The sequence below is a fragment of the Cohnella sp. genome (assembly GCF_041640265.1).
Classification (GTDB): domain Bacteria; phylum Bacillota; class Bacilli; order Paenibacillales; family Paenibacillaceae; genus Cohnella.
In genome coordinates this window covers 57,077-100,127 of record NZ_JBEQAP010000018.1, presented here as the reverse complement: position 1 = coordinate 100,127, position 43,051 = coordinate 57,077, and the positions used below count along the sequence as shown (strand labels likewise).

Here is a 43,051-nt window from a genome sequence, read left to right as displayed (position 1 = left end):
ATTTGAACGTAGCATGGAAACACCATCCGTTCGGTATAAGTTTAGTTATATTATACCATATTAACGCGGTGTCGCATTAAATTAATTGGACATAATAAAAGCTGTCGAGACTTTCTCGACAGCCTGGCTGCCTTAGGCAGTCTTTTTTCTTAATCGGTCTTATGGAGTAATGCCTATTCCTTTTGTTCCATACTGGCATATCATGATTCCATTCCTTGTTAAATGGAGTTGAGTAGATGTCAGTCCTCATCAAAGGTCAATCAAGCAGCACCAAAATAGATATCCTGATTCCTGCAATAGAGAAAGATCTAGTGACGCTTCCCTATGTCATTGATGCTGTCAAAAAACAGGTAAAGCATCCCATCGGCCAAATTCTGATCGTTGCTCCAAAACGGAGAAGAATAATGGAGCTATGCAGGCGAAAAGGGTGCAAGTTCGTCGATGAGAATAAGGTTCTCCCCATCTCGAAAAAAAACATTCACTATCGTTCTAAGAAATGGGAAAGATCCGGGTGGTTGTTCCAGCAATTATTGAAAATGAGCGGGGACACCCTTTGTAGCTCAGAATACTTCCTGGCCATTGACGCCGACACTTTATTAATTCGTCCGCATCTATTCAGAACGGGTAAGAAGACGGTGTTTTATTGCCGGAAATGGAGCCAGCCCGAATACTTCAAAACTTACAGAAGACTTCTGGGTAAAAAACCCTCCTCAACCTCCTCTTTTGTCACCCACTATATGTTATTTAATAAGTCGAAGCTGGCGCAGTTAAAAAGAACCCTCAAATCGAAACATCAAACAAGCTGGTATAAGGCGATCTTAAGCAAGATGGACAAATCTAAGCAGTTCGCTTTTTCCGAATTCGAAACCTATGGAAATTTCCTTTATTCCATCAATCCGGGAGGGGTTATTCTCAAGAGAGCATTAAATAAGAGCCTAAATATGAACATTGGGGAGATAACACGAAAAAGGGTTAATGCGCTTTCGAAAAGGTACAGGTCGATCTCGTTCCATAAGCGTAAAGGTTATGTAAGAAAAACAAGAGTGGAAAGCAAATGACCCCCTATCAAGTCGTATGGAAAGGGCCTGTCAACAAAGCCTCTGGTCTTGGTATCGCCAGCAGAGAGTACGTTCGGGCGTTGAGAAGGCAAGGGGTGAGTACCGCGGTCGGAGCTGCGAGGAGCAGGTCAATTCAACTATCAAAGAAGCGTAAGGTCTTAATTTATCATTACTCCCCCCATACTCTGAACATAAGGAAGGAAAGAAAGCATTTCAATACGATCATTATCAACACCGTCTGGGAGACGACCCGAATCCCCAAGCGGTGGCGAAGGACAATCAATCAAGCCGATGCTGTGTGCGTTCCTTCACTTCAGAACAAGCAGGCCATGCGAAACAGCGGAGTGAGGGTTCCCGTATTCATCGTTCCCCATGGCGTACATGCTCGGAGGTTTACTCCTAAGAGTAAGAAGCTGCCTGCTAAGAAAACGAATCGGAAATTCACTTTTATTTCCATATTCGGCTTTCAGCACCGTAAAAATCCCGAAGCCTTGCTAAAGGCCTATTGGCAAGAGTTTTCCTCCGCCGATCATGTGCATCTAATCATCAAAACAAGAGGATACGCACCCTATGAGAATGAAAAGTGGATCCGCGCCCGAATACAAGCCTACAAAGCTAATCTTGGCATTCGCAAGAAAACGGCCCCGATTCAGATTGTTACCCGACATTTAAATTCCAAGGCGCTTAGAAGCATTTATGCGCAGGGGCATGCCTTTGTTCTGCCTACCCGGGGCGAAGGAGTCGGCTTGCCGTTTCTAGAATCGCTCTCCAGCGGCGTTCCCGTGATAACAACCGGTTGGGGCGGACATATGGACTTCTTAACAAATAAAAATTCTTTCCTAGTTCACTATAAATTAAGACCACCTGTCATTGGCATGAACCGTAAATCCTCGATCTCACGCCAATTTCGCCATTTGTTCTCGGAAAGAGATCAACTATGGGCGGAACCGGATATCGGCAGTTTAAGAAGACAAATGAGAAATGCCTATGAAAATCCACTTTTATGTAAGAAGAAAGGGCATCGAGCCAGGCGAGACGCGCTTAATTTGACTTGGAATCGTGCGGGTATTTCATTCAAGAAAGCCATAGAAAAGGTGATCCGGACTAAGAAATAGGACGGGTCTTTTTTTTGTAATTAAGGTTCGTATATGTTCGAAAAAGTATGTTATAATAGAAAAAAACAAATTCGCACGAGGAGGAATATTAATTATGGAAATCCGGCACTCAACAAATCCGGCCGATGCCAAGCACTACGACACAGCGAGGTTGCGCCAGCAATATTTAATCGAAAGCTTATTTCAAGCAGATAAAGTCAAAATGGTGTACGCCCACGATGATCGTATGATTATAGGTGGAGCATCGCCGATTAAAGAAACATTAACGCTGGAAGCTGCGGATATCTTGAAAACGGAATATTTTCTGGAGCGTCGTGAAATCGCATTTATTAATATTGGCGGAGAAGCGGTTATTGAGGCAGACGGTGAACGTTACACTCTTAGCAAGCTGGATACTCTGTATGTAGGAAAAGGGACGAAGGAAGTTAAGCTATCCAGCGGGAATGCTGCTGAGCCTGCCAAAATTTACTTCTGCTCCGCACTCGCACATGCGACCTTCCCAACTCGTAAAGTGTCCGTTAAAGAAGCAAACACACTTAACCTTGGATCGCTTGAGAGCTCTAATGAACGTACGATCCATCAGATTGTTCATGAAGGCGGCATTCAGACCTGTCAACTGATGCTCGGTGTAACCCTATTCAAACCAGGAAGTGTATGGAACACAATGCCGGCTCATCTTCACGATCGCCGGATGGAAGCCTATCTCTACTTCGATATGAACGCCGATGCTCGCGTATTCCACTTCATGGGTGAAGCGGACGAAACGCGTCACCTCGTTGTGGCGAACGAGCAAGCGATCATTTCCCCAAGCTGGTCTATCCATTCCGGAGCAGGTACAAGCAGCTATGCGTTTATTTGGTCGATGGCCGGGGAGAACTACACCTTCAAGGACATGGATGTTGTAGCCATGGATACATTGAAGTAAGTTCAACTGAAAGCGGGAGGAACGCCTAATCATGCTTGCTATAACGCGTCATCAATTCATCCTGGATTTGCTCCAGACGCAAGGATCCGTGCAGGTTTCCGAACTGAGCGAGCGGTTTGAAGTTACTTCTAAGACGATACGCGAGGACTTGGAGAAGCTGGAGGAGAAGGGTCTTCTGAGAAGAATTCATGGGGGCGCGGTTAGCCAGAATGATCAAGCGGATGCCATGCTGCCTTTGCAGTTTCCGAATACAAAGTACTTGAAGGAAAAAGAAGCCATCGCGATCCACGCTCTGCGGTATATTCAGCAGCATGATGTCATTGCGCTTGATGCGGGCAGCACGACCTTGGAGATTGCCAAGAGGCTTCCTAATATGCCGCTCACCGTGCTAACCAACGATCTTCTTATTATTCGGGAATTGTTGGTGAAGGATCAGATTCGGCTAGTTGTGCCTGGTGGTTACCGACATCATAACGTGCTTGTAGGCAATGATGCTTTAGAATGGCTGACACGCTTAAATGTTCAGAAGCTGTTTCTGTCAGCAACAGGAGTCCATGATAAATTCGGGCTTTCTGTTTTTACCAGCGAATTAATGGATTTAAAGAAAGCCTATATCTCTGAAGCTAAAGAAATTTATGGCGTAGCCGATCATAGCAAGTTCGATCGCGCTGCGCTGCTAACCTTCGCGGCTTTACAGGACTTACATGTTCTGATTACAGACGATGGGCTTGAGGATGAGCTATTGCAACGTTATGAAGGAGGTTCGGTGAAAATTGAAAGAGCATCCACAAAATCGATTTGATTTATCCGGAAAAACCGCGGTCGTTACCGGAGCGGGACGCGGTTTAGGACAAGCGATCGCCACGGGTCTAGCTGAGGCTGGTGCCAATATCGTACTCGTGACGAACCGTACCTCTGCCGAGGAGACGAAGTCAAGAGTTGAAGCCTTGGGTAGAAAAGCGAGGATCGTTCAAGTCGATATCGCTGATCGCAGTAAGCTTCCTTCTATAATCGATGCAGCAGTCGAAGCGTTTGGAGGACTTGATATCCTGGTAAACAATGCAGGTATTATACGTCGCACACCAGCTGCAGAACATGCCTATTCCGACTGGCAGGAAGTACTGGACGTGAATTTGAATTCCGTCTTTGTTCTATGCCAAATGGCAGGAGAGCTTATGATTGAGCAGGGTTATGGCAAAATTATTAATATCGCCTCCATGCTTTCGTTCCAAGGCGGAATTAATGTTCCGGGTTATACGGCAAGTAAGCATGCGGTAGCCGGATTGACTAAAGCGCTGGCCAACGAATGGGCTTCCAAAGGTATACAGGTGAATGCGATTGCCCCTGGCTACATGACAACAGACAATACGGAAGCCTTGCGTAATGATCCCGCAAGAAGCCGCCAAATTCTTGAACGGATTCCTGCGGCACGCTGGGGAACAGACGAAGATCTGATTGGTCCTGCTATTTTCTTGGCATCAAATGCTTCCAATTATATGAACGGACATGTTCTATGCGTGGATGGCGGCTGGATGAACCGCTAGACGATTAACGATGAACGCGAAGGGCCTTCCGTTCTTCGCGTTCCCAATGGCGAAGCATCGGATAGGGGTCGAATGCCCATTCAACTAGACCTCTGTCCCGGTAAATACCATAATGAAGATGCGGGGGAAATTTCCCCTGCGTTCCGGGACGGCCATAACCTGAGCTGCCTACCCATCCGATAATTTGACCAGGCCGGACTACATCTCCGGTCTTTATTTTTTTCTCGTATCCCGACATATGAGCGTAGTAGTGATACAAGTTATTTAAATCCCGTATGCCGATACGCCAACCGCCGAAAGGGTTCCAGCCCTTTACCTCAATGACACCATAACAGGTGCTTCTAACAGGAACCCCGTAACCCGCGAAAATATCCGTACCTTCATGAATTCGGTAGCCACCCCAGCTGCGGCTGTTGCCCCAAGTGCTTCGGAAGGAATATACACTTCCAAGCGGCAGTGGAAAGGCGTGAGCGTCCAAATCCAATCGATCAAAAAACTTATATAACTGAGCAAATTGCCGGATGCGCTGAACGGCGCGAGTATTGTGGTAATACTCCCAAAGACCGATGCTGAAATCCTCTTCGGCACTCCCTTGTTTTAAAGCTTCTGCGGCTATTGAGTAAAGCAGATCCTCATCCGTATTGCGATTGGCGATTCCATCTCCAGAGCCGTCTTTACCGATTCCATGGAAAAAACGAATGGAAGCGGGGGAGGAATCGTTCCGATCGGGGTTCAAGACTCCGATCCAATCCTGTTCGGAGATGAAGATTCCCGTTAACGCATCCTTATTAATGGGTCTTGTTCGGGGATGGGCGGCCGATAACGTACGTTCATACTGATCGATGGCGGCTAAGTACTGCCATTCTATCCCGGTTTTGATGCTTAAGCCTTCATAGAGCTGACGGCGCTGCTTAGTTAGCTCCTCCTGTTGGGTAGCGGCTCTCTCACTATATACTATAGAGCTATTCCCGCTCACAATCAGCAGGAGTAAGACAATTACGATTGACCGCCATAGGAGGTCAATCGGTTTCCTGCAACAACTCCAGCCTTTTTGCAGCAACTTTGCTCCTCCCTTACTCAATAACATGTAGGAGTAGGGTTTACAGATCATTGGTTTTTATTCTAATCATGCTATAATAAGGGGACAGAAAGAGGGGAATTCCAATGACGACTAGCGCCAAACCGCGCAAACCCGACTGGCTGAAGATTAAACTAACAACAGGCGAACCTTATCAGGAGCTTAAGAAAGTGATGAGGAGTAAGACGCTTCATACTGTATGCGAAGAAGCTCGCTGTCCGAACATATATGAATGCTGGGCGAATCGTACGGCAACGTTTATGATCTTGGGTGATATCTGTACCCGAGCTTGCCGTTTCTGCGCTGTAAAGACAGGTCTTCCTACTGAGCTCGACTTGCAAGAGCCGGAGCGTGTAGCTGAAGCCGCGGAGCAAATGGGGCTGAAGCATTGTGTTGTAACCTCTGTTGCAAGGGACGATCTGAAGGATGGAGGTTCTACGATCTTCGCTGAGACAGTGAAGGCCATCCGTAAGAAGCTTCCTTTCTGCAGCGTTGAAGTGCTTATTCCGGATTTCCTTGGTAATAGGGATTCCCTGCAAATCGTAATGGATGTTAAACCGGACATTCTTAACCACAATATCGAAACGGTAGAACGTCTATCGGACAGAGTTCGTGCGAAGGCGAAATACAATCGTTCTCTTGAGCTGCTTAGACAAGCTAAGGAAATGAATCCTGATATCCCTACGAAATCAAGCATTATGCTTGGTTTAGGCGAATCCTGGGAAGAAATTCTTCAAACCATGGACGATCTTCGAGCCGTAGATTGTAACATACTAACGTTGGGACAATATTTGCAGCCGACTTCCTCTCATCTTAACGTAGAGCGTTACGTTCATCCTGACGAATTCGCAGCATTGAAGATTGAAGGATTGAACCGTGGATTCTCTCATGTGGAATCCGCACCATTCGTACGAAGTTCTTATCATGCGCATGAGCAAGTAAAATCAGCAGAAGCGCATGCGACTAGCATTCGGGAGGAGAGCCTATCATGATTTTCATGGCAGGAGGCAACGCATACTCGCTTTTTCATGAACATAAGAGCGGATGGAACCCTGAAGCTTTCCGTGAAAGATTCAGCGAAGTTTTGGAGCGTTTCGACTATATCGTCGGGGACTGGGGATATAACCAGCTTCGCCTTCGGGGCTTCTATAAAGATGGACATCCAAGGGCTACCAAGGAAAGCGCAATTTCAAGCTTTGTCGATTATATAAACGAGTATTGTAATTTTGGATGCGCGTATTTCGTGCTTAACAAATTAGATAGCAGCACGCTGCCTCCAGAAGCGCTAATCATGAAAGAAGAAACACCTGAGGCGATCGTTGCAATGAATGAAACAGGGGAGCAGGTGGCAGAGACAGCTGCGACAGCAGCGCCGCCGATTACTCCCGTTATCATTAATGGTCAAATCATGCGTTGGCCTATCAAGGAGCGTGCAGGTGGTCCTGTCAGAGCACCAAATGTGACTGTATCAGCGGTTGCCAGGGCTGCTGCGGACGCGGAACGCCGCAATGCAAGCGCTAATGTGAATCAGAATTTTCCATCCGGTTCTTCTAGCCAAGCTAGGGGAAGTCAATCAAGACAGGGACAGGACAGCGGGAATGCGAATCGCCAAGGACGATCCTACAGCGGACCATCTGGCGGCGGGGATCGCCGTCAGCAGTCACAAGGGCAGGGCGGACCTTCTGCTAAACCGTATCCACCACGCAGCCCTCGCCCACAAGGTAATGAACAGGCAATCAGATCGATTGAAGAAACGCAAACCTCGGAGCATGGAAGCTTGCACACCGACCATTCGCATAATGATGCTGCGCGGAACGATAACCGTTGGTCAAGTAAAAATCGCCGTCGCAAAAGCTTTGGAGGCAAGCCAAACTACCGTCCGGACGGAGCGCCTCGCTCGGATATCGGTAACCCCCGTTCTGGTGAATAATCTCAAAAAAGTCTGTTATCCCGCTTGCGGATAACAGACTTTTTTTGGGGGTTTATTGCATAGCAGATCCAACTTCAATGATTACCAGATCCAATGAAAGCTTCTCTAACGCGGTTCCAGAACGGAAAAGGGCGATACCTTGCGAAAGTCACTTTTTTCTCTGATACCCTGCAAGTAATGGATTGAACATCGGACATCTGCATAACGAGATGGTCAATGCCGATGAACAGCTCCTCCTCAGGGTCGGGGATAATATCACAATGATGATGCTTCGGAAGAATCACAGAAGAGCCTAGCGTCCGATAAACGCGATTGTTTATCGAAGCAATCTCCGCGATCTGCAAGGCTTCGAGAAAAGGATGGATAACAGCTCCGCCAAGACTCTTGTTGTATCCCGTACTGCCCGAAGGTGTAGAGATGACGATACCGTCCCCGCGAAACATCTCGAACGGCTCGTCATTAATATGAAGCGCAGCAACCAGCGTACCATCAACGCTCTTCAACGTAAATTCGTTAAGTGCCAGATATTCGGAGGTGCCTGTCCGGGTCGTAATATCAATATGCAGTAAAGGATATTGAACTCTACCGGGCTGCGAGGTTACCATTAAGTCTAATAATTCGGACAGCTCGTCCTTCTTCCAATCCGCGTAGAATCCGAGATGTCCTGTGTGAATTCCGATAAAAGCAACTTCCTCAATCTGCTCCTTAAATCGATGAAAGGCCTGAAGGAGTGTGCCGTCTCCGCCGATTGATAAGACAATATCCGGTGATTTCTCATTGACCGTGAATCCTCTGGCACTTGCTAATGTTTGAAATTTCTTCGATAGTTCCCGGGATAATCGGTCTCCCCGGTCAAGCAGTGCATAATTCAACTCTAGCCGCTCCTTCCAAAAAAACCTTATCTAATCATTCATTTTGGACGGCATTGTCCGTTTGATCACTGATTCGATAATAAACAATAACGGTAGGGAATACAATGCTCCACTCGACTTAATGTCATCTGAACCATTTACCAATACCTATGACCACAGTTCCCGCTGCGACGATAAGTGCAAGAATAGTTAGCGACAGAAGAGGAAGCCATGCAGTTAATGGGATTGAGGCATGATTGCAAACGGGAATATAGGATGTAAATACAGGTAAACTCATCATGCTTGCTTGATTAAATAGAGGCCATAATAAATAAATGAGCAGCATTGCGATAAGCCCATGCATCAGCCGGGCTCTTGCAAAGGATAGGTACCGCCAGTCGGTACGGCTCATGAGTCCAGCAACCTGTGCGTGAACGGACAGTCCTGCCCAAGAGAGGACGAAACCAGCTGCCGCGACCCGATGTACCAGAGGAATGGCTGTATCCGCTGCTGCGGCTTTGGCGCCAAGGGTCACCTCGAATATGCCTTTAACAAAGGACGGGGATAGATTCGGAGATAATCCGAATATATGTAATCCTCTCGATGTCATATCACGCAACATGGCTAAAAGTCCGCTTTGCACCAACAGCTCTAACGTTGCTGAGAAGAAAACAACTAAACCGCCTACAATCATCATTAAAGTTAGTGAGGATTGCAGGGATTGCTGCAGCAGCAGTCCGAATGGACGCCCATCCGCGATGCGTGCTTGATGCATGGCGGATAATGCCGCCCGCAATCTGCTGTAGTTAACAGGCTTTTCATCTCCGGTATGGGACTGAATCGGACTCCAAAAGCGGGAAACAATACCGATCAGTAACGCTCCGCCATAGTGACCGACAGCCAGAATAGGAGCGGGCTGCAAGCTTCCGAAAAAACCGATGCATACGGCGCCGATAAGGAAAATAGGATCGCTGGTCGTTGTCATCGCAACGAGACGTTCACCTTCATTTCTAGTGACTAGCTTCTGCTCCATCAAGCGGGAGGTTAAGCGAGCGCCCACGGGATAACCCGATGCAAATCCCAATGCGACAATGAAGCCTCCAACGCCGGGGAGACGGAATAAGGGGCGCATGAAGGGATCGAGTAAAGTGCCTGCTAGATGAACGATACCAAATCCGAGCAGCAGCTCAGACAATACAAAAAAAGGAAACAATGCCGGAAAGAGAACCTCCCACCATACGGAAACGCCGCGGAGAGAAGCCTGGAGAGCGACTTGCGGATCTGCTATTGCCAAAAAACCTATAAATAATGAAGCTCCACCGATCCCAACTACACTAGATAACGTGTACCAGCGGGTCGAGAAAGCTGGTTTGTTGTATAAATCACTCAATTTAGTTCCTCCAATCCAGAAGCCCTCTTGTCCCAATATATGTGAGACAAAGAACAAACTTTCCGATGACAAAAAAAGGTACACATTTTTAATGAAACCGTTTACAAAAATAGCGTGAAATTTGTCCGGTTATATGCTACAATAGGACTAAGAAATAACGAAGGAAGTTGTTAGTCAAAATCATCTGAGCTGGAGTGATGAGAATGGCGGGAATCGTTGCAGGACTGCTTGTATGCGCTTTCGTATATGTCATTCGTGAGTCATTAGTTAGAACTGAAGAAGAAATGTAGTATCCATATTTTCCGGTGTCGGCTTTTGTCGATTTTGATCGCCCCTTTTTGGGGCGATTTTTGCTTTTATATAACTGTTAATCTCTTCCTGTGTGGTATAATAGGCATGCAAAAGCATGTCCCTTATAGGACCTGCTACCCAAATCAAAGGATGATTCATGGAGGAGGAACAATCACTCCAGATTCTCATAATAGGAGGTACAATTTGTCCAGCTACGCCGATCTTTACGAGGACATCGGAGGAGCGGATGCAATCCGCGATATCGTAACTAAATTTTATCCGAAGGTCCAAGCGCATCCTTTACTTTCGCCTCTTTTTCCTAAGGACATCGATCCTGTGATGGAGAAACAATATTTGTTCCTGACTCAGTTTCTAGGAGGACCTTCACTCTATTCTGATCAATACGGCCATCCCATGATGAGAGCAAGGCACTTGCCATTCCCTATAACTCCAGAGAGAGCAGAAGCCTGGTTAGCATGTATGTCAGCCGCACTTGCGGAAACAACAATTCCAAAGCCGCTGCAGGAACTGTTGCTCGTACGTCTATCAGGACCTGCTCATCATTTTGTTAATACAGACCCATCCTAGAAGGAGAATAATATCATGGAGCCTCTTTATCAAATTAAAGTCCAATGTCTTTGCTGTGAATCGAACTATCAGACATCACGTGTGAGACCCAGCTTAAAGAAAGCATACAAAACGGATACCGACTTTTGCTCCTATTACAAAACAATCAATCCTGATTATTATGTTGTAAGGATATGTCCCTTCTGCGGCTTCGCGGCAACGGAGAACTTCAAGGAGAGTCTGAGCGAGAAGCAAAAAGCCGCCTATTACGAGAAATTGGGAAATCAGTGGAAACACCGAGATTATGGAATGGAGCGAGGAGAAACCGAGGCAATGGAATGCTATAAGCTTTCTCTCCTAACCGCTCAAGCTATCGGAGAGAAGGATCGTGTAATTGCCGCTTTATTGCATCATATCGCATGGTTGTACCGTTACGATGGAAAGCAAGAGCAAGAGAACCGCTTCCTGAAATTCGCTTTAGATGCCTATGTGCGAGTATATGAGACGGAGACAGATTCCCTTAGCAACGCTCGTTTAATGTTCTTGATCGGAGATTTGAACCGCCGGCTGGGTGAATTTAATCAAGCGGTGAGATGGTTCGGAAGAGTTATCCAAGATAAGAAAATTGTGGATGCAGCTATGATACGTGCCTCTCGAGAGCAATGGCAGAATATACGTGCAGAAATGACAGGACAAGGCTTGGAGCTGCCTGAGGAAATGCAGCAGAGCGGATCCTAGGACAGCCCTGTGTCCTTATGCTTTACGACGAACGGGACGGTTAGAAAGCAAATAATCTTGGTCAGCATCGATAAGTCGCAAAGTACTATGGCAGCATGGGAATACCAGTGTAATTTTTCGGGCGCCTCCGTACATACTCTTAATATCGGCTGGCTTCAGTGGAACAAGCACTTGGCTTTGCTCGCAAAACGGACATTCTTGTACATAAACTTCATTCATGATGATATCGTAAGGTAAGCTGTTACGAAACGGAATCACAACCAGGCACCCCTTTCACGTATATAAACATACAACAGGGTACCGGACAAGTGCAATGGAAATGGAGAGAAGCAATGATAAAACAACAATATTCCTTGATCTGGAACCTGGAGTCGCTATTTAATGGCGGATCTTCTTCACCTGTATTTAACGTTTTTGTTGAGGAATCCGACAAGCTCGTTATGGGATTGCTGAAGGAGCTTCAGGAAGCGGGAGAGACCGCTTCGGGGAATGAACAGTTGACGATATGGACAGATAAGATTCAGGATGTTTTAGCCAGATTGAGGGAAGCAGATTCCTTCGTATCCTGCTTAACCTCTCAACAAGTGAGCGACAAGCGCGCGGTTGCCTGGACGGAGAGAATTCAGATCTTGTCCGCTCGTTATCGGCAAGCATTGGACTTGTATGATGCTAAGTTATCTTCTATGCCGGAGGAACTCTTCAATGATTGGAGCAAACAGCCTAAGCTGGCACCCGTCTTGTTCTCTCTTAATGAACGCCGTGAAGCTGCAAGGGATAAGCTGCCGCCCGTATTAGAGGGTGTTGCTAGTGAACTTGCGGTTGACGGTTATCATGGCTGGGGAGAGCACTATAACACGATAGTCGGGCGTATTTCTATACCCTGGGAGGAAGATGGCGCAACAATTGCTCTATCTGTCGGTCAAGCAGACAATAAGCTGGATCATCCAGATCCGGCAGTCCGGGAACGGATGTCTTCACTATGGGAAGACGCATGGGCCGGCCAGGCTGATTTGTGCTCGGATGCCTTGAATCGATTGGCTGGCTTCCGTCTTAAGCTTTACGGGATGAGAGGCTGGAGCGATCCTTTGAGTGAACCGCTCCGAATCAATCGAATGAGCCGCAACACCTTGGACGCGATGTGGAATGCGGTAGAAGAAGGAATGGAGCCGCTCAAGAGATATTTGAAGCTTAAGGCGAATCGCTTCGGCAAAGAAAAGCTGTCATGGCATGATGTCAATGCTCCGATCGCGACGAGTCAGGCTACGATTCCCTATCATGAAGCGGCTGAGTTAATAACGGATGCCTTCGCGCAATTTTCGCCGAGCATGGCGAAGCTTGCGCAGAAGGCTTTCAATGATCGATGGATAGAAGCAGAGGACCGCAAGGGGAAACGGCCAGGAGGTTTCTGCACCAGTTTTCCTCTAAGTCGTCAGAGTCGGATATTTATGACTTACTCAGGAACAGCTAGTAATGTCTCTACTTTGGCACATGAGCTTGGTCATGCCTATCATGGAGCATTAGTCAAAGAATTGCCGCCTCTTGCTCAAGAGTATGCCATGAATGTCGCTGAGACTGCATCTACATTCGCTGAGGCACTTGTTAGTGATGCGCTGCTGCGCAGAGCGGATAGCGACGAGGAGAAGTTAGCTATATTGGATGATCGTCTGCAGCGTGCAGTAGCATTCTGTATGAACATTCGCGCCAGATTTCTGTTCGAAACCCGATTCTATAATCGCAGATCCTCAGGAATGTTGGAGACAGCTGAATTAAATGAATGGATGCTGCAAGCGCAGAAGGAAGCTTTCGGAGATGCTCTGGGAACCTGGCATCCTCATTTCTGGGCTGCAAAGCTGCATTTTTACTTAACGGATGTTCCGTTCTACAATTTCCCTTATACATTCGGCTACTTATTCAGCACTGGATTGGTTGCGGTTGCAGAGAGGGAAGGAGCTTCCTTCAGTGAAAAATATGACCAGTTGCTGCGGGACACAGGGGTTATGACAGTTGAGCAATTGGCCTCGCACCATCTTGGAGTCGCGCTTGACGAGCCTCAATTCTGGAAAGATGCCGTTACTCGTGTCGTTGCGGATGTTGAGCTGTTTTCTGCATTATGCATGGAATGAATCAACCGTTCCTGCCCAATCAAGGAGGGAATTACATTTTTCTCCATAGATAGACAAAATCATTGAAATAATCAGAAAATTCCATTATAATGAGCCTGAAGTCGTAAGTGATAATACCTAGATATTAGGATACGAAAGTACAAAGGAGGAAAATAATGACCTTAGAGCAGATTCCATTAGCTCGGCAAGTGGATGTGGTATTGGAGCAATTGAGTGGAGAATTGAGAGGGCTTACCGCAGGTACGATCGTAATTCAAATCCGTAATGATGCGGTTGGCAGATTTGGCATTCGTCACTTGCCAGTTGACTGCGGTAATTCTGACAGAGGTACTCATGGAATGACCGCTGCACAGGTTCAGAATCTGCGACGATTAGCCGTAGAAGCCCTTCGCCACAAGAATGGGTGGACACATGGGGAAATTTCATACGACTTTGTATTGAAACAAGACCAGGTTTACGTGAGCGTGCAATTTGAGTCCAATTACAACATGGCCAACCTGATGTTCCGGTTCTCACCTAAGAGCAGAAATCGCAGAGAAGCTTCTAACTAAAAGAGGTTTTACATAATGAAGAGCCAGCAAGCTCGGGTCGAGCTTGCTGGCTCTTCAACGTTAAAGTTCTTGTTATTCCAATCCAAAGTCTAAATCCGGAGACACATAAGGCTCATCCGGCGGCGTAATCTTCACAACCTTATTGACGTTGATTTGGATAATCTCAATGTCATTGTACATCGTTGTTTCCAGTTTCCCGGTTACGGTAACCCATTCATCGGTTTCTAAAGTGTTTGCCCTGCCGAATTTCACCATAACACCGTATGGGGAAGCATCCGCAGAGCAACAGTTAATGGCGAATCGACTTACTCCGAATTGCTGTGCTCCCATGGTATTCTCACGGTATACGAAGCCGCTGATTTGAATTGTCTTACCTATAAAAGCTGTTCGAAACAAGTCAATGGTCGTTAGGGTTTCAATAAATTGCTTTTCTTCAACTTTCACGAGTTCCTGTTTAACCAGCGTCCTGCCGAATTTGGCATAGCTTTCTGTGAATGAATCCGCAGGGAACAAAAGGTCAAGGGCATCCTCTTCATAGTCCCTGGTTTCCGAAGTCGGTGTTGAGGCTTCAGCCGTGGACTCAGAGCTATCGTTGTCCAGTTGGCCCCGATTGCTGTCGAGCGCTGCTTCGGTTTCCTCCGGCTCCGACACTAAAGTATCGGCAGGAGGCGCCGCGAACGGCTTAACGATTTGTTGGGGCGCGAACTGAACGCCTTTGGCTGAAGCCATGCTGCTGCCTAACAGTCCATCAGGCAACGTAAATCCAAGTACGAGCGGGAGGGCAAACCATCCGTACAAGAGTAAGCTTCTCGCCCAAGTTGACGGCATCTCATGATTACAGTCGCAGGAAGCTGCATTGGTGCTGCGATTGAACCAGGATCGAATCGCCAAGTAGAATTGTTGAGCGGCAACAACATATAACCCAAGGGCCGACAGTTTCACGATGAGCTGCATTCGCTCTGCAATATACAGATTTAGACTCCCTGTTCGAACAAGATAGACGATATAGAATGCGAAACCTGCTAATAGAACAGCTCTAACTAAATAATGGATTGCCGCAGCGGCAGAGTTTCTTTCCAAGTGGATTTCTCCCCTTTCTTATACGAGTCCGAGCCGATCGAATAGGATAGAGCCGACCAGCACGAGAATGGCGATCAACAGACTGAATTTAAGGACGAACCTTTTGCGGAACACAGCAAGCATCATGAATGTGTTTTTCAAATCAATCATTGGACCAAACACTAAGAAGGACAGCAGCGCAGCAGGTGGGAACATGCTGGTAAATGAGGCTGCGACAAAGGCGTCCGAGGTGGAGCAAAGCGATAGTACGTAGGCAAATCCCATCATGAAAAAGTGAGAAACAAGCTCATGGTCAGCAACCGCCGCAAAGGACTCCCGAGAGATAAAGGTTTGTAACAAAGCGGTAATAAAGGAACCCAGAATCAGGAATTTACCCATATCGAAAAATTCTTCGGCGGCATGTCCAGGTGTATCGGCCATCTTCTTAACCCAGTTGCCTTCGTGATTGTGCTCATGCATGTGTACATGAGGATGCTTGTGGCCATGAGAATGATCGTGATGATGGTTATGTACTTGTTCATTCACGCTATTTTCAGGCTTTAGAGGACTTTTTTTCATGAAATAATACAAGATAAGACCCAAGGCGATGGACACTAGGAAAGCGAGATAGAAGCGGGAATAAGCCAGCTCCTTGTTAGTCCGAAATGCGGCAAAGGTTGCACCGAAAACAATGGGGTTGATAATCGGCCCGGCAACAATATAGACAATACCGATGTAAGCGGGTAAGCCTTTGCGGATTAATCTGCGTACAATAGGAATCATACCGCATTCACATAATGGTAACACAATTCCCAATAAGCTGCCGAAAAGAGTACCGGCAATAGGATTGCGGGGAGTGAGCTTCTGGATAAGATTGTCCGATACGAACGCCTGCAATAGCGCGGAGATGAATACTCCGATGAGTAGGAAGGGTAATGCCTCTAGGATAATGCTTAGAAAAATAATTTTGAAATTCTGCAGCCGTGCGGAATCGAAGCTCCACTCTGAGACGTCTCTGCCAAAAAAGATTAGGACTAGCAGCGCTGCGCAAACAAGCGTAGCCGCACCTGTCACTAAGCGGAATAGTATACTCAGCACCGGTTCACTCCTTGCATCCATATAGTAATTATTACGATTAAAAGACAATACAATTATTATAGCCTATGCTTGACCGATTGCATATAAGAACATCGATATTATACAGGTGAAATCCGTAATCCTCAAGCGGTTGACAAAGAGCTTGCGAGGGGTATAATGAATTACAATCAAGTCATATTCGGCGATGAAGAGAACAAGTACGTGAGAACGATGCGCTCCCAGAGAGCCGGTGATTGCTGGAAGCCGGTACGCATCCCTTGCGGAATGGATCCTGGAGCTGAGAGCGAAACGTCATGCGAGTGTGCTTTAGTCTCATTCGTAATTGTCCTATACTCTCCGACTGTTCCCCGATAACGGAACTGAAGGTATTGCAAGAAGCTGTTGCGATACGAATAAGGGTGGTACCACGGCTTTCTCGTCCCTTGCGGAGGAAGTCTTTTTTTATGTTTAAAAAAAAGGAGTGTATTCTAATGACCAAGCAACGCGTACTGTCCGGTATTCAACCAAGCGGCAAGCTGACTCTCGGTAATTACATTGGCGCAATGAAAAATTTCGTTGCACTGCAGCATGAGCATGATTGTTTCTATATGGTAGTTGATCTTCATGCGGTAACCGTTCCTCAGGAACCAGCTGCACTTCGAGAGCAAAGTGAATCCGTCGCAGCCTTGTTCGTCGCAGCGGGTCTGGATCCGACGCAAGCCTCGATCTTCATGCAGTCACATGTCCGAGCACATGCAGAGCTAGGCTGGTTAATGACAACGATGGCCTACATGGGTGAGCTAGAGCGAATGACCCAATTCAAAGACAAATCAGAGGGCAAAGACGCGGTAGGTGCCGGACTATTCGTCTATCCGGCGCTTATGGCGGCAGATATTCTCTTGTACAAATCGAATTTGGTTCCGGTCGGTGACGATCAGAAGCAGCATTTGGAGCTTACTCGTGACCTGGCTGGACGTTTTAACTATCGTTTCGGTGAGACGCTCGTTATTCCCGAGCCTTTTATCCCGAAGGTAGGAGCAAGAATCATGTCACTAGATGATGGCACGAAAAAGATGAGTAAGAGCAACCCTAACATTGGAAGTTTCATAGCTCTTCTGGACACACCCGATGAAATTCGCAAAAAAATATCCCGAGCCAAAACGGATCTGGGACGGGAAGTTATTTTCGACGTACAGAATAAACCGGAAATCAGTAACCTAATGACCATCTTCGCACAATGCTCCGGCCAAACGCTGGAACAGGTTCAAGCTGCTTACGATGGGCAAGGCTACGGTGCTTTCAAGAAGGATTTGGCAGAAGTCGTCGTACAATCCTTGGAGCCGTTGCAGAGCAAATATTCGGACATTCGAGCTTCCGGCGAGATTCATAAGATCTTACGAGACGGTGCAGAGCATGCTTCTGCGGTTGCAGAAGAAACCTTGCGCAGCGTTAAGGATGCGATGGGGTTCCTGCCGACAGCTCGTTAAGAATTCGGAAGTTTCTTAATCTGCTTGGCTTTGATGACGAAACCGGCAACGATGACCATGCACGTCAGAATGCCGAACGATAAAGCCAGCCAACCATTCGTATTAATGGAGAAAGCGGTAGCGACCATTAAAGCCACTGCCACGACGGCAAACAAAAGCGAAAGAGATTTGCTCATAATATCACCTCCTATAGTGTTCTGCTCAAGCCATACATGTTGTATAACCAGTGTTAAGATTTATCGTAAACCCTAAGCATAATTTTCTTTGCAACTAGCATACTAACTAGGCAAGCTTGCAAACCAATCATCTAGGCGAAGGGAGACTTTACTCATGGCACAGAATCAAGGCGGTGGCGGTCGTAACCAAATTCTTGTTCCGCAAGCGAAAAACGCATTGCAGAACATGAAGGTGGAAGCCGCTCAATCTCTGGGTGTTCAGATTCCGTCAGACGGATATTACGGCAATGTAACTTCCCGTGAAACAGGTTCGCTGGGGGGATATATTACCAAGAATTTGGTTAGAATCGCTGAGCAACAAATGTCTGGTCAATCTGGTCAAGCCGGTCGCTAAGGACAACCTTGTCCAGCACCGAAAGCCCGAGGATAGCCCTCGGGCTTTTAATATTGTGCGCTTAGACAAGGCAAACGTCAAGCGGGCAGCATTGAAATCCGGACTGCACCGCTTTTTTTGGTCAATACGTATTCATTCGTAGTCTTTTTTCCAACCGTTCATCGCTTAGCCATCCAACATATGATTGTATAGGGACAAACGACAGATCCATCAGAACAACGGCGACGAATGGATATTGTCTCCGATAACGATATCGAATATCGACCCAGCGCACCTCGTAGCCCCACGTTTGCAGCTTCACGGAGCCGCATGGAAACGGGGTTACGCTGAGGAAGGCTTGTACATCCTTTTGTTGCTTGGAAGCGTCAATAGCGGGATGCACATCGCATTTCAATACGTCGATCCATTTAAGCTTACCATGATCCCATTCGCCGACACTGAAAGTACAATCCTTCGATAAACGGACGACGTTCCACCGGTTGAGGGATATGGTAGGAAGTAAAGTATAGCGATCTCCGCTTTGACCATCGGGGTCTAGCTGTGGTAATTTCCTTGATAATTGTCGATATACAAGTGTACGCCAGCAGTAGTATAGGATAAGCAGAATGTAAAGAACCGGAAACACGATTTGTGGTGCCGCAATGCCGGTGACCCATATAACAATAGCAAGTAAATGGGAGGAAAATATAAACGGATCAAAAATATGGATAATGTTCCATCCGACCCATTGTTGGCTGATGGGACGGTATGCTTGTGTGCCATAGGAATTGAACATATCGCTAAAAACGTGGATAACAACTGAAAGCAACACCCAGAATCCAATGTGCCACCATGGAATTTCCCTGAATAACAAGGAGATGACAGCTGTAATGAGGGCGGCCCAGCCTACTATTGCAGGGAAAGAATGGGACAATCCCCGATGGTTTTTAATATAATCGGCATTGCTCTTGAATCTGAATAAACCGTCTAAGTCCGGTGCGTTGGAGCCTACGACTGTACCGATAAGTATGGCAATTGGGCCATAGGTATGAGAAGTAATGGCGGGATCGATCATTGCTAATCCACCTAACCCCAAGCCGAACACAAAGTGCGTGCCGGTGTCCATGTTGAGCTCAGCTCCTTTCTGCTTCAGTATGGTCGTCTGCCTGCAAAAATATGAAGGAAGAGGTGTGATCTATGATCGTTTTTTGTGAATATTTTATTCCAGAGCAGCATAGGGCTGCATTCACCGAATGGGCTATGTCTTATGCAGGGCGATGGCAGGGTGCCGAGCTCTTGGAAAATACGGGCCAAGCGGGCGTTTTTGTGGAAATATGGCCTGCAGCTTCGGAGGAAGAGGCTGCCGCTCAGGAAAAAGAACGCCTCGAGGGGCGTTCTTGGCTTGAGATGGAGCAATGGATCAAAGGTGGCCGGGAAGGCCTCCGAATATGGATATTCAGCCCGGTATTCGTTACCGGGGAGCAGGCATAGAGCCGAATGGAAGCGTGTAATTGATTGGCTCATCGAATGTAATGTAGTCTAGGTTTAGCATTAGCAGCAGATATCTTTTGCCTGTAGAGGGATCGCTAATAATGATATGGTCGCGGCCTGACGCTTCTAGAACGCCTTTGAATATTTTGGCGTTCCACTCGGAGTTGTTCTCAAAGGTCATATATAATGTAGCGACTTTGCCAAGGTTCATACGCAGGATGTTCTCAACGTAGGACTCTTCCTGTACAGGCAATCCGGGAACGACCGCACCGGTTGGAGTGATGGGTGCGCCGCTTGGGACTTGCGGCGGCATCGTTCCTTGCAACATTGTCATGCCAGGCATACCGGGCGTCATACCGGGCGTCATACCGGGCGTCATGCCAGGCGTCATACCGGGCATCATATTACCTCCTGGATAGTTAAAGGGCGAGACCTGAGTTTGCGGATACATCGGATAAGGCATTTTGTTGTTATACATCGTAAATCCTCCTTGTAATTAGTAAACTTGGGGACAATCTTGAGCGGTAGGTGCGAAGAAGCAATGTTTCTTGTACCTGCCGGTATTCGTTTGGTCGTACCAGGTGCCGGGGCAACCCCCTGCAGGGCGAAAGAACCATAAGGCATTCGAAGCGGGATGCTGGCGTTCTCCGTTAACAACCCTCTGAGCGAGCCTAACTTCCTTGTCACGGGCTTTTTGATAAAAGTATGGTTTCTGTACCGCCTCGAAGCCACCGGGTGACTGGTACACCATGTTTGGAATAGAGCGTATGTTTTTGAAATCCAAACAGCCGCTGCGCACCCGGTTTACGCCAACGTTACCAACCATGAGCATACCGAGCTCACCTTCGCCTTCAGCTTCTGCACGTATGAGTCGGGCCAACATTTTGACATCCTCGCTGCTTGCCTTGATGACGGCCATAATATACGCAAGCCACCCTTCCTTTTTTCGATATCGCCCACTGAAATCGTATTTGCGTTAGGCAACTGTCGCAATACAGTGTATTTCAAGTGCCCGAATTATGTGACAGCAGGAATAATGGATATTAAAGTGTGTTCGCACCTTGTTCACAGGTGGTGGCGATTTGATGAACACGGGGGAGCGAACATTGTCATTGATTGAAGATATGGGTTATCATTGAACATACGTCATGTTATGCTGCTTCGTTATGCATAAAGGAGGAACACTGTGTTTAAAGATCTTGTGGCCCTTACCAAGCCGCGTATTATCCGTTTGAATTTAATTGCGGCTTTCGGTGGTTATTGGGTCGCATCCAAATGGGACCTGGCGATATGGCCTTTGATTTGGATGTTGCTTGGATCTGCGCTAACCATGGCTTCCGCTTGTGTTTTCAATAATTACTTAGACCGCGAACATGATATGAAGATGGAACGTACCCGAGATCGCGCACTTCCGCAGAACAGGATGACTCCACGCTTTGTTTTCGGATATGCAGTTATTCTTGGTGTCGTGGGCTTGATCGTACTGTTTACCTTGGTGAATGCTCTCTCCGGCTGGTTAGGCATTCTGGGGATGTTTGTTTATGTAGTAATCTATACCCTGTGGCTCAAACGCAGCTCGACCTGGAGTACCTCGGTTGGGGGAATTTCCGGTGCGATGCCGCCGGTAATCGGTTATTGCGCAGTTACGAATGAAATTGATGCAGGAGCTTGGATCCTGTTCGCCTTGTTGTTCCTATGGCAGCCGGCTCATTTCTGGTCGCTTGCGATTAGGCGCAAAGAAGAATACAGAGCCGCGGGATATCCGCTTTTGCCCGTTGTCAAAGGGGTAACGCGTACGAAATGGCAGATGCTTCCGTATATTTTACTTCTCATTCCAGCCTCTATATTAATGTACACTTATGATTATGCAGGTATTTATTTCCTGATTTTATCGATTGGTGTCGCCGTTGTATGGTTTGTCCATGCGATTTCGGGCTTCCGTGCAAAGGATGACGAGAAATGGGCTAAAGCGGACTTTATGATATCGATCAATTATCTGATGATTATGTTTCTAACGATGATATTGGATACGAATGGGGTGTAATTCCTAAATGGATAGTTCCAAGAATGAACCAATACAAGGACGCTCGTGGATACGGCGCTATGGTTACTCTGTGATCATGCTCGCTGTATGTATCGCGATGGGAGCTTATATTCTCATGAGAGATGGCAAAGCCGACGAGCTTCCCGTTCAAGGACCAGGCACAGAATTTTCTTATACGGATATAGAGGGCAATGAAGTTGCTCTTAGCAATACAAACGGTAAAGCTCGCCTGCTCTATTTCTTCTTCGCTAATTGTCCCGACGTATGTCCGCCTACGACCTTTGTCATGTCGCAGGTTCAAGATGAGCTTAAGGAAGACGGAGTGTTCGGGGACGAGGTACAGTTTCTTTCCGTGAGCATAGATCCAACTCGTGATACGCCTGAGGTTCTCAAGGAATATTCCGAGCGCTTCGAGGCGGATCCTAACGGCTGGAAGTTCCTAAGAGGGGACGAGCAGGAAACGGCTGCGCTCGCTCGCAAATATCAAATCCTTGTCGAGAAAGACAAGGAGGGCAACTTTAGCCATATGAATTTAATTGTGCTGATGGATAAGAATGGACAAATCCGCGACTGGATTTCCGCGAATGATTATATCGAGACAGGCGACGGCGGAGAGAAGCTAACTCCTAGCGACATGGCTAAATTGATTAAAAGCGTGCTCTAATTCCATAAGGAACAACAAAAAAACGCACAGCTGGTGCGTTTTTTTGTGCGGTTTGGTTAACGTGAGTACTAATACTCATTTCGCAGCTGTAACGATGCCTGACATCGCTGGGCACATCAAAGTACATCAAGTATAGCTAGTCTAGGTTATGATGAGCAGGTTATACGCTATATTCTCATGCTTGAGGATATCTTAGTTTTTCATTCCCCATTGTACTACTTTACTCAACAGGCCAAATCGCAGCGGGATCCGGATAAAGAATGTAATCCTCCAGCCCAGCCTTCTCCAGTTGCTGGATCAGGTACTCTACAGGAGTGCCTTCGACTCCGCTGTAGCCCGGGCGAGTGTAAATATGGTCGGCATCAGGAAAAATGTCTCGCAAAACCCCCCGAATTCGACGTCCAGAGGAGTCGGGATCGGTGAACAAGTATACGTGGCGATTGCCGACTGCTTTGCGCAGAGTCTCAATTCGATTCGAGTTAAGTGTGCCGAACGTACAATGGATCGGAATTTCGGGGGAAAGCACACGAGAGAGACGGCTTTTGTCGTTTTTTCCTTCGACGATAATTGCAACATGCATGGCGTACTTCCTCTATTTTAGAATGGCAAAGACGAGGCTTATGAAGTGTTTTACTATATTGTACCACGGGAAACAACCCGATAGCTGCCAAGGGCCGATCTATCTAAGCGCCCCATCTAAGCAGTGTACCGGGGATGGACAATTAGGCTGGCATTAGCACCTCAAGAGCCCGAAGCAGGCGGAGCAGACGCGTCTGGGTGCCAATTCGCACGGAAGGCCGAACGCGGGAACAACAAAACTAGAGCGATCATGAGCGCAAGGAAAGAAAGAAAGTATGGAGAAAAATAGTCCCTGACTGCCCCTGCGGTAACGGGTCCTAGGAAGGAGCCGATCGATAGGGAGATGGATAACAAGGAGAAGGTTCTTCCATACCTTGACGGTCCGCTTAACTGAAGCAGAAAAGAGGTCATGGCAGGGAAGATGACACCCTTAGCCATTCCGATGATAAACAACATTACAAATATGGGTAAAGGCCAATCCGAAGCTAAGCCATAATAACAGATTGCCAGCAGTAAGACGCCGATAATCGTGCGGGAGTATGGCAGATAACGGTTAAGGAATAACAATCCTAATGTAACAAGAGCACCTAAGCTAACGATCGAGAACAAGATGCCCGTCGTCATAATAGCTTCGCTTCCGGTTCCCCGGAGAGGTAATTCGAATGAAAGAATACCTTGGGCACAGGCAAGCCCTATCGGCAGGGCAAAGATGGACCAAGGGAAACCGGATGCTGCTTGTTTCTCCTCGCCGTCTGCTTTCGGTAGTTTTACGGGTTTCTTCTGCATTGCGGCGATTTCTTCCGGTGTTCTAGCGGGCTCCTTTACAAACCAGAGTGAGATTACCCCTGTAACGAGCAGAATCCAACCTAGAATCTCGAAGGAATGGCTGAACCCGAGCGAAGCCGCAAGCCATGCCCCTGCTGCCGGCGAAACCACAGACGCTATCGTATGTACGAGGCCGTTGCCCGCCATTAGCTTTCCTTGTTGGATGTGGTCCTTCGCAAGCCTTGCCAGCAGCGCCATACAAGCTGGTGAAAGGAAGGCTAATACGAATCCGCTTATAGAGCGAATGTATAGGAGCTGCCAAGGATCGGTAACTCGGGCTTGGAATAGCAGCAGAATCCCTGCTCCCGTAAGGCTGGCTGCAATGAATAAGCGACTGCCGTAACGGTCAACCGCGAAGCCCGCAATCAGATTACCCGGCAGATGAGTCAATGAATACATTCCCATAACAAGCCCGATGAATGAAGGTGCTGCGCCCATTGAAACGGCAAAGGGAGTCAGCATCGGGTACTGGGCATGTAAATCAAAAAAAGCAACAAACAAAAATAAATAAAGCCAGACGGCAGTTTTCATCGGCCGGCACCTCCTCATTACGGGGTTATAACCCCTCGTCCGCATTTACGGCTTATCCTACTTTTACGTGTCTTAAGTCGTGGTTATGACGGTCGTTTACGGGGTATACAGCATTACGGTATAATGAGTACTAAATAAAGCTTCTATGAAATGATGCTTGGAGGGAAAATAATGAATTTCAATGCGGACGCTTGGATCCAATTTTTAAAGGAAAATTGGGTTATTGTGGCCATTGCTATTGTAGCAATTTTCGTTATTATGAAAGTGGTCAAGACGATATTGAAATGGGTGTTAGTTGCTATCATTATTATTGCGATTTTGACTTACGGAGGTTACAGCATTGATGATATTGGCGAGATCCGCGATAAAGTAACGGATGAGCTCGGAGCAATTGGCGATAAGGTGTCTGCAGAGGTGAAGGATCAGGCGATCAAAGCGATGGCCGGAGAAGCTGGCGAGGCAACTTATGTGAATAACGAGGATGGCACTTATTCGATAAAAACAACGAATTTAGAATTAAAGGGCACTCCTAATTCCGGCGAAGTGACAGTTTCTTTCCGAGGTGCTCCCTTGGGTACTTGGAAAATGGAAGGTGCGGTGCGGGACTTCGTCGTGCAAGCGCGCGCTGCGGCTAACTGAGAACGATGATCGGCAACGAGTGGAATATATTTGATAATAATCTGGTAACATGGAGTCTCTTGATTGTTGTGGCGTTCTCCTTGATTCAAGGGATCAGGCAGGGGGCGTCCGGCTCCGCTAAACAGCTCTTGTTCTTTCTTGTAAATGCAGTTGTTGCCGTTATTTCGGTGATCTTGTCGGCAATGGCAGCCGCGAAAATATCATCTTATCTTCAGGAGTGGCTAACGGAACAAAATATCATTCGCCCAGACGCGGGTGCATCGTTCGTTACTCAATTCGGTTATACAGTGATGTCGGGTTTGCGAGATTTGCCGCTTTTCCGATTCGCGGCTTTATTTCTAATATGCTACATGATTATTCGAGTACTAACCGGATTCGCAGTAAGAATAATGGCTTCGGTTATTTCGTTTCCATTCGCTATCGTGCCGACCGGCGGGACGGTAAGTCGAATGATTGGCGGCGTTATTGGAACCGCTCTTGGTTCAGGCAGGGCAGTACTGTTTACGGCGGTGCTGTTCGCCTATTGCGCCTTGTTGCCGCAAGGTCCCATGACGGATTATATTCAGCAATCGGGATTATACCGCGAGGTAGCAGCACAAGTTATACGTCCGGCTACAGGAACACTTCTCGAGGAGCGGCTGCCGGTGTTCGCTCAAGCGATGACGGACGAGTTAGACCAGCTGTGGCAGCGTCGGTATGATGTCATCGACGCGGATATCCCCGCTGACATTGTAAATGCGGCCATTTCGGTTACAGAAGGCCAATCCGGGGATGAGGCCAAAGCGCGAGCCTTGTACGATTGGGTGGGCAGCCGAATCGAATACGATCATGATAAGGTTAGAGCCTATGAGGAGCAAGGGGATTGGCGGGAGCAGAATCCGGAGCATACCTTCACAACGCGCCGCGGGGTTTGCATCGATTATGCCCGGTTGTATGCAGCTATGGCCAGATCCGTTGATCTGGATGTAAAGGTAGTTACAGGACTCGGGTATAACGGACGAGGCGGATATGGGCCGCATGCTTGGAACGAGGTTTATTTGGCGAAGCAGCAGCGTTGGGTGCCGTTGGATTCAACATGGGCAAGGTCGGGCAATTGGTTTGATTCCCCCGGCTTCTCCGATACACATATACGGCAAGGAGGGATGAACGGGTGAGCAATACCTTGACTGAAGAAGCCCAGAAACGTGAATTAAGGAATCGGAGGCATTTCAGCTTTCGATTGAATGTCTTCTTCTTTGTTACTTTTTTTGTTTTTTCCTTATTAATTGTTAGATTGGCATTTCTGCAATTCGTCGAAGGGCCGTCCTTGAAGGAAAAAGAGCATAATAATGGCACCAAGAAAGTGTCTGTACCTCCCATTCGAGGCAACATCTATGACTCAGAGGGCAGTGAAATTGCATATTCTACATCTACGCAATCGTTGTATTATACATTGGATACAAGAGTAGAAGAGGAAGAAGGGCGTGCGCTGGCAGCCAGTATTGTCGAAGTGTTTAACGAATATGGGCTCAAGACGGAAAAACCGATAACTGCAAATGATGTATACGACGATATGGACTTTAATGGGAGAGTAAGCTTGCCTTATCAGCCGCGGCGGATTAAGTCGGGATTGACCAGGGAAGAGGTAGCTTACTTCTCCGAGCACCGGGAGCAATTTAAGGGAATTGACGTTGTTGAGGAAAGCATTCGCCAATACAACCCGGATCAAGTTGCCGTACAGCTTGTTGGATACATGAAGAAACTGAAGGGCGCAACGGTATTAGATAAATATAAGGAAATCAATATAGACCAGACGGACAGTACGCTCACGTACTTGGATTCAGAGGAAGTCGGCTTTGACGGACTTGAATTGATGTACCAGGATGAGCTGCGCGGCCGCAATGGCGTTAAGGAATATCCGGTAAACAATCAAAGCCAGATTATTGGCCCCATGAAGCTGACGAAGCCGATTAAAGGTGAAAATTTATTTCTAACCATTAACAAGGACATACAACTAGCCACGCAAAAAGCGATAACGGATCATATCCATAAAATCAATAATTCAACGAACAAATTTGAAAAAGCACCAGCTTCGACAGGGTATGCTGTTGCCATGGAGGTTGAGACGGGAAAGGTTGTTGCCATGGCAAGCATGCCGGATTATGACCCAAGCGTCTGGCAAGGCGGTATTAGCAAGAAGGATTTGGATGAAATCCAGTTTTTTATGTATAACGGCACGATAAGGGAAGCTCAAGCTCCTTATGAGGATGATAAGGAGCGTAGAAACCATCCTTCCTCGTTCGTCTATTTGGGCTCCACACAGAAGCCGCTCTCTATACTAGTCGGCTTGAGTGAGAAGCTGTTCACGACACAGACCACGTATAGAGATATTGGTTATTTCGAATTCGGACGCAAGGGTTATGAAGTCAAAGTTCGAAATGCAAGCAATGCGATTAATGGAAGTCTTACTCCCGCAACAGCGATTGCCAAATCTTCGAATGCATTTATGTCCGCGATGGTCGGTAATGAACTGTACATGCGAAACCCAAAAGACGGTGTAGAGATATGGGACAGCTATATGAAGCAGTTCGGTCTCGGCATTACAACGGGAAGCGGCCTGCCGAGTGAATCGGCAGGAGTTGTCGAATACTTCCATGAGGCGAAGAACGCGAGTATGCAATCAGCACTAATCTATTCTTCATGGGGCCAACAAGGCAAATATACGGCATTGCAGCTTGCTCAATATACTGCGATGCTGGCAAACCGAGGGAAAAGAATGAAGCCTCAGTTCGTTAACGAAATCAAGGATGTTAACGGAAACGTAACACAGCCTTATCAGGCTGAAGTACTGAATACTGTGGATTATCCGGATTCATTCTGGGAAGCGGTTGAATTTGGAATGTCCAAGGTTAACGTTCAAGGGTTTGAAGGCGTCCCTTACACTTTTCGTAGAAAAACCGGAACATCCCAGCAGGATGTTGGAAATCGCAAAAGAGTGGAAAATGCTGTTTTCATAGCGTACGCTCCCGCCGAAAAGCCAAAGCTTGCCGTTGCAGTCATTGTTCCAGATGGCGGTTACGGGGGCTGGGGAGCAGCACCGATCGCTCGTAAAATCTTCGATGCATACGATGAGAAGATCGGGTTATCGGGAACTCCTCGCAAGAAAGCAGCTCCACCGGTTGTAGATACGATTGGTTCAGCCGAGCAAATCGTCGAGGATACAGCGGGAGCCGTTGAAGAAAACGAGTAAAAAACCGGATTTTGAAAGGGCTATTGGAACAAGAATGCTGCCTTTTTTCTAGGGTGGCATTCTTTTTTTATAAATAAATGTTGCATATGGACAACAATTTTGTATAATATAAACAAAGAGGCATAAAGGAAAGTATTCGTCGTTGTAACAAAATAATTGGTTATAGGCAATCGTTAACAATGCAAGGAGGTGATTGAGATGCTTGCAATATCAGTCAAAAATTTAAATGTTTCTTATCACGGTGACGAAGCCGTAAAAGATATAAGTTTTTCTTTAGAAACGGGTAATTTGGTAGGAGTGATCGGTCCCAATGGAGCAGGCAAATCCACTCTTCTAAAGGCTTTATTAAACTTGATTCCTAAGGATAAGGGCGATATTCAGATCTTCGATCATGCGATTAGAGACATCAGAAAAAAAATCGCCTATGTTCCACAGCGCAGCGAAATTGATTGGGACTTTCCAATCACCGTGATAGATGCCGTGCTGATCGGAACTTATCCTAACTTAAGATTATTCCAGCGACCTGGAAAACAAGAAAAAGCTTGGGCGTATCAATGTTTAGAGAAAGTAGGTATGACGGAATTTAGCAATCGTCAGATTGGCGAGCTTTCAGGCGGACAGCAGCAAAGAGTGTTTCTAGCAAGAGCGCTTGCGCAAAAGCCTGACATGTATTTTCTCGATGAGCCCTTTGTAGGAGTGGATTTAGGCAGTGAAGAGACGATTATTCAAATCCTCAAGGAGATGAGAAATTCGGGCAAAACGGTCGTAGTTGTCCATCATGACTTAATGAAAGCAAGCACTTATTTTAATAAATTAATCTTAATGAATAGGGAATTGATTGGGTTTGGCTCAGTGGAGGAAGTGTTTCGTCCTGACCTTCTGGCTAAAGCATATAAAGGTCATTTTGCCTTTATGGAGCAGTTAGGGGTGAGCGTGTAATGCAATTTATAGAAGCGTTGTTCAATTACGGATATTTGCAGAAGGCGCTCTTAACCTCGATTATGGTCGGTATTATCTGCGGAGCGATAGGCTGCTTTATTATTTTAAGAGGAATGGCCCTCATGGGCGACGCGATATCGCATGCGGTATTACCTGGCGTTGCGTTATCCTATATTCTCGGGATCAATTTCTTTTTCGGGGCGGTACTGACGGGCGTTCTAACTGCCGTTGGAATCGGTTATGTGAGCCAGAATAGCCGTATTAAGCATGATGTCGCGATTGGAATTCTATTTACCTTTTCCTTCGCGCTAGGCATCATAATGATTACCTTAATGAAAAGCAGCACAGATCTTTATCATATCCTTTTCGGTAATGTTCTGGTGGTGCGTTCATCTGAAATGTGGACTACTTTTGTAGTGGGTATAGTCGTTCTTAGCGCAATCTATCTCTTCTATAAAGAATTGCTGGTCAGCTCGTTTGATCCCATCATGTCTGCTGCATATGGGCTCCCTAATCGGATGATTCATTACTTGCTAATGATATTGTTGACAATGGTTACCGTGGCCTCTCTTCAGACAGTAGGTATCGTACTTGTAGTAGCCATGCTGATCACTCCCGCCGCAACGGCCTATCTTTTAACGGATCGATTATGGATCATGATTTTTCTTTCTATGGGTTTCGGAGTCGTATCGTCAATTGTCGGCTTGTATTTTAGCTATACTTACAATTTGGCCTCAGGAGCAAGTATTGTGCTTGTAGCAACTGTATTATTCGCATTGGCATTTACTTTCTCACCAAAGCAAGGAATATTATGGCGTACTTTAAGATCAAAAACGAAGAGAAATACAACACCAAATTAATAAAACTCGGATTGGGGAAATGTGAGATGAAAAAACGACTTAAATTAGGAATAATCAGTTCAATTCTGCTAATTCTACTAGTTGGTTGCAATTCAGAGGGGTCAAACGAAAGCAATGAAGGTAAGCTTCAGGTGGTTACAACCTACTCGATTATTTACGACATCGTCAAAAATATCGGCGGAGATCGGGTGGATATACACAGCTTAGCACCGGTTGGTTCAAACCCCCACGAGTACGATCCGCTTCCCGAAGATGTAGAGAAGACAACAGATGCAGCTGCCGTGTTCTATAATGGGCTTAATCTGGAGGCAGGAAATTCCTGGTTTGATAAGCTGCTGGAAACAACAGGTAAAGACGGGGAGGATGCACCTGTGTTTCGCCTGAGTGAAGGTGTAGAGGCTAAATATTTAACAACTAAAGGCTCTGAAAATGAAACGGATCCGCATGCATGGCTTGACGTGCGAAATGGTATTATTTATGCGGAAAATGCGAAAGAAGCTTTGATTAAAGTAGATCCAGACCATGCCGCAACCTATGAACAAAATGCTGAGGAATATATTGGTAAGCTGGAACAGCTGCATCAGAATGCTGTTAACAAATTTAATGAAATTCCAAAAGATAAGCGATTCTTGGTTACGAGTGAAGGAGCATTTAAATATTTTTCTGCCGCTTATGATTTCGAGGCCGGATATATATGGGAGATCAATGCCGAGAATCAAGGAAGTCCGGATCAAATTAGCGCGGTCGTAGATCTTATTAGAGACAAGGACGTAAAGGTGTTGTTCTTAGAAACGAGTATCGATGCACGCAGCATGGAGATGGTCTCCAGTGAAACTAAGGTTCCCATTGGCGGGAAAGTATTCACCGATTCAATCGGCAAGCCTGGTGAAGATGGCGATTCCTATATCAAGATGATGGAATGGAATATTAATACAATCCTGGAGCAGCTCCAAAAACATATATGATCTAGAGCGATTAGAGGCTATGATGAAAGTTGATCATAGTCTCTTTTTCTTTGCTGTCCACTGACAGCTGAAGTCTATTTCAATTCCCGTGTCAAAATGTGTTAGAATGACGTTAAATTGTTGATCGCTGCATAAAGCAAGGAGTGAGTCGCGGAATTGGGATATCAGATGGGAAAATATCGGCTTTTGGCTTTGGATTTGGATGGGACGCTGCTGAACGATCAGAGCGAAGTCAGCGAGACGAATGCCGCATGGGTCAAGCATGCAGTTGATGCGGGAGTAACGGTTTGCGTATCGACGGGGCGGGGGTTTGTTGGGGCTCTTCCTATTGTGGATCAGCTTGGGTTGGATACTCCGATGATTACGGTAAACGGGGGAGAAATCTGGTCGAAGCCGCACGCTTTGCACCGTCGGACCCTGCTGGAAGCAGATAAGGTTATGAAGCTGCACGGGTTAGCCGAGCAGTATGATATCTGGTTCTGGGCATATACCCCTGAGGATGTCTACAATAAGGAGCGTTGGGCCGGCGATACAATCGCCCGGAAATGGCTTAAATTCGGATTTTATAGCCAGGATACGTCGATCCTAAATGCCATTCTTAAGGAAATACATACTTGGAACGGTTTAGAGATTACGAATTCGTCACCCTTCAACATTGAGATCAACCCTGCGGGAGTATCCAAAGCAACTGCGCTTATGGAGGTGTGCCGAATGAGAGGGTATGACATGTCCGAGGTCGTTGCGGTTGGAGATAGCTTAAACGATATTGCGGCGATAAGAGCTTCGGGGTTAGGTGTGGCCATGGGGAATGCGCAGGATGAAGTGAAGGCGATGGCTGATGTCGTCACGGGAAGCAATCAGGAGAACGGTGTTGCTCAGATCATTCAAAACTATGTACTGAAGGCGTGATTGCAATGGAAGTGCTCGGATGGATCATCATTACGGCGTTATTCACGCTCGGAATGGCCGGCGCGGTATTTCCCATTTTACCAGGGGCTTTAGCTATCTACTTGGCCTTTTTCGTATATGGATGGTTTTTCACGTTTGAACCTTTTGGGTTCTGGTTTTGGAGCTTTCAAACGATTGTCGTGGTCGTTCTTTTTGCGGCGGATTACATGGTGAATGCTTGGGGAGTGAAGAAGTACGGAGGATCTCGCGCTTCGGTCATTGGGAGTACGATCGGCATTCTGTTCGGACCATTCGTTATTCCGGCGTTTGGTCTCATAATTGGGCCTCTGGCGGGAGCAATCCTTGGGGAATTAATCCACGGCTCCAACTTCAATCGCGCATTAAAGGTAGGCTGGGGTGCGCTAATAGGTTTATTTAGCAGTATGGTTGTCAAAATTATTTTGCAGGCGGCAATGATTATAATATTCATCATTTGGCTCGTCGCAAACTAACCAAAGGAGAGATAATCTTGATTAGAGTCACAGTATGGAATGAGTATAAGCACGAGCAAATTCACGAGGAGGTACGAAAGGTTTATCCTAACGGTATTCACGCGGTTATTGCCGAGGGACTTGAGGCTGCAGAGCAAGGGTATTCGGTTCGAACGGCGACACAGCCCGAGCCGGAGCACGGATTGACGCAAGAAGTCTTAGATCATACGGACGTGCTTATCTGGTGGGGACATATGGCCCATGGCGATGTAGACGACAACATCGTTAATCGCGTGCACGAGCGCGTTTTGAATGGGATGGGACTTATCGTGTTGCACTCCGGACATTTCTCGAAAATATTCAAAAAGCTGATGGGAACGGGCTGTGATCTGAAATGGCGGGAAGCGGGCGAGAAAGAGCGCATTTGGACCGCAGATCCTTCTCATCCGATAGCGGAAGGGATCCCTGAGCACTTCGAGCTTAAACCGGAAGAAATGTATGGCGAGCACTTCGACATCCCTGCTCCGGATGAGCTCATCTTCATTAGCTGGTTCGAGGGCGGAGAAGTGTTCCGCAGCGGCTGTACCTTCCGTCGGGGGCAAGGGAAGATCTTCTATTTCCGTCCCGGACACGAAACTTATCCAACCTACTACCATCCGATCGTGCGCCGCGTTATCGCAAATGGCGTGAAGTGGGCGGCTCCATCGAATGTTGCACGTCCGGTTCGCGGCAACCACCAACCGCTAGAAACCATTAACTAACTTAATCAATCGAGGTTCCCTTGAAAAAAGACACATTACTTAAAGGCACGCTTATACTCGCTGCTGCAGCTCTTATAGCTAGAGGGCTTGGCCTCTTCCAGCGCGTGCCGCTGGATTATCTGATGGGCGATTTAGGCAACATTTACTTCACGAACGCTAATAATATTTATTTGTTGCTGCTGATCGTTGCGACAGCAGGGATACCGAGTGCTGTAAGCAAAATGGTGTCAGGCCGTTACGCCGTTGGACGAGTCCTGGAGGCGCAGCAGGTTTACCGGGCTGCTCTCTTATTCGGAGCTGTCGCTGGGATCGTAATTACAGCAGGATTATGGCTAGTCGCTCCTTACTATGCCGAAACGATCCTGCAAGAGCCGGATGCCTCAGCTGCCATAAGAGCAATCGCGCCATCTTTACTATTGTTTCCTTTGATCGCAATGATGAGAGGGTATTTTCAAGGTCGGCAGTTCATGACCGCTGGCGGCATCTCACAAATTATGGAGCAAATCCTGCGGGTGATCGCCGCTGTTACCCTTGCTTTTGCCGTATATTCAATGGATCCGGCGAATGAGAAGGGCATCGCATCAGGAGCCTCCTTCGGAAGCGTATTCGGAAGTATCGGGGCATTTGCCGTGATGCTTTATTATGCGCGTAAACTTAAGGCGAATGATCGGGCAGAACCGAATAATCAGAGGGATGCCTCTCAGAAGCTTCGTTTGAAGTCGATCTACCGTGAGCTGTTCAACTTGTCCATTCCGATCGTGATGACGGCGATTACCGTTCAATTGTTATACACCTTGGATAATATGATGATCAAGTCTCTTACAAGGGGTTATTATGAACCTCATGTTATCAATCATTGGGCAGCAGTGTTCGGGATGAACGCACAGTCTATCGCGGGCATCCCCATCATTCTTGCCATAGCGCTAAGTCAGTCTATTATCCCGCAAATTTCGTCCGCGCATGCGACGGGAGACAGCAAACTTGTAGGGCGCCAAGCCTCATTAGCGGTAAGGGTTGCCTTGTATAGCGGAATGCCTATTGTGCTTCTGCTCGGTATTGGTGCCTATAGTGTAAACGGGCTCATTTTCGAGAGTCCCAAAGGCAGCGCTATTGTGGCCATGTTAACGCTCGGGACCTTATTCCAGATCGGCATGATGGTCACCAACTCGATTCTACTTGGGATTGGTGAGCCGAAGAAAGCTACCATGCATGCGATTACCGGCGTACTCCTAAAGGTCATTCTGAGCTTTACGTTAGCCCCTTTCTTCGGGGTATACGGAATTATCGCGGCTACGACTGTTTGTTTCATTTGGGCATTATCCTTCAATATTCTTAGCTTGCGCAAAAGATCGGAACTCAAGGTCATAGGTAATCGCTGGCCGGCTTTTATACTGACGACAGGTATTATTGCAGCTGATCTCATTTTTATTGAATGGGCATCGTTAGCGATATTTGAAGGGCTTCCTGATAAGCTGGCGTTCTTCATTTCCTGTATGTTCATGGGAGGATCGTTAGTGGTGTTATATCCGCTTCTGCTGGTCTATTTACGTGTTGTAACGGCTGATGAGATTGCTGCCTACCCTCGTCCTGTTCGCCGCCTGCTGGCACCTTTCATGAAGCTTCGTTCCAAAAGCACGGCAGCCTGAAGTTTATTCTGACCGAATAAATGCTCATGCGTCATATCAATGATACGGGGAAGCCTGATTTTCGTCATAAAGGCTAATACGTCCGTATCCCGGTACCAGTCGCCTTCGGTTGCCGGGACAATCGGTCGATCAGGCCAAGCCTCGGATAACATGGGGCTGAACCACAAGGAAGATAATAAACCGGCGGCATGCTCAGCTCTCATGGGCTTGCCGCCGGTTATTTGTTTGCAAGTAAACGTAAAACAATGTGGCCAGTAGTCTGCTCGGGAGCCTGTATGCATGACTCTTTCGCAGAACGCAATAACCCTTTCGAGTACCGCGGGGTAGCCAAAAAGCATTCCATACAAGCTTTTGCCGAATCCGATCCTCTCTTGCAAATCCTCGAAATTCTCCAGCACTCTCCCTGCTAAGCGCATTGGATTCCCACGATTTGAGTTACCCTCCTGGGACAACGGAAATACAATCTGATTCATCTGCAGAAGCGGCTGGCTTCGAAAGGAGAGCGAACTAAATACGTGCTGCTTGTATCTCCCATCCTCCACAACGCGTGATTGAATGAAATTCTGCTCATTAACAACTAGTGCAATCGTAAGCGGTACGGGGTCTTGATCCAACCAGAATCGGTTCCAGATAGGATGCATGAAGGCTGAGACTCCGAATCGAGGCAGCAGGAAGAAGAGGTTGCGATCTAATCTCTTGCTCTCGGCATAGAGCCTAAGCTGGGGATAGGCATCTCCGAAGATCAGTGAGTTACAAGCTTCCAACAGATCGAATGTCGCAGCTATCAATGCTTTGTCGAGCAATGCAGGGAGCCATTGACCCTTCAGATCTGTCATGCTCCAGCCGCCATTTCGGGATACCAGGTGTGCGAGAAGCGCCCAGTGAAGCTCGGGAAACGTCTTATACATTTGCCAATAGGCCTCAGTTCGAGTGATGTTATTGCGGTTTAGCTGTATCGTTTCATTATGGATATCTTCACATAGCTGTAACTCTGATGGAGATGCACGCTGGAGAGTGTCATGTTCGGGAGCTGAAGTTAATAAGCTTGTTAAATGCTGTGAAAATTCTCGATCCAACAAAAGGGGGTGCTTATGACGAGTTAGCCGATAGGAACGGATAAGTCCAGAGCTTTTGTTCACCAATCCGGACGCCAAACGCTGCGTCATTCTCAACAATGTCGCGATACCGCTGTCTACCCCGGGTTTCTTTTGCACGTTATGATGACTCCTTAAATTTCTTATACTCACATGATTCCACAACATTGATCCTTACTAAAGTACATAAATAAAAGGAGAGAGCGAAACATGGGAAAGTGGTCTGGTAAAAAGGTTGGATTTATATTGTGCGCAGCTTTGCTGGCGTTTATCGTCGGCTGTCAGTCTGTCGGTGGACTTAATCTGAATGAAGTGATTCTAAAGCAAATCGATGTTACACAGCAGGAGCAGTCTCAGCTGCTCGAGCTGGAAATTGATTTTAACGAGCAATTGTTGTCGGAGGAGGAGCCAGAATTAGCCCAAATGATAGAAGCCTTCAAGAAATTTTCCTTGAATATTAAGCATTCTAAATTAGATGATAAGGGCAACATGTGGTTGACAGGGGAATTCAGCTTTGAGAGAGGCGAGATTCCGTTCACCTTACATTCGGATTCTAAAGTACTCCGATTCGATCTTGGAGGCTCGAGCCGTCCGTTTATCATTGAAATGGATTCTTCTATGGGCACTTCGCTTAACCAGTTACTTCCAGGCTTTGATATGTTCATGGGAAGTGATTCGCAGCAGGTAATGATGGATTCGGTGCGTAAGCTTGTCCGTAATGTGGCTTCGTACTTCGTGAATGGGCTTCCGAACCCGCCTGCGATATCGGTATCGCGAGTGACCGGACCCATCAACGGCGTTGCAACCACATTAAACAAAGTACATGCCGAGTTGAACGGGGAGCAGCTTGGAGAGCTAATCTCGGTGTATCTAGACAATCTGGTCAAGGACAAGGAAGGCTTCGAAACTATGCTTCGTAACTTCGCTCAGTGGGCTCAGGAGCTTCCTCCGGAAATGAAAGAGGTACTCGAAGGCTCAGAGATTTTCGGAGAGGGTTTTCCCGTCGAAACCTTCGTTGAGAAGGGAGTTGCCGAATTTTTCCCGATGCTTGAGGAGGCACAGAAGGAGCTAGAAGCGGCCCGTGAGAAGAAAGAATGGAAAGAAGTGTTCGACAAGGGGATTACGATGACAGCGGACGTCTATGTAGATGATTCACTGCATCTTCGCAAAAGCTCCTTGGAGATGAAGATCGCACCTGCAGTTTTCGAACAACCCGATAGTCCCGTACGTTCAATTACAATCCGCAGCAGCGGCGAGATGTGGAATGTGAACGGGGAAGTCGTCGTACCCGCCGTGGAAATTCCTCGGGACGCGTTGACAGTAGAACAGTTGGAGAATATGAAGCCTTTTCAAATCGTACGCTTGTTCGATAAGGACTCCGTTATATATGACATTCTCAAAAATGATTTGAAGGCGGATGATCAATCCTTCGAGTTAAGCACGGAATGGGGTGTTTCTTTTTATCTCGATACCAACGGCGATGCATTCGTCCCTCTTCGCTCCACGATGACGAATTTTGATGTACAAACGAACTATGACCTCGGCACGAAGGTGATCTACTTCTATGATGAAGCTACTGCGCAAACGATCCAATTCCGCTTAGGCTCAAATAAGGCTCACGTGAACGGACATGAAGTCACGCTAGATCATAAGGTTCAATCTGATGGACACTTTGTTTATGCTTCCGCAGACGACTTGTTCGGCCTTCTCCGTGCGACGTATGAGATTACCGAATATGAGGACGGTGAAAGTGTCATGGAGGTTGCAAGAGATTTGTAAAAGGCTATAATAGCTGTAAAAGGTGTTAGGGATGGGTGATTAAACGATGCAAAAGATAACCGAAGAGTCTGCGTTTCGCCGGCAAGTCGCACAAGTCGGATTAACGGTCGCTGTTTTCAAAGCAACCTGGTGTAAGGACTGCCACTTTATGGAGCCTTTCATAGCGGACGTCGAAGCGGCATATGCAGATCGGCTTACCATGGTTGAGGTTGATCGCGACGAAATGCCGGATCTATGCGACGAGCTTAATATTCTCGGAATTCCAAGCTTTATTGCCTTTAGGAACGGTCAGGAGCTTGTTCGTTTCGTAAGCAAGCTGCGCAAAACCAGAGAAGAGATTGAGCAGTTTCTCGATCGTGCGGTTGCCGTTTCGAATGCTTTGCCTGCAGCTCAATAAATGCCGATCGGCCTAAGAGCCTCTTCCCCAGTATACGGGGGAAGAGGCTCTTATCCATGAGCATATGAATTGAGCAGTGACGAAAACAGACACATTTTGAACATGGCATTGCAAGATAGGGTTCGATATAATGGGAAATGGCACCTTGCACCTACTTTCACAAAGAAATCGGGGATAGGCATGACCTCTCAAAAAAAACTCATTCGCATGACAGCGCGGAGATATCGAACTCTTAGTCTACTCACTTGTATTGGCATGTTTCTAGTACTCATTGCAGGCGTTCTCGTCACCAACACGGATTCCGGTCGGGGCTGCGGGACGGATTGGCCTTTGTGTAACGGTCGTTTCGTACCCGCATACACAGTGGAATCTTTTGTCGAATATACTCATCGGTTGACAAGCGGACTTGTCGGCTTGCTCGTGGGGGCAACCTTCCTTGCCACGTTACTCTGGAAGCCCGCCAAGCAGAAGGAAAATTTACTGTACGCAGGCGGAGCTCTTCTCTTTACAGTCATGCAAGCCGTACTCGGCGCAATGGCTGTTGTATGGGAGCAATCATCGTTAGTCTTAGCCCTTCACTTCGGTATTTCCCTATTCGCATTCACGTGTACCTGGCTGTTATATTCCGTTGCTAAACGTCAGTCGTTTCATACAGGACAAATTGGCGTGAAGGCAGCTTTCTCTCAAGCTTCAATCCAGCCCGGGCAGTTATTGACTGTTCCAAAGGCAATTTTCCGCAGCATCGTTGCCGTTCTAGTATACTGTTACGGAGTCGTCTATCTGGGGGCGTATATCCGTCATACAAGCTCGGGCGGAGCCTGTGAGGGATGGCCATTATGTAACGGCGAGCTTGTCCCTGAGCTGTCAGGTTCGACGGCTGCAGCATTTGCTCATCGTATAGCAGCGTTATTATTGCTAGTGCTCATAGTTGTACTCACTGTATATGTACGAAGAAGCATAGGGAAACAATCCGAGTTGGCATCGCTAGCAAATAAGACGCTTTTCCTTGTTATCCTTCAGGTTCTAAGCGGGGGTTTGCTGTCTTTCACTCTCAGCAATGAGGATGTTTATATCTTCACAGGTCTTCTGCATACGGTTATTATTTCAGCTCTTTTCAGCATGCTCGTCTTATTGGCGATTCGAGCACGGCAATTATCCCGCTAGGACCATTGGAGGTTAGAGAATGATCTTTGAGTCACTAAGGCCTTTTATTGATGAATTGCGTAAAAATAATGAGTTGGCCATCATAGAGGCCCCTGTAGATCCCGTGCTGGAAATTGCGGAAATTCACCGCCGGGTCATAGATCGGGAAGGGCCGGCGCTTCTCTTCACGAATGTGAAGGGAAGCCCGTTCCCCGTCGTCACCAATTTGTTCGGGACAAGCCGCCGGGTGGATTTGGCATTCGGACCAAGACCGGAGCAGCTAGTGAACAGGCTCGTCGGCGCGATGGATACATTACTTCCGCCTACTTTGCCAGCTTTGTGGCGCGAGAAGGATATGTTCTTTGACTTGGTAAAGGTTGGTATGCGTAACGTGCCTAGGGATCGCGCACCCATTCTGCAGGGTTCTAGAACAGAGCGGCCGCTTGCCGGGTTGCCTGCACTTACGAGCTGGCAAGAGGATGGGGGGCCATTCGTCACGCTTCCGCTTGTCTATACGGAGCACCCTCTCCATCACAAGAAACATAATTTAGGAATGTACCGGATGCAGGTTTATGATGACTCTACAACGGGAATGCATATTCAAATTCATAGAGGCGGCGGGTTTCACTATCATGAAGCGGAGCTTCGGAATGAAGCTTTGCCTGTGTCTGTGTTCTTAGGCGGGCCGCCAGCAATGATCGCATCGGCTATTGCCCCATTACCGGAAAATGTTCCGGAGCTGCTGCTCGCTTCGTTCATTCTGGGCGGCAAGCTGCCGATGGTGGATAATCCGCTTGGTGGACACCGGATTCCGGCAGAAGCTGAATTTGCTATCGTAGGCAATATCCCGCCGCATGAACGGAGACCGGAAGGACCGTTTGGTGATCATTACGGTTATTACTCTTTAAAGCACGATTTTCCAGTCTTCAAAGTCAATCATATGTGGCATCGCAAGGATGCCATCTATCCGGCAACGATCGTGGGTAAGCCAAGGCAAGAGGACTACTATATGGGTGAGTTTCTGCAACGATTGCTGTCTCCGGTATTCCCAATCGTCATGTCGGGCGTTCGCAGCTTGTGGACGTATGCAGAGACGGGTTTCCATCCTTTGGCTGCGGCGGTTGTCAGGGAAAGCTATTCCCGGGAAGCGCTCGGTACAGCGTTCCGTATTCTAGGCGAAGGTCAACTTAGTTTGACGAAATTCCTAATCATCACGGATCGTTCAATAGATCTGGCGGATTTTCCTTTGCTCCTGGAGACGGTACTCGAACGTTTTGATCCCCAGAGGGATATGTTTATATTCAACAATACGTCTCATGATACGCTAGATTACACAGGACCGCGGCTTAACCATGGCAGCAAAGCGGTGCTTATGGGCGTAGGAGAACCGGTACGTAACCTTCCTGGCGAATATACTGATGGAGAGATATCAGGTATAGATCGTATCAAGCCTTATTGCCGCGGATGTTTGGTAGTAGAAGGGGCAAGCTACGAGTCTGATCCAGAGCTGGGGGCTCATTTGGCAGAGGAACTCTCAGCAAGGAACTGTGAGTGGCCGCTTATTGTCTTAGCGGACGATGCGGATATTGCAGATGCACAGACGCCTTTCCTTTGGACTACGTTTACTCGCTTTAATCCCGCAGCGGATTTGTACGCAGCAAGTGAAACAAGCCGACATCATATCGGTTACAAATTACCAATCGTCATTGATGCACGCATGAAGCCTGGTTATCCGGATGAGCTATTCCCGCGTGAGGATATCGTCCAGCTGGTCGATCGCAGGTGGAAGGAATATTTCCAAACGGCGAGCTGGATCGGCTAAGAAAAGGAGACGGCTGTTACTCAACGTTATCTGTTGAGTGCTTCGTCTCTTTTGCGTTACAATGGGTAAGATCAGGTTGCTCAAAATGATAAAAGTTGAGTTTACTGGAGGAACAGCTTTGCTAAGAATGTTGTTCGGAGAACAACCGAGAGAGTGGGCGGGGTTGGCCCTTGAAACGGTACAATTGATTGAGAAATTCATCGTGCTGACCTCTAAGATCGCAGAGCGGGTGCCAGAACGCGCTTCAACCCTTCATAAATACGGGATATGGGCGGAAGGGCTGCTGAGTTCGTTAGATGAGCTTGAACAAAGCATTTATGCAGCTAAACGATTTGCCGAACAAGTGAAGCATACGCATTATGACGAGCTGTCTCAGCAGGAACGTCTAAGTTATAAACAGCATGTTTACTTTGATAAGAATGCTTATATACGTGTATTCTCATTGCTCGACAAACTGGGAACGCTGCTGAATCTGTTGTTAAATCTCAAGACAGAACGGATGAAGGTACACTTCTCGTATTACACAGTCTTAAGGAACATGCGTGAGAACCATTTGCATCGGGAGCTCATGCTGCCCTTAAATGAGCTGAAAGAACGTCATCAGGAAGCGCTTAACAGACTTCGGGATCGAAGAAATCTGGAGATTCACAAGATGAACGCAGAACTGAAGGACGATCTTACGCATGCTCTGGCTCACTATGGAGAACGGAAAACGTTAGAGAACTTAAAGCCTAATATGTACGATCTGGATCAGAGCTGGGAAATGGTTCAGGGCTCCGTTCATCATTCTTTCAGATTTGCGTGTAACCTATTGCGCAGACTGGGCTCAATATAGGACGGAGACGGAGGGGAATCCAAGTGAGGCTGACAGGCAGGACGGCACTCGTAACGGGCAGTGCAAAGGGCTTAGGACGCCGAACGGCGCTAGAGCTTGCTTCCTCGGGGTGTGATGTAGCGATTAACTATGTGACAAGCCGGGGAGAAGCAGAGATGCTTGTCCAAGATATTATTTCATTAGGACGCAAGGCTTGTGCCATTCAAGCCGATATCGCACTGGCAGATGATGCGGAGCGATTAATTTCCGAGGTGGAAAATCGATTAGGCGGCGTTGATATTCTCGTTAACAATGCAGGTCCGTTCATCCGGGAGCGGCATCTGTTCGCGGATTATAAACGGGAAGACATTCTTTATCTAATGAATGGTAACCTTGTGGGCACGATGCTTCTAGATCATCGTGTGCTTCCTGGAATGAGAAGCAGGCAGTGGGGGAGGATTATCCATTTCGGCTTCGGACATGCCTCGGAGGCGAGGTCCTGGCCGCATCGCGCTGTGTATGCTGCAGCTAAGGTTGGGCTTGTATCCTTCACGAAGACGCTTGCCGTCGAGGAAGCCGCCAATGGCGTAACCGTAAATATGATCTGTCCGGGAGATATTAGAGGAGACAACAAAGAGAAAAGCATCGTCGACGTCGCAGGATGGATTGATGAGGAATCTCCGCGAGGCCGACCTGGGACGGGTGAGGATGTCGCGAGAATGATCACGTTCCTCTGCTTGCCGGAATCAGATTTCATTACTGGAAATACGATTGATGTTTCGGGGGGATTAGATCCGATTCGCACTCATCTCAAAAGATGACAAAAGGTCCCGCCACAGGGGCAGGACCTTCTTCACTTCTGAATAGAAGGAAATCAGAACACTTGAACAACTTCTTGTATACCTTCTACTTCTTCCAGCAATGCACGTTCGATCCCCGCTTTAAGCGTGATCGTCGAGCTAGGACAGCTTCCGCATGCACCCATCAGACGCAGCTTAACGATACCATCCTCGATTTCAACGAGTTCGACGTCGCCGCCATCGCGTTGCAGGAACGGACGCAACTTATCGAGCACGTCGATAACTTCATCATATTGCGTGCTTGGAGCATTTGTACT

46 protein-coding genes (1 of these 46 only partly in view) are annotated in these 43,051 nt (G+C 47.3%); 32 read left to right on the top strand and 14 right to left on the bottom strand.

Annotation, left to right across the window (positions count from 1 at the left end):
• The first annotated feature begins 236 nt into the window (after nucleotides 1–236).
• The 5 genes from ACESLK_RS14855 to kduD all read left to right on the top strand — a co-directional run bounded on the left by ACESLK_RS14855 (nucleotide 237) and on the right by kduD (nucleotide 4,642).
• Nucleotides 237–1,058 carry a DUF6492 family protein gene (locus ACESLK_RS14855; RefSeq protein WP_373230306.1) on the top strand — a complete coding sequence of 274 codons (822 nt, stop codon included), beginning with the start codon at nucleotides 237–239 and terminating at the stop codon, nucleotides 1,056–1,058.
• Nucleotides 1,055–2,173: a glycosyltransferase family 4 protein gene (locus ACESLK_RS14850; RefSeq protein WP_373230305.1), complete on the top strand. Its 1,119-nt coding sequence runs from the start codon at nucleotides 1,055–1,057 to the stop codon at nucleotides 2,171–2,173. Before ACESLK_RS14855 ends, ACESLK_RS14850 begins: the two co-directional genes overlap by 4 nt.
• Nucleotides 2,174–2,267: 94 nt before the next feature.
• Complete coding sequence (gene kduI, locus ACESLK_RS14845) at nucleotides 2,268–3,098, top strand: 5-dehydro-4-deoxy-D-glucuronate isomerase (protein WP_373230304.1); 831 nt, start codon at nucleotides 2,268–2,270, stop codon at nucleotides 3,096–3,098.
• A 31-nt stretch (nucleotides 3,099–3,129) separates the two neighbouring features.
• Nucleotides 3,130–3,900 (top strand): DeoR/GlpR family DNA-binding transcription regulator, encoded by a 771-nt coding sequence (locus ACESLK_RS14840; RefSeq protein ID WP_373230303.1) that lies wholly within the window; start codon nucleotides 3,130–3,132, stop codon nucleotides 3,898–3,900.
• Nucleotides 3,872–4,642, top strand: a complete 771-nt coding sequence (kduD, locus tag ACESLK_RS14835; protein ID WP_373230302.1) for a 2-dehydro-3-deoxy-D-gluconate 5-dehydrogenase KduD — start codon at nucleotides 3,872–3,874, stop codon at nucleotides 4,640–4,642. The genes ACESLK_RS14840 and kduD overlap by 29 nt, the downstream gene beginning before the upstream one ends.
• A gap of 4 nt (nucleotides 4,643–4,646) precedes the next feature.
• Here the strand turns inward: kduD and ACESLK_RS14830 are convergent, their stop codons facing one another.
• On the bottom strand, nucleotides 4,647–5,600 hold the full coding sequence (locus ACESLK_RS14830) for a M23 family metallopeptidase (protein WP_373230314.1): 954 nt from the start codon (nucleotides 5,598–5,600) through the stop codon (nucleotides 4,647–4,649).
• Between the two features lie 206 nt (nucleotides 5,601–5,806).
• On the opposite strand from ACESLK_RS14830, the gene lipA reads away from it, so the two are divergent.
• The gene (gene lipA / locus ACESLK_RS14825) at nucleotides 5,807–6,712 is read left to right on the top strand and encodes a lipoyl synthase (RefSeq protein ID WP_373230301.1); all 906 of its coding nucleotides are present in this window, start codon (nucleotides 5,807–5,809) and stop codon (nucleotides 6,710–6,712) included.
• Nucleotides 6,709–7,650 (top strand): YutD family protein, encoded by a 942-nt coding sequence (locus ACESLK_RS14820; RefSeq protein WP_373230300.1) that lies wholly within the window; start codon nucleotides 6,709–6,711, stop codon nucleotides 7,648–7,650. Before lipA ends, ACESLK_RS14820 begins: the two co-directional genes overlap by 4 nt.
• Nucleotides 7,651–7,724: 74 nt before the next feature.
• Here ACESLK_RS14820 and ACESLK_RS14815 read toward each other — a convergent pair whose 3' ends face one another.
• Entirely contained in the window at nucleotides 7,725–8,522 is a 798-nt protein-coding gene (locus tag ACESLK_RS14815; protein ID WP_373230298.1) for an NAD kinase, read from the bottom strand.
• Between the two features lie 124 nt (nucleotides 8,523–8,646).
• On the bottom strand, nucleotides 8,647–9,891 hold the full coding sequence (locus ACESLK_RS14810) for a nucleoside recognition domain-containing protein (RefSeq protein ID WP_373230297.1): 1,245 nt from the start codon (nucleotides 9,889–9,891) through the stop codon (nucleotides 8,647–8,649).
• A 495-nt stretch (nucleotides 9,892–10,386) separates the two neighbouring features.
• Here ACESLK_RS14810 and ACESLK_RS14805 point away from each other — a divergent pair, with 495 nt between their 5' ends.
• Both ACESLK_RS14805 and ACESLK_RS14800 read left to right on the top strand, forming a co-directional pair.
• Complete coding sequence (locus tag ACESLK_RS14805) at nucleotides 10,387–10,770, top strand: globin domain-containing protein (protein ID WP_373230296.1); 384 nt, start codon at nucleotides 10,387–10,389, stop codon at nucleotides 10,768–10,770.
• Between the two features lie 15 nt (nucleotides 10,771–10,785).
• On the top strand, nucleotides 10,786–11,487 hold the full coding sequence (locus ACESLK_RS14800) for a DUF2225 domain-containing protein (RefSeq protein ID WP_373230295.1): 702 nt from the start codon (nucleotides 10,786–10,788) through the stop codon (nucleotides 11,485–11,487).
• 15 nt (nucleotides 11,488–11,502) lie between these two features.
• Here the strand turns inward: ACESLK_RS14800 and ACESLK_RS14795 are convergent, their stop codons facing one another.
• Nucleotides 11,503–11,745, bottom strand: coding sequence for a hypothetical protein (locus ACESLK_RS14795; protein WP_373230294.1), 243 nt, complete (start codon nucleotides 11,743–11,745; stop codon nucleotides 11,503–11,505).
• Between the two features lie 74 nt (nucleotides 11,746–11,819).
• Between ACESLK_RS14795 and ACESLK_RS14790 the strand changes: the two genes are divergently transcribed.
• Together ACESLK_RS14790 and ACESLK_RS14785 are read left to right on the top strand one after the other, a co-directional pair.
• Complete coding sequence (locus ACESLK_RS14790; RefSeq protein WP_373230293.1) at nucleotides 11,820–13,610, top strand: M3 family oligoendopeptidase; 1,791 nt, start codon at nucleotides 11,820–11,822, stop codon at nucleotides 13,608–13,610.
• 155 nt (nucleotides 13,611–13,765) lie between these two features.
• Nucleotides 13,766–14,161 (top strand): O-methyltransferase, encoded by a 396-nt coding sequence (locus ACESLK_RS14785; RefSeq protein ID WP_373230292.1) that lies wholly within the window; start codon nucleotides 13,766–13,768, stop codon nucleotides 14,159–14,161.
• A 72-nt stretch (nucleotides 14,162–14,233) separates the two neighbouring features.
• Here ACESLK_RS14785 and ACESLK_RS14780 read toward each other — a convergent pair whose 3' ends face one another.
• Nucleotides 14,234–15,241, bottom strand: coding sequence for a TIGR03943 family putative permease subunit (locus tag ACESLK_RS14780; RefSeq protein WP_373230291.1), 1,008 nt, complete (start codon nucleotides 15,239–15,241; stop codon nucleotides 14,234–14,236).
• 18 nt (nucleotides 15,242–15,259) lie between these two features.
• Nucleotides 15,260–16,318, bottom strand: a complete 1,059-nt coding sequence (locus tag ACESLK_RS14775) for a permease (protein ID WP_373230290.1) — start codon at nucleotides 16,316–16,318, stop codon at nucleotides 15,260–15,262.
• A gap of 470 nt (nucleotides 16,319–16,788) precedes the next feature.
• On the opposite strand from ACESLK_RS14775, the gene trpS reads away from it, so the two are divergent.
• Nucleotides 16,789–17,784 carry a tryptophan--tRNA ligase gene (trpS, locus tag ACESLK_RS14770; protein ID WP_373230289.1) on the top strand — a complete coding sequence of 332 codons (996 nt, stop codon included), beginning with the start codon at nucleotides 16,789–16,791 and terminating at the stop codon, nucleotides 17,782–17,784.
• Here the strand turns inward: trpS and ACESLK_RS14765 are convergent.
• On the bottom strand, nucleotides 17,781–17,960 hold the full coding sequence (locus ACESLK_RS14765) for a hypothetical protein (protein WP_373230288.1): 180 nt from the start codon (nucleotides 17,958–17,960) through the stop codon (nucleotides 17,781–17,783). The genes trpS and ACESLK_RS14765 overlap by 4 nt on opposite strands.
• Before the next feature lie 154 nt (nucleotides 17,961–18,114).
• Here ACESLK_RS14765 and ACESLK_RS14760 point away from each other — a divergent pair, with 154 nt between their 5' ends.
• On the top strand, nucleotides 18,115–18,354 hold the full coding sequence (locus ACESLK_RS14760; protein ID WP_373230287.1) for an alpha/beta-type small acid-soluble spore protein: 240 nt from the start codon (nucleotides 18,115–18,117) through the stop codon (nucleotides 18,352–18,354).
• Nucleotides 18,355–18,475: 121 nt separating this feature from the next.
• Here the strand turns inward: ACESLK_RS14760 and ACESLK_RS14755 are convergent, their stop codons facing one another.
• Nucleotides 18,476–19,459 (bottom strand): metal-dependent hydrolase, encoded by a 984-nt coding sequence (locus ACESLK_RS14755; RefSeq protein ID WP_373230286.1) that lies wholly within the window; start codon nucleotides 19,457–19,459, stop codon nucleotides 18,476–18,478.
• Nucleotides 19,460–19,530: 71 nt separating this feature from the next.
• Here ACESLK_RS14755 and ACESLK_RS14750 point away from each other — a divergent pair, with 71 nt between their 5' ends.
• Nucleotides 19,531–19,824, top strand: coding sequence for a hypothetical protein (locus ACESLK_RS14750; protein WP_373230285.1), 294 nt, complete (start codon nucleotides 19,531–19,533; stop codon nucleotides 19,822–19,824).
• On the opposite strand, the gene gerQ is transcribed toward ACESLK_RS14750, so the two are convergent.
• Both gerQ and ACESLK_RS14740 read right to left on the bottom strand, forming a co-directional pair.
• Entirely contained in the window at nucleotides 19,805–20,302 is a 498-nt protein-coding gene (gene gerQ / locus ACESLK_RS14745) for a spore coat protein GerQ (protein ID WP_373230284.1), read from the bottom strand. The genes ACESLK_RS14750 and gerQ overlap by 20 nt on opposite strands.
• 18 nt (nucleotides 20,303–20,320) lie before the next feature.
• Nucleotides 20,321–20,743, bottom strand: coding sequence for a cell wall hydrolase (locus tag ACESLK_RS14740; RefSeq protein WP_373230283.1), 423 nt, complete (start codon nucleotides 20,741–20,743; stop codon nucleotides 20,321–20,323).
• Nucleotides 20,744–21,010: 267 nt separating this feature from the next.
• On the opposite strand from ACESLK_RS14740, the gene cyoE reads away from it, so the two are divergent.
• Nucleotides 21,011–21,868 carry a heme o synthase gene (gene cyoE / locus ACESLK_RS14735; RefSeq protein WP_373230282.1) on the top strand — a complete coding sequence of 286 codons (858 nt, stop codon included), beginning with the start codon at nucleotides 21,011–21,013 and terminating at the stop codon, nucleotides 21,866–21,868.
• A 7-nt stretch (nucleotides 21,869–21,875) separates the two neighbouring features.
• Nucleotides 21,876–22,532: an SCO family protein gene (locus ACESLK_RS14730; protein ID WP_373230281.1), complete on the top strand. Its 657-nt coding sequence runs from the start codon at nucleotides 21,876–21,878 to the stop codon at nucleotides 22,530–22,532.
• Nucleotides 22,533–22,752: 220 nt separating this feature from the next.
• Here the strand turns inward: ACESLK_RS14730 and ACESLK_RS14725 are convergent, their stop codons facing one another.
• Together ACESLK_RS14725 and ACESLK_RS14720 are read right to left on the bottom strand one after the other, a co-directional pair.
• On the bottom strand, nucleotides 22,753–23,112 hold the full coding sequence (locus tag ACESLK_RS14725; RefSeq protein WP_373230280.1) for a ribonuclease M5: 360 nt from the start codon (nucleotides 23,110–23,112) through the stop codon (nucleotides 22,753–22,755).
• A gap of 161 nt (nucleotides 23,113–23,273) precedes the next feature.
• Nucleotides 23,274–24,467, bottom strand: a complete 1,194-nt coding sequence (locus tag ACESLK_RS14720; RefSeq protein ID WP_373230279.1) for an MFS transporter — start codon at nucleotides 24,465–24,467, stop codon at nucleotides 23,274–23,276.
• Between the two features lie 171 nt (nucleotides 24,468–24,638).
• Between ACESLK_RS14720 and ACESLK_RS14715 the strand changes: the two genes are divergently transcribed.
• From ACESLK_RS14715 to ACESLK_RS14670, 10 genes are all read left to right on the top strand, one after another.
• A complete protein-coding gene (locus ACESLK_RS14715) occupies nucleotides 24,639–25,106 on the top strand; it encodes a hypothetical protein (protein ID WP_373230278.1) in 468 nt (155 codons plus the stop codon).
• A 5-nt stretch (nucleotides 25,107–25,111) separates the two neighbouring features.
• Complete coding sequence (locus ACESLK_RS14710; RefSeq protein WP_373230277.1) at nucleotides 25,112–26,260, top strand: transglutaminase domain-containing protein; 1,149 nt, start codon at nucleotides 25,112–25,114, stop codon at nucleotides 26,258–26,260.
• Nucleotides 26,257–28,335, top strand: a complete 2,079-nt coding sequence (locus ACESLK_RS14705; protein ID WP_373230276.1) for a peptidoglycan D,D-transpeptidase FtsI family protein — start codon at nucleotides 26,257–26,259, stop codon at nucleotides 28,333–28,335. Before ACESLK_RS14710 ends, ACESLK_RS14705 begins: the two co-directional genes overlap by 4 nt.
• 198 nt (nucleotides 28,336–28,533) lie before the next feature.
• The gene (locus ACESLK_RS14700) at nucleotides 28,534–29,274 is read left to right on the top strand and encodes a metal ABC transporter ATP-binding protein (protein ID WP_373230275.1); all 741 of its coding nucleotides are present in this window, start codon (nucleotides 28,534–28,536) and stop codon (nucleotides 29,272–29,274) included.
• A complete protein-coding gene (locus tag ACESLK_RS14695) occupies nucleotides 29,274–30,134 on the top strand; it encodes a metal ABC transporter permease (RefSeq protein ID WP_373230274.1) in 861 nt (286 codons plus the stop codon). Before ACESLK_RS14700 ends, ACESLK_RS14695 begins: the two co-directional genes overlap by 1 nt.
• Nucleotides 30,135–30,160: 26 nt before the next feature.
• The gene (locus ACESLK_RS14690; RefSeq protein WP_373230273.1) at nucleotides 30,161–31,099 is read left to right on the top strand and encodes a metal ABC transporter substrate-binding protein; all 939 of its coding nucleotides are present in this window, start codon (nucleotides 30,161–30,163) and stop codon (nucleotides 31,097–31,099) included.
• 168 nt (nucleotides 31,100–31,267) lie between these two features.
• Complete coding sequence (locus ACESLK_RS14685; RefSeq protein WP_373230313.1) at nucleotides 31,268–32,008, top strand: Cof-type HAD-IIB family hydrolase; 741 nt, start codon at nucleotides 31,268–31,270, stop codon at nucleotides 32,006–32,008.
• Nucleotides 32,009–32,013: 5 nt separating this feature from the next.
• Nucleotides 32,014–32,499: a DUF456 domain-containing protein gene (locus ACESLK_RS14680; protein WP_373230312.1), complete on the top strand. Its 486-nt coding sequence runs from the start codon at nucleotides 32,014–32,016 to the stop codon at nucleotides 32,497–32,499.
• A 17-nt stretch (nucleotides 32,500–32,516) separates the two neighbouring features.
• Nucleotides 32,517–33,239 (top strand): ThuA domain-containing protein, encoded by a 723-nt coding sequence (locus ACESLK_RS14675; protein ID WP_373230272.1) that lies wholly within the window; start codon nucleotides 32,517–32,519, stop codon nucleotides 33,237–33,239.
• 20 nt (nucleotides 33,240–33,259) lie between these two features.
• Nucleotides 33,260–34,885, top strand: a complete 1,626-nt coding sequence (locus ACESLK_RS14670) for a putative polysaccharide biosynthesis protein (RefSeq protein WP_373230271.1) — start codon at nucleotides 33,260–33,262, stop codon at nucleotides 34,883–34,885.
• Here the strand turns inward: ACESLK_RS14670 and ACESLK_RS14665 are convergent.
• Nucleotides 34,816–36,099 (bottom strand): DUF2515 family protein, encoded by a 1,284-nt coding sequence (locus tag ACESLK_RS14665; protein WP_373230269.1) that lies wholly within the window; start codon nucleotides 36,097–36,099, stop codon nucleotides 34,816–34,818. The two genes, ACESLK_RS14670 and ACESLK_RS14665, sit on opposite strands and share 70 nt — an antisense overlap.
• Before the next feature lie 90 nt (nucleotides 36,100–36,189).
• Between ACESLK_RS14665 and ACESLK_RS14660 the strand changes: the two genes are divergently transcribed.
• The 6 genes from ACESLK_RS14660 (at nucleotide 36,190) to ACESLK_RS14635 (ending at nucleotide 42,755) form a co-directional block, all read left to right on the top strand.
• Nucleotides 36,190–37,758, top strand: coding sequence for a stalk domain-containing protein (locus tag ACESLK_RS14660; protein ID WP_373230267.1), 1,569 nt, complete (start codon nucleotides 36,190–36,192; stop codon nucleotides 37,756–37,758).
• 46 nt (nucleotides 37,759–37,804) lie between these two features.
• Nucleotides 37,805–38,155 carry a thioredoxin family protein gene (locus ACESLK_RS14655; RefSeq protein ID WP_373230266.1) on the top strand — a complete coding sequence of 117 codons (351 nt, stop codon included), beginning with the start codon at nucleotides 37,805–37,807 and terminating at the stop codon, nucleotides 38,153–38,155.
• A 255-nt stretch (nucleotides 38,156–38,410) separates the two neighbouring features.
• A complete protein-coding gene (locus ACESLK_RS14650; RefSeq protein ID WP_373230265.1) occupies nucleotides 38,411–39,319 on the top strand; it encodes a COX15/CtaA family protein in 909 nt (302 codons plus the stop codon).
• 19 nt (nucleotides 39,320–39,338) lie between these two features.
• Nucleotides 39,339–41,120 (top strand): UbiD family decarboxylase, encoded by a 1,782-nt coding sequence (locus ACESLK_RS14645; RefSeq protein WP_373230264.1) that lies wholly within the window; start codon nucleotides 39,339–39,341, stop codon nucleotides 41,118–41,120.
• Between the two features lie 127 nt (nucleotides 41,121–41,247).
• The gene (locus ACESLK_RS14640; RefSeq protein WP_373230311.1) at nucleotides 41,248–41,955 is read left to right on the top strand and encodes a Cthe_2314 family HEPN domain-containing protein; all 708 of its coding nucleotides are present in this window, start codon (nucleotides 41,248–41,250) and stop codon (nucleotides 41,953–41,955) included.
• Between the two features lie 29 nt (nucleotides 41,956–41,984).
• A complete protein-coding gene (locus tag ACESLK_RS14635) occupies nucleotides 41,985–42,755 on the top strand; it encodes an SDR family oxidoreductase (protein WP_373230310.1) in 771 nt (256 codons plus the stop codon).
• Between the two features lie 53 nt (nucleotides 42,756–42,808).
• On the opposite strand, the gene ACESLK_RS14630 is transcribed toward ACESLK_RS14635, so the two are convergent.
• Nucleotides 42,809–43,051, bottom strand: partial view of a NifU family protein gene (locus ACESLK_RS14630; RefSeq protein ID WP_373230263.1) — the 3' portion only. The gene runs 3 nt beyond the window's last position; only the last 243 of its 246 coding nucleotides appear in the window; the start codon falls outside the window, past its right edge; the stop codon is at nucleotides 42,809–42,811.

What these genes read in the sequence shown, in the direction of transcription:
- ACESLK_RS14855 (WP_373230306.1), top strand. Translation starts at nt 237, where the DNA reads ATGTCAGTCCTCATCAAAGGTCAATCAAGCAGCACCAAAATAGATATC.
- ACESLK_RS14840 (WP_373230303.1), top strand. Translation starts at nt 3,130, where the DNA reads ATGCTTGCTATAACGCGTCATCAATTCATCCTGGATTTGCTCCAGACG.
- ACESLK_RS14650 (WP_373230265.1), top strand. Translation starts at nt 38,411, where the DNA reads ATGTTTCTAGTACTCATTGCAGGCGTTCTCGTCACCAACACGGATTCC.
- ACESLK_RS14790 (WP_373230293.1), top strand. Translation starts at nt 11,820, where the DNA reads ATGATAAAACAACAATATTCCTTGATCTGGAACCTGGAGTCGCTATTT.
- ACESLK_RS14655 (WP_373230266.1), top strand. Translation starts at nt 37,805, where the DNA reads ATGCAAAAGATAACCGAAGAGTCTGCGTTTCGCCGGCAAGTCGCACAA.
- ACESLK_RS14785 (WP_373230292.1), top strand. Translation starts at nt 13,766, where the DNA reads ATGACCTTAGAGCAGATTCCATTAGCTCGGCAAGTGGATGTGGTATTG.
- kduI (WP_373230304.1), top strand. Translation starts at nt 2,268, where the DNA reads ATGGAAATCCGGCACTCAACAAATCCGGCCGATGCCAAGCACTACGAC.
- ACESLK_RS14640 (WP_373230311.1), top strand. Translation starts at nt 41,248, where the DNA reads ATGTTGTTCGGAGAACAACCGAGAGAGTGGGCGGGGTTGGCCCTTGAA.
- ACESLK_RS14680 (WP_373230312.1), top strand. Translation starts at nt 32,014, where the DNA reads ATGGAAGTGCTCGGATGGATCATCATTACGGCGTTATTCACGCTCGGA.
- ACESLK_RS14725 (WP_373230280.1), bottom strand. Translation starts at nt 23,112, where the DNA reads ATGCATGTTGCAATTATCGTCGAAGGAAAAAACGACAAAAGCCGTCTC.
- ACESLK_RS14850 (WP_373230305.1), top strand. Translation starts at nt 1,055, where the DNA reads ATGACCCCCTATCAAGTCGTATGGAAAGGGCCTGTCAACAAAGCCTCT.
- ACESLK_RS14760 (WP_373230287.1), top strand. Translation starts at nt 18,115, where the DNA reads ATGGCACAGAATCAAGGCGGTGGCGGTCGTAACCAAATTCTTGTTCCG.
- ACESLK_RS14730 (WP_373230281.1), top strand. Translation starts at nt 21,876, where the DNA reads ATGGATAGTTCCAAGAATGAACCAATACAAGGACGCTCGTGGATACGG.
- ACESLK_RS14740 (WP_373230283.1), bottom strand. Translation starts at nt 20,743, where the DNA reads ATGGCCGTCATCAAGGCAAGCAGCGAGGATGTCAAAATGTTGGCCCGA.
- lipA (WP_373230301.1), top strand. Translation starts at nt 5,807, where the DNA reads ATGACGACTAGCGCCAAACCGCGCAAACCCGACTGGCTGAAGATTAAA.
- ACESLK_RS14695 (WP_373230274.1), top strand. Translation starts at nt 29,274, where the DNA reads ATGCAATTTATAGAAGCGTTGTTCAATTACGGATATTTGCAGAAGGCG.
- ACESLK_RS14820 (WP_373230300.1), top strand. Translation starts at nt 6,709, where the DNA reads ATGATTTTCATGGCAGGAGGCAACGCATACTCGCTTTTTCATGAACAT.
- ACESLK_RS14710 (WP_373230277.1), top strand. Translation starts at nt 25,112, where the DNA reads ATGATCGGCAACGAGTGGAATATATTTGATAATAATCTGGTAACATGG.
- gerQ (WP_373230284.1), bottom strand. Translation starts at nt 20,302, where the DNA reads ATGTATAACAACAAAATGCCTTATCCGATGTATCCGCAAACTCAGGTC.
- ACESLK_RS14750 (WP_373230285.1), top strand. Translation starts at nt 19,531, where the DNA reads ATGATCGTTTTTTGTGAATATTTTATTCCAGAGCAGCATAGGGCTGCA.
- ACESLK_RS14645 (WP_373230264.1), top strand. Translation starts at nt 39,339, where the DNA reads ATGATCTTTGAGTCACTAAGGCCTTTTATTGATGAATTGCGTAAAAAT.
- ACESLK_RS14800 (WP_373230295.1), top strand. Translation starts at nt 10,786, where the DNA reads ATGGAGCCTCTTTATCAAATTAAAGTCCAATGTCTTTGCTGTGAATCG.
- ACESLK_RS14685 (WP_373230313.1), top strand. Translation starts at nt 31,268, where the DNA reads ATGGGAAAATATCGGCTTTTGGCTTTGGATTTGGATGGGACGCTGCTG.
- ACESLK_RS14755 (WP_373230286.1), bottom strand. Translation starts at nt 19,459, where the DNA reads ATGGACACCGGCACGCACTTTGTGTTCGGCTTGGGGTTAGGTGGATTA.
- ACESLK_RS14700 (WP_373230275.1), top strand. Translation starts at nt 28,534, where the DNA reads ATGCTTGCAATATCAGTCAAAAATTTAAATGTTTCTTATCACGGTGAC.
- trpS (WP_373230289.1), top strand. Translation starts at nt 16,789, where the DNA reads ATGACCAAGCAACGCGTACTGTCCGGTATTCAACCAAGCGGCAAGCTG.
- ACESLK_RS14660 (WP_373230267.1), top strand. Translation starts at nt 36,190, where the DNA reads ATGGGAAAGTGGTCTGGTAAAAAGGTTGGATTTATATTGTGCGCAGCT.
- ACESLK_RS14715 (WP_373230278.1), top strand. Translation starts at nt 24,639, where the DNA reads ATGAATTTCAATGCGGACGCTTGGATCCAATTTTTAAAGGAAAATTGG.
- ACESLK_RS14765 (WP_373230288.1), bottom strand. Translation starts at nt 17,960, where the DNA reads ATGAGCAAATCTCTTTCGCTTTTGTTTGCCGTCGTGGCAGTGGCTTTA.
- ACESLK_RS14720 (WP_373230279.1), bottom strand. Translation starts at nt 24,467, where the DNA reads ATGAAAACTGCCGTCTGGCTTTATTTATTTTTGTTTGTTGCTTTTTTT.
- ACESLK_RS14690 (WP_373230273.1), top strand. Translation starts at nt 30,161, where the DNA reads ATGAAAAAACGACTTAAATTAGGAATAATCAGTTCAATTCTGCTAATT.